Raw genomic sequence first — 55,265 nt, 5'->3', positions numbered from 1 at the left:
GCTGTACTCGGCCCGCCGGTCGCCGTAGTAGACCTCGGACTCCTCGCGCGTCATCATCCGTCCGGCGTGCCGACGCGGGCCGCTCGCCCTCGCCGGGTCCCAGCCGTACCCCCAGCGCCCGGCCTGCTCAGGATCGTAGGAGCCGACCGGTCCCGTGTTCACGGAGACAGCCGTCAACGTGACCGTGCCGGCCATGGTGAACGGCTTCGGATCCCGCGGGAAGCCGGCGAAGCCGTGCCGGACCATGCAGCGCTGGGCGAGCAGCCCGACCGCGGACTCCATGTCCCGGTGCGCATCCTCGCCGTGGTCGCCCCCGTCGAACTCGTATTTCCGCAACGGCAGATCGGGCATCTCGTCGTCCGTCCACACGACCGGTGTCCCGTCGGCCCAGGTCTGCGCGTGCCCGGCGCCCGCACCGGCACCACCGTCACCTCCCGCACAGCCGATCGCCACCACCGCGACCGCGACGCACACCGCCCCCCGGCGTCTCACTCCCCAGCCGCCCCGATCTTGCGGACCACCCGCGCGGGGTTGCCCACGGCGACCACGTCCGGCGGCAGGTCGCGGGTGACGACGGATCCGGCACCCACCACCGTGTTCGCGCCGATCGTGACGCCGGGGCAGACGATGACACCGCCGCCCAGCCACACGTTGTCGCCGATGGTGACGGGCTTCGCCGCCTCCCACTTGGCGCGGCGCGGCGCGGGGTCGACGGGGTGGGTGGGCGTGAGGAGCTGGACGTTCGGACCGATCTGCACGTCCTCGCCGATCCGGATGGGCGCCACGTCCAGGAAGACGGCCCCCCGGTTGACGGACGTGCGTGCGCCGATGCTGATGTACTGCCCGTAGTCGACGGCGAACGGCGGGCGCACCACGACGTCCTCACCGACCTCGCCGAGGAGTTCGCGCAGCAGCGCGCCTCGGGCCGGCAGATCGGTGACGCTGCTCGCGTTGTACCGCTCGGCCAGTTCGGCACCACGCAGCGCGTCGGCGGTGAGGACGGGGTCGTCGGCGAGGTAGAGGTCCCCGGCGAGCATGCGCTCCTTCTGGCTACGTTCCTGAGGACGCGGCCAGTCCCGTACCTCGGTCACCGCGCCGACCGCCAACGGCCCGTACAGGTGCGGGAACTCCTCGCCGCCCGGCACCCCGGGCTCCACGCGCACCGGCACGTCGAGCCGCTCGCGATCGATGACCAGGACGACGAGCTCCCCGGCCGCCCCGCCCTGCCCGGCGCCCTTCCCGGGGCCGTACAGCATGTCGGCGACGGCCCGGAGCTGGTGCGGGAACGAGCAGTGGATGAACCCGACCTCCTCGAGGGACTTGCCGCGGGTCGACATCGCGTACGCGCCGGTCGCCCGGGCGCTCTCCCACAGGGCGCGCTCGGTGAGGTGCAACAGTTCGATCGCCATGGGCCCAATCTATGGGCTTCTTCGGTCTGGCTGAGAGCTAACGGCGCCTGGTGTAGCGGCGGACGATCGCGCCTTTCGCGAAGGTGCGGGTCTCCGCGAGGTCGAACTCGGCGAGGGCGTAATTCCGGCCCGCGAACATGGGCATGCCACCGCCGAAGACCACCGGATAGGTCTTGATCACGAGCTCGTCGATCTCGTCCGCGAGCAGCCCGGCCAGCTGGGCGCCCCCACAGAGCCAGATCCCCAGCTCGCCGCTCTCCGCCTTGAGTTCCCGCACCTTGCCGACGACATCGTCATGGATCAGCTCCACGTGCGGGTGCGGGGACTCGGCGAGGCTGCGCGTCGCGACGTACTCGCGCAGATGCCCGTACGGGCTGAGCATCCCGGCGTCGATACCCACCTGGTAGCTGCGGCGGCCCTGGAGGACGGTGTCGTACTTCTTGTTCGCGACCCCGTCGAGGCCGAGGATGCGGCGGCCCTCCGACGAGATGGTCTCCGGATACTCCTCGACGAGGAACTGCCGGAACTCGTCGTCGACGTAGGACATGAACATCATTCCGTCACCGGACTCGTCACCGATGAAGCCGTCGACGGAGGCGGCGATGAAGTACGAGAGCTTGCGCAAACCGGTCTCTTCTCACTGGACGGCGATTCGGTTGGCCGGAGGACGCCTGCTGCAGGACGACCGCTCAGGACGACCGCTCAGAACGACCGCTCAACCACTGCAGTTATAGTACTTCGTGCGTAGTGGTTGCAAGGGGTACGAGAAAGAACCGGGAATGGAGTTCGGAAACATGGTGAAGAACCCGGAGCGCCGGGCCGTCCTCGTGGACGCGGCCGTCGAGGTGCTCGCGGCCGAGGGCGCGCGCGGCCTGACCTTCCGCGCGGTCGACACGGCGGCGGGCGTCCCCACGGGGACGTCGTCCAACTACTTCGCCAACCGCGACGACCTGCTCCACCAGATCGACGCCTGGCTGCACGAGCGGCTCGCGCCGGACCCGGAGGCCGTCGCGGAGCTGCTGAAACGGCCGAGGGACCGCGCCCTGGTCACGGCGTTCATGCACGACCTGATCGGCCGGGTCAAGGGCGACCGCACCGGCTTCCTCGCGATGATGGAGATGCGCCTGGAGGCGACGCGACGCCCCGCGCTCCGTACGTCCCTGATGACATCGCTCCGCGGCGACCTCGACTTCGGCATCGCGTTCAACGCCGAATCGGAGCTGCCCGGCGGCGCGGAGGAGATCACCCTGCTCTACCTGGGCATGCTCGGCCTCATCCTGGAGCACCTCACGATGCCGGGCATGCTGGACGGCGCGATCCCGGGCGTGAGCGTGCCGGACGGCATCGTGGAACGCCTGGTGGAACGAATCGTGCCGTCCACCTGAATCGTGTTCAGCCGCTCTGCGGCTCCCGCCACATGGGCCACAGCGACGGGCCGTCGGGCAGGTCGACGGCGGTCCCGGTGAACACGAAGCCGAGCCGCTCGTACAGGGCGCGGCTGCGGGCGTTGCTCGCCTCCAGGTAGGCGGGCAGCCCCTCGCGGTCGCACCGCTCGAGGACCGGAGCCATCAGCGCGGTCCCCAGGCCCTCGCCCTGCCGCTCCGGCCTGACGCCGATCATCCACAGATAGACGTGCGCGCGGCCCGTGGGATGCGCGGCCTCGGTCAGCCGGGCGATCTGCTCGACCCGCTCGTTGTCGGGATCGACGGCGGCCCGCACTTGCGCGGCCCCGTCCACGCCTTCCTCCTGGTCCTCGCCCGCCGCCTCGGGTACGTCCATCCACAGGGCGACGGCGGTGCCGTCCTCCGCGAGGTCTATATAGCCGTCGGCGAAGGTGGCGTCGGTGAACGCCCCCATCAGATACGCGTGCCGCGCCCGCCTGCGCTCCTCCTCGGGGAACACCCACCTGCTCACGGGATCGTCCATGAACGCCTCGTCGAGCAACCCCACGACGAAGTCCCGCTCACTCACCACCGCCCGCCGTATCCGCACACCCACGCCGATAGCCCCCTCGCCTCGCCTCGTCACCCACCAACCGGTGCTGCCCGCCCGGCGATTGGCACCCTAAGCGATCACATGGGGGGACGACTATGGGTCTCGGGGCCATGGACCGGGGGCGGCAGGTCCCGGAGCGGCGGGCCCGAAAGCGATGGGCCCGGGTGCGGCGGGTCCGGGTGCGGCAGACCTGGGCGCGGCAGACCCGGGCGCGGCGGGCCCGGGTGCGGCGGGCCTGGGTGCGGCGGGCCCGATGGCAGCGAGCGCCGGGGCGGCTGGCCCCGGGGCGGCGGGCCCGGGCGCGGCGGGCCCGGATGCGGCGGGCCCGACGGCAGCGAGCCCCGGGTGCGGCGGGCCGGACGGCAGCGAGCCCCGGGTGCGGCGGGCCGGACGGCAGCGAGCCCGGGGGCGACTGGTCCCCGAGCGGCGGTCTCGGGCGCGGCAGACCCGGGTGCGGCGAGCGCCGGGGCGGCTGGTCCCGGAGCGGCAGACCCGGATGCGGCAGACCCGGCGCCCGGTGGAACGGCCCCGCTCTCAGTACCCCCGCCGCGTCACGAACTCCGCCAGTGACAGCAATCCGCCCGCCGCCTCCGGCACCGGGACCGCCCGGGACAGTTCGTGCAGGGCGCGGGCCATCTCGTCCGCGGCTCGCGCCTGGGCCCAGTCGCGGCCGCCCGCGCGCTCGACGGCCAGCGCGATGGCCTCCAACTCGGCGGGGCCCTCCTTCTCGGGGCCCGGTGGCCCGTACAGCGCGGCCAGTTCCTCAGCCGCCGGACCGCCGGAGGCGAGCGCCGCGACGACGGGCAGGGACTTCTTGCGGACGGCGAGGTCGGCCCCGGCCGGCTTGCCGGTGCGGGCCGGGTCGCCCCAGATGCCGATCACGTCGTCGATGAGCTGGAAGGCGAGGCCCGCCGCCCGCCCGAACGCGTCGAGCGCCGCGGCCTCCTCCTCGCCCGCGCCCGCGTACAGCCCCCCGATGGCGCACGCACACCCGAGCAGTGCCCCCGTCTTGGCCTCCGCCATGACCAGGGTCTCCTCGAGCGACACCTCCCGGGGCCCGCGCCCCTCGAGGGCCACGTCCGTGGACTGCCCGGAACACAACTCCACGACGCACGCGGCAAGCCGCGCCGCCGCGGCCGGAGCCGCCGGGTGCGGGTCCTCCGCGATCATCCGCTGGGCCTGGGCCTGCAACGCGTCCCCCACCAGAATCGCGTCGGCGTCCCCGAACACGGTCCAGGCGGTCGGCCGGTGCCTGCGCGTCTCGTCCCGGTCCAGTACATCGTCGTGCAGCAAGGTGAAGTTGTGCGTCAGCTCCACGGCCGCCGCCGCCCGTACGGCCCGCTCGGCCCGCCCCCCGAGGGCGCGCGACGCGGCGAGCACGAGTGCGGGCCGCACCGCCTTGCCCGCGTTACCCGCCACGGGCGTGCCGTCCGCCTCCGCCCAGCCGAAGTGGTACAGGGCGACGCCGCGTATGGACCCCGGCAGCAGCTCGACGGCGCGTCGCAGCTCGGGCCCGACCGACGCCCTGGCCTGCGCCAGGATGATTTCCGCCTCCGCGGTCTCCCGCGCGGCCGGGCTCTGCTCCCCGCGCCCGGCCGCGCCCCCGTCGGGCACCGCGGGCGCGGGTACCGCCTTCGCCGCCTGTTTCCGACCCGCGTTCGCCTCGGCAGGCCCCGCTGTCCCTCGCGTCTCCGCCGTCTGCGTCATGAACTCACCCCGGGAAGGGCGCGGACGGTGGCGGGTCCGCTGGTGTCGGGCGCGTATCCCCTGGGTGTACCCGCCCTGCCGGGCGGGGACACGGCCGACCATGGACGGGCCGTCACTGCCACCGGCCGATCTCGACGTTCTCCAGCACCCCGAGCGCGTCCGGCACCAGGACCGCCGCCGAGTAGTACGTGGTCACCAGGTACGAGATGATCGCCTGCTCGCTGATGCCCATGAACCGCACCGACAGGCTCGGCTCGATCTCGTCCGGGATGCCGGTCTGCTGGAGCCCGATGACGCCCTGCTCCTCCTCCCCCGTACGCATGCAGATGATGGAGGTGGTCCGCGCGTCCGAGACCGGGATCTTGGCGCAGGGGTAGATCGGCACACCGCGCCAGGTCGGGATGCGGTGCCCGCCCATGTCGATGCTCTCGGGGACCAGGCCCCGCTTGTTGCACTCCCGGCCGAACGCGGCGATCGCCTTCGGGTGCGCCAGGAACAGCTTGGACCCGCGCCGCCTGCTGAGCAGCTCGTCCATGTCGTCGGGGGTCGGCGCACCGTTGTGCGGCTGGAGCCGCTGGTCGTACTCGCAGTTGTTGAGCAGCCCGAACTCGGCGTTGTTGACCAGCTCGTACTCCTGGCGCTCCTTCAGCGCCTCGACGGTGAGGCGGAGCTGGTGCTCCGTCTGGTTCATCGGGTGGTTGTAGAGGTCGGCCACGCGCGTGTGGACGCGCAGCACGGTCTGCGCGACGCTCAGCTCGTACTCGCGCGGCGCCGACTCGTAGTCGACGTACGTGCCGGGCAGCACGGCCTCGCCGACGTGGCCCGCGGAGAGGTCGATCTCCTTCTCGCCGAAGTCGTTGGCCCGCTGCTCCGGGATCGCCCGCAACTGCTGCAGGTGGTTGCCGAGCGCGTCGGACCGCTCCGCGATCTGCTCCAGGTCACGGCGCGGCAGCACGAGCACGGTGCACGCGGTGATCGCGCGGGCCGTGTACTCCCACATGCTGTCCGGGTCGAGGAGGGCCTGTTCGCCGAAGAACGCGCCGTCGGCGAGTACGCCGAGGCGCGCGTCGTCCCCGTAGGGTCCCGTCCCGATCTTCTCCACGCGGCCGTGCGCGAGCAGGTACGCCTCGTCGGCCTGGCTGCCGAAGGAGGCGAGCACGTCACCGGCGGCGAACTCCCGCTGCGTGCACCGCTGGGCCAGTTCGCCCAGGACGTCGGGGTCCTCGAAGCCGCGCAGCGCCGGCAGCTCTCCCAGCTCGGCCGGGACGACCCGCACCTGGTCCCCGGTCTTCACGAACGTGATCCGTCCGTCCCCGACCGTGTAACTCAGACGCCGGTTGACCCGGTACGTGCCGCCCTTCACGTTCACCCAGGGCAGCGCCCGCAGCAGCCAGCGGGAGCTGATCTCCTGCATCTGCGGCGCGGACTTGCTGGTGGTGGCCAGATTTCGCGCGGCGGATGTGCCGAGGCTCTTCTGTGACCCCGACTGCTCCGTGCGGACCTCTTCGCCTACCGACATGGAATGCCTCCTGATCAGGTACCGACCTGCGACGGCAAAGACTTTCAGCACTTTCTGTAAACGCGCCATTACACAAACGAGGGGGAATGGATCTCGCTCCGACGGGGCATTAGTCGCGTTTTGCGGAACTCCGCGGTCCACCGGCACGTTGATCGGACAACAACCACACCGGCAAGAGGAGACGACCATGGCGGGCTTCCTGGACCGTGCCAAGGAGCAGGCGCAGCGCGGTCTGACGCAGGGCAAGCAGAAGCTGGACGTCGTGCAGGCGCAGCGCGCCGGCGGCGATCTGCTGAAGAAGCTGGGTGCCGCGTACTACGAGGAGCGCAAGGGCACCGGCAGCCCGGACGCCACGCAGCAGGCGCTGCAGGCCCTGGAGGCCCACATCGCGGTGAACGGGGACGGCTTCCTGCGCGCCTGAGGCCCGTCCGCGCCGTGAGGGCGGGGGGAGCCGATGTCCGGAACGGCTCGCACGGAATACGAACGGCTGGTCCCCGGCGGGTAGTTGCGGGTAGAAGCAGCGTACGAGACGGTGCGCGACGGGCGGCCGTCGCGCCCGTGAGGAGACGGTCATGGCCTCACCCATGTCCGCGAACACCTTTCTCGCCGCTCTCAAGAACGAGGGACTGACGGTCGTCCAGGTCGGCGACTGGAAGCAGCACAACCGCAACAGCAAGGGAGCCTGGGGGCCGATGCACGGGGTGATGATCCATCACACCGTCACCAAGGGCAGCGAGGCCACGGTCCGCATCTGCCGCGAGGGCCATCCGAGCCTGCCCGGACCGCTCTGTCACGGCGTCATCACGAAGGACGGCCGCGTCCACCTGGTCGGGTACGGGCGGGCAAACCACGCGGGTCTCGGGGATGACGACGTCCTGCGCGCCGTCATCGCCGAGAAGGCGCTGCCGCACGACAACGAGGCGAACACCGACGGCAACCGCCACTTCTTCGGCTTCGAGTGCGAGAACATGGGCGACGGGCGGGACCCGTGGCCCGCGGTGCAGCTCGAGGCCATCGAGAAGGCGGCCGCGGCGGTCTGCCGCCACTACGGCTGGACGGAGCGCTCCGTCATCGGCCATCTGGAGTGGCAGCCCGGAAAGATCGACCCGAAGGGGTTCACGATGGCGTCGATGCGCAAGCGCATCGGTGACCGTCTCAAGTAACACGCTCCGCGCGATCTCGAGCACCGCACCGCGCGCGGTGCGGGCGCCCGGACAGATGTCCGATGTTCGACAATGTCCGGGTGCCCCGCCCGATCACCGGCGCCCTGCGCCCCCGGCTGCCGTCACCTCTCACCGAGGTCGGCGACGACCGTTTCGCGCGCCATGGCGTGCGCCTGCTGCTCAAGCGGGACGATCTGATCCACCCGGATCTGATCGGCAACAAGTGGCGCAAACTTGCCCCGAACCTGGCGGCGGCGCGCGGCCGTGCCCTCGTCACGTTCGGCGGCGCCTACTCGAACCATCTGCGGGCCACGGCCGCCGCCGGGCGTCTCCTGGGCGTGCCCACCCTCGGCATCGTGCGCGGCCAGGAGCTGGCGGAGCGGCCGCTCAACCCGTCCCTGGCGGCCTGCGCGGCCGACGGCATGCGCCTGCACTTCGTCGACAGGGCGACGTACCGGCGGAAGAACGACCCGGACGTCCTGGCCGCGCTCATGGACGCCACCGGAGCGACGGACGCCTACGTCGTCCCCGAGGGCGGCAGCAACGCCCGCGCGGTGGCGGGCTGCACGGAGCTCGGCCATGAACTGCGCGGCCGAGCCGACGTCGTCGCTGTCGCCTGCGGGACGGGCGGCACCCTCGCGGGCCTCGCCGCCGGGCTCGCCCCAGGGCAGCGCGCCCTGGGCGTCTCCGTCCTGAAGGGCGGCTTCCTGACGGCCGAGGTCCGCGCCCTCCAGGAGGCGGCGTTCGGCGGCCCCCGCGGCACCTGGCGCATCGAGGACCGTTTCCATTGCGGCGGCTACGCGCGCGTGCCCGCGTATCTGTCGGAGTTCGCGGACGACTTCGAGCGGCGCCATGGTGTCCCGGTCGAGCATCTCTATGTCGCCAAGATGCTGTATGCCCTTGTCACTCTCACGGAAGAGGGCCTGTTCGCCACCGGCACGACCCTCGCCGCCGTCGTCACCGGAGCCCCCTTCGAGGGCGCTCAGTCGTCGACCTCCCGGTAGGCGGCGGCCTCCTCCAGGTCGAGCTTGCGCAGCAGGGTGCGCATCATCTCGTCGTCGATCCGCCGCTCGTCCCGCATCCGTACGAAGACCTCGCGCTCGGCCGCGATGGCCTCGCGCGCGAGCCTGCGGTACGTGTCGTCGGCGGACTCCCCCGTCACCGGGTTGGGCTGGCCGAGCCGCTCCCAGACGGAGTTGCGGCGCCGCTCCAGAACGGTGTGCAGACGGTCCTGGAGCGGCTGTGGCAGGCAGTTCCGCTCGTCCTGCATCAAGGCGTCCACGCGCTCCTCCGCGGCGGTGGAGGCCACGTTCTGGGCCTGCGCCTCCGCGAGCGTCTCGCGCTGGACGTCGCGCCCCGGCAGCTTCAGGGCCTTGATCAGCGCCGGCAGGCTGAGCCCCTGCACCACGAGGGTGCCGATGACGGTGGTGAAGGTCAGGAAGAGCACCAGGTTGCGCGCGGGGAACTCCTCGCCGTCCTCCGTGACGAGCGGGATGGAGAACGCGATGGCCAGCGACACCACCCCGCGCATCCCCGCCCAGCTCACGACGAGCGGGCGTTTCCAGTCGGTGTCGTCCTCGCGCTCCCTGATCCGCGCCGACAGGAACATCGGCAGATAGGAGGCCGGGTACGACCACACGAAGCGGACCACGACCACCAGGACGAACACCCCTACCGCGTACCAGACGGCCTGCGCCACGCTGTACTCGCCGAGGCCCTTCAGGACGACGCGCAACTGCAGACCGATGAGCGCGAAGACCGACGACTCCAGGATGAACGAGACGACCTTCCACACCGCGGCCTCCTGGAGCCGCGTCTCGAAGTCGACCTGCCAGGAGTGGTGCCCGAGGTACAGGGCGACGGTGACGACCGCGAGGACCCCGGAGGCACCCACCTGCTCCGCCGCCGCGTATGCCACGAAGGGGATCAGCAGCGACAAGGTGTTCTGCAGGACCGCCTCGGTGAGGCGCTTGCGCAGCCAGTGCAGCGGCACCATGAGCAGCAGCCCGACCCCGACACCGCCGACGGCGGCCACCAGGAACTCACGGATGCCGCCCGCCCAGCTCGCCCCCTCCCCGACGGCAGCGGCCAGCGCCACCTTGTAGGCGGTGATCGCGGTCGCGTCGTTCACCAGGGACTCGCCCTGGAGGATCGTGGTGAGCCGCGCGGGGAGGCCCACCCGGCGCGCGATCGCCGTCGCGGCCACCGCGTCGGGCGGGGCGATCACCGCGCCGAGGACGAGCGCGGCGGTCAGCGGCAGGTCCGGGATCAGCTCGTACGCCAGCCAGCCCACGGCCACCGTGGCGAACAGGACGTAGCCCACGGAGAGCAGTGCGACGGGTCTGATGTTGGCCCGCAGGTCCAGGTAGGAGCTCTCCAGGGCGGCCGTGTGCAGCAGCGGCGGAAGGATCAGCGGCAGCACGATGTGCGGGTCGAGCGCGTACGCGGGGATCCAGGGCACGTAAGAGGCCACCAGGCCGGCCGCGACCAGCAGGAGCGGTGCCGGTATCGGTGTCCTGCGCGCCACTCCCGCCACCGCGGCACTCGCCGCGACCAACCCCACCAGTGGCAAAACGTCCATCCCCAGCCTTCCGCCGTCCTTCTCACGTCCCCCGTCGTAACCTGGCCATCATGAACGAGTGCCCGCACGTAGACGCGCTGCCGCACCCCGAGCCGGCGCCGCTCAGCGAGACCTGTCTGGAGTGTCTGGCCCTGGGCAGTCACCCTGTGCAACTACGACTGTGTCTGGTCTGCGGCCACGTCGGATGTTGCGACTCCTCGCCGTACCGGCACGCGACGGAGCACTTCAAGGAGACGGGCCATCCGGTGATGCGCACCTTCGAGCCTGGTGAGAGCTGGCGCTGGTGCTTCGTGGACACGTCTTTGGTCTGATGCGGACGATCCGCGGCCGTGTCGGGGTTCGACCGGTTGGCGCCTGGGTACGTCAATCCGGCGCCCGCTCTTTCCAATTGGGAGCGCACGCCCTCTAGCCACTGTCCGTACCCGTAGGCTTACTATGAGTGACAGCACTGGGCCGGGGGTCCCCGGGACAGGAAAGTCGGGCGCGCGGTAGCGTCACCGCAGATATATGTGGCGCGTCACCCGGGGGAGGACCTCCGGAGCCCGAAAGTGCTTGTACCACCTTGGAGGTGAGGGTGTCCCAGATCGCAGGAGAGCCCGGGAATCAGGACTTCGTGGAAGTCCGGCTGCCGGCTGCGGGTGCCTACCTGTCGGTGCTGCGGACGGCCACGGCCGGTCTCGCGGCGCGTTTGGACTTCACCCTCGACGAGATCGAGGACCTGCGCATCGCGGTCGACGAGGCCTGCGCGATCCTGCTCCAGCAGGCCGTCGCCGGCTCCGTGCTCAGCTGCGTGTTCCGGCTCGTCGACGACTCCCTGGAGGTGACGGTCTCCGCCCCGACCACAGACGGCCGGGCCCCGGAGCGCGACACCTTCGCCTGGACGGTGCTGTCGGCCCTCGCGGGCCAGGTCGACTCCTCGGTGGCCGAGGACAACACCGTCTCGATCAGCCTCTACAAGAAGCGCGGCGCGGGCCCTGGCCCGGCGTGAGGAACGGGGACGCTCCGGTGCGGGACGACAAGCGCGGCACACGGGATTTCCCGGCCGACGGCACGGCGGGGGTGCGGCGGATGGCCGCCGGCATCCCCGAGCAGCAGGCCAGGCCGCACCCGGAGGACCCGATGGCCGACGCGCCACAGCAGGCAGCGCCGGCTTCGGGGACCGGGCTTCGTGAGCGGCCAGGGGGATCGGACGCGCGACGGGCGGGATGGATGAGCGACCACGAGCGACACGGTGAGCAGCAGGGCCGACACGACCCGCGGGACCGCAGCAACGCGCGCGCGATGTTCATCGAGCTGCGCACACTGCCGTCCGGCAGCCCCGAGTACGCGGAGATGCGCAATCAGCTCGTGCGCATGCATCTGCCGCTCGTCGAGCACCTGGCACGCCGCTTCCGCAACCGCGGGGAACCGCTGGACGACCTCACCCAGGTCGCGACGATCGGCCTGATCAAGTCGGTCGACCGTTTCGACCCGGAGCGCGGCGTGGAGTTCTCCACGTACGCGACGCCGACGGTCGTCGGTGAGATCAAGCGGCACTTCCGCGACAAGGGCTGGGCCGTGCGCGTCCCGCGCCGCCTCCAGGAGCTGCGCCTCTCCCTGACGACGGCGACGGCCGAGCTGTCCCAGACGCACGGCCGCTCCCCCACGGTCCACGAGCTGGCCGAGAAGCTGGCCATTTCCGAGGAGGAGGTCCTGGAGGGCCTGGAGTCGGCCAACGCGTACTCCACGCTGTCCCTGGACGTCCCGGACACGGACGACGAGTCCCCGGCGGTCGCCGACACCCTCGGCGCGGAGGACGAGGCGCTTGAAGGCGTCGAGTACCGCGAGTCCCTGAAGCCGCTCCTGGAGGATCTGCCGCCGCGCGAGAAGCGCATTCTCCTGCTGCGCTTCTTCGGGAACATGACGCAGTCGCAGATCGCGCAGGAGGTGGGCATCTCCCAGATGCACGTCTCGCGCCTGCTGGCCCGCACGCTCGCCCAACTGCGGGAGAAGCTCCTCGTCGAGGAGTGACCCGTCGAGGAGTCGGCGGTGGCGGCCACGCCTCACTTCTGCTGGTGCGCGCTCCCCGGAGTGCGGATGCCCAGCGCGCGCGTGGTCGCCGGATTGACCAGCAGGACCAGCGCGGCGATCGCCACGGCGGCGAGCGCGATCCCGCCGGGGATGGCCATGCTGTCGGCCTGCAGCAGCGTGTAGGCGACCGGCAGCGCCATGATCTGCGTGATGATCGCCGGGCCCCGGCTCCAGCCCTTGCGGGCGAGGAGCCCGCGCGCCGCGAGCAGCGGCAGCAGCGCGAGCACGAGGAGGGTCACCCCGCCGGTGACGGCCTGCTCAGGGTTGTCGGGGCTCCCGGAGACCCCGGCGACCAGCATGTAGCCACCGCCCACGACGAGCGCGGCTCCCTCGAGTCCGGACAGGGCCGCGGCGGCGGTCAGCCGGCCGGGTCGCGGGCCGTCTTCTTCGAGGGTCTCGGGGGCGGGATTCTGCTCAGAGGTCACCTTTGCAGGGTAGCCCCCGGCCAAGCGTTCCCCGCAGGGCGCTGGGTACCCTGCTTCGCATGCGTGCACTTCTTGTGGTCAATCCGGCGGCTACCACCACCAGTGCGCGCACGCGCGACGTCCTGATCCACGCGCTCGCGAGCGAGATGAAGCTCGACGCCGTCACCACCGAGTACCGCGGGCACGCGCGCGACCTTGGCCGGCAGGCTGCGGAGAGCAAGGACATCGAGCTGGTCGTCGCGCTCGGTGGCGACGGCACGGTCAACGAGGTCGTGAACGGGCTGCTGCACCACGGCCCGGACCCCGACCGGCTGCCGCGCCTGGCCGTCGTCCCCGGCGGCTCCACGAACGTCTTCGCGCGCGCCCTGGGCCTGCCGAACGAGCCCGTCGAGGCCACCGGACAGCTCCTGGACGCCCTGCGCGAGGGCCGCGAGCGCACGGTCGGCCTGGGCCTCACCGCGGGCACCCCGGGCACGGAGGACGAGGCGGTCCCGTCGCGCTGGTTCACGTTCAGCGCGGGCGTCGGCTTCGACGCCGGCGTGGTGGGCCGCGTGGAGCAGCAGCGGGAACGCGGCAAGCGTTCGACGCATGCCCTGTACGTGCGACAGGTCGTCCGGCAGTTCCTCGGGGAGCCGGACCGCAGACACGGCACCATCACGCTCGAACGGCCGGGCGAGGACCCGATCACGGATCTGGTCGTCTCCATAGTCAGCAACACCTCCCCGTGGTCGTTCCTGGGCAACCGGCCGCTCTATCCGACACCCAAGGCGTCCTTCGACACCGGCCTTGACGTGCTCGGACTCAAGAAACTGTCGACTCCCGCGGTGGCCCGTTACGGCACCCAGCTGCTGACGTCGTCGCCCGAGCGCGGACCACACGGTAAGAACGCGGTCACGCTCCATGACCTCACGGACTTCACCTTGCATTCGAAGGCGCCCCTGCCCCTTCAGATGGACGGTGACCACCTGGGACTGCGTACCAGCGTGACGTTCACAGGCGTACGCCGTGCACTGCGTGTGATTGTGTGAGTGGAAGGGCCCAAAGTCCTTTATCTCGAACGTTTGGGCCAGGTCCCACCCCATGGAATGACGGCTGTGACCTAGTCGACACCGAGGAATCAAAAAAAACTTTCCGGAAGGGGTTGTATCCGCCGCCGAGGTTTGCGAATCTCTACATGGCGCTCGGGACGGCCCGCAACATCGGCCCCACAGAGAGCCCGAATCCCCTCCTCAAAGCAACGGACACCCGTCGCGTATGTGACGTTCGTCCCTTCACTTGTTGAGGGATTCGTGAAAGCGTTCACATTCACAAGCAACCCGCATGTAATACCAAGGAGAGGTAGCAGCCATGGACTGGCGTCACAACGCCGTTTGCCGCGAGGAAGACCCCGAGCTGTTCTTCCCCATCGGCAACACCGGTCCCGCGCTGCTGCAGATCGAGGAAGCCAAGGCCGTCTGCCGTCGCTGCCCCGTCATGGAGCAGTGCCTGCAGTGGGCGCTCGAGTCCGGCCAGGACTCCGGCGTCTGGGGTGGCCTCAGCGAGGATGAGCGCCGCGCGATGAAGCGCCGCGCCGCTCGCAACCGGGCCCGTCAGGCCTCCGCCTGATTCCCCACCCCGTTCGAGCCTGAGCCCGGCGGCGCGTACAGCGAGTACGCATCCCCCCGCCCCCGAGCCGCAGCGCGCAGTACCCCCGATGCTCCCCCAGGCTCAGCCCGGGACAAGACCCGAGCAACGCGAGCAGAGAGCCCCGGAACCGTTCGACGGTCCGGGGCTCTCTGCTGTCCACGTATATGCGCCGCAGGCTACTTGGTCGAGCGCACCGGGATGTCGAGGACGACCTGGGTGCCGCGCTCGGGTGCGGGCACCATGTCGAACGATCCGCCCAACTCGCCCTCCACCAAGGTGCGTACGATCTGCAGCCCCAGGTTGCCGGCGCGCTGCGGGTCGAAGCCCTCGGGCAGTCCGACGCCGTCGTCCTGGACGGTGATGAGCAACCGGGCGTCCTTGCTGGTGCCGCCGCGCACCGCGGAGACCTCGACGGTGCCGGTGTCGCCCTGCCGGTAACCGTGCTCCAGGGCGTTCTGCAGTACTTCGGTGAGGACCATCGACAGGGGCGTGGCCACCTCCGCGTCCAGGATGCCGAAGCGGCCGGTGCGCCGGCCCGTCACCTGGCCCGGGGAGATCTCGGCGACCATGGCGAGGACCCGGTCGGCGATCTCGTCGAACTCCACGCGCTCGTCCAGGTTCTGGGACAGCGTCTCGTGCACGATGGCGATCGAGCCGACGCGCCGGACCGCCTCTTCGAGCGCCTCGCGCCCCCGGTCCGACTCGATGCGCCGGGCCTGGAGGCGAAGAAGTGCGGCCACGGTCTGCAGGTTGTTCTTCACCCGGTGGTGGATCTCCCGGATGGTGGCGTCTTTGGTGATCAACTCCCGCTCGCGCCGCCGCAGTTCGGTGACGTCGCGCAGCAGGACCAGTGAGCCGATGCGCGTGCCCTTGGGCTTGAGCGGGATCGCGCGCAGCTGGATCGACCCTTCCTCACCCTCGATCTCGAACTCGCGCGGCGCCCATCCGCTGGCCACCTTGGCGAGCGCCTCGTCCACCGGGCCGCGCGAGGGCGCGAGTTCGGCCGTGGTCCTGCCGAGATCGTGGCCGACCAGATCCGCCGAGAAGCCGAGCCGGTGGTACGCGGAGAGCGCGTTCGGGGACGCGTACTGGACGACCCCGTCGGCGTCGAGCCGGATCAGCCCGTCGCCCACGCGCGGGGAGGCGTCCATGTCCACCTGCTGGCCGGGGAACGGGAACGAGCCGGCCGCGATCATCTGCGCCAGGTCGGACGCCGACTGCAGATAGGTCAGCTCCAGGCGGGACGGCGTACGGACGGTCAGCAGGTTGGTGTTGCGCGCGATGACGCCGAGGACCCGGCCCTCCCGGCGTACGGGGATGGACTCGACCCGCACGGGGACTTCCTCGCGCCACTCGGGGTCGCCCTCGCGCACGATGCGGCCCTCGTCGAGCGCGGCGTCGAGCATGGGGCGGCGGCCGCGCGGCACCAGATGCCCGACCATGTCGTCCTGGTAGGACGTCGGACCGGTGTTCGGGCGCATCTGCGCCACGGAGACGTACCGGGTGCCGTCGCGCGTGGGGACCCACAGGACGAGGTCGGCGAAGGAGAGGTCGGAGAGCAGCTGCCACTCCGAGACCAGCAGGTGGAGCCACTCGAGGTCGGAGTCGCCGAGGGCGGTGTGCTGGCGTACGAGATCGTTCATGGAGGGCACCAGGCGAGCGTACCCGCCGACCTGCGCGGCCTCGAAAAGACCGACGGGCCGCGGCGCCGGGGGGAGGGACCCTCGACCCTTTCCCAGGCACCGCAGCCCTTCAGGTGCATCGGCTGCCAGGTGTGCGGTTCCCGGCTGCCGATCGAGGAGCCGCCGCAGTCAGGGCAGAGAGCGGGGTTCCTCTGTCCGTCCTCCTGTGCGGGGAGGACGGAGGCCTTTCGTACGCATTGTGGACTAGACCATTCGCCGATGTCTATGCGTCGGCGCGGCTTTATTGTCGTCTCTTCCTCCGAGTGCGGGGGCCCTTTCGACCGTGACGTCCGCCTCTATCCACGGGCGTCGGCGCGCGCCGGTTCACCCGCGGGCCAGGCGGCCATGGCGTGATCGGCGATCGCCTCCAGGTCAGCCCTGGTCGCGCCGTCCCGCGACTGCTGCGACATGCCCTGGAAGACGGCGCCGACGAAGCGGGCGAAGGCCGCGGCGTCCGTGTTCTTCGGCAGCTCCCCCGCGGCCACGCCCTGGCGCAGCCGGTCCTCGATCGCGGCGAGGCCGGCGCCGCGCTGGTCGCGCAGGGACTGCTCTACCTCGGGTGTCGTGCAGTTGGTCGCGGCATGGATGACGAGGCAGCCGTGCGGGTGACCGGGGGCGGTGAACTCGTCGGCCGCCTCCCGCAGCAGGCGCTCGACGGCACCTCGGGCGGTGGACTCCTCGGCCAGGGCGCGGCCGGGTCCGGCGCCGTGGGTGGTGCCGTAGACCCGGACGACCTCCTCGAACAGCGAACGCTTGTCGCCGAAGGCGGCGTAGAGGCTGGGGGCGCCGATGCCCATCTCGCGAGTCAGCTCGGAGACCGAGGTCCCCTCGTAGCCGTTCTCCCAGAAGGCCCGCATGGCCTTCTCCAGGGCGGTCTCCCGGTCGAAGGAGCGGGGTCGCCCGCGCTGTTTCGTCGCCATGGGGTGAATTCTATAGCGGCCACTAGCGAAAGGTGACGGGCGTGCGCTACGGTCATTTCCATAACGACCGCTACAGATTTCACCGCTACAAGTTTCACGGCTACAGACTTCACGGCTACGGAGATGGGGAGGGCTGCGACATGAGCGGCACGGGTGGTGGCGCGGGTGGCACGGGCGTACTCGCAGGTAAGACGGCGCTGGTCACGGGCGCGAGCCGGGGCATCGGGCGGGGCATCGCCGAGCGGCTCGGCCGGGACGGCGCGCGGGTCGCGGTGCACTACGGGACCAATCACGCCGCCGCGAAGGAGACGATGGCGGCGATCGAGGCGGCGGGCGGTTCGGCGTTCGCTCTCGGGGCCGAGCTCGGTTCTCCGGGTGCCGCGCGGGAGCTGTGGGAGAAGTTCGACGCACGGGCCGACGGCGTGGACATCCTGGTGAACAACGCGGGGATCGGCACGTCCAGCGCCTTCGCGGACATCGAGGAGGCCGAGTTCGACCGCCTCTTCACGGTCAACGCCAAGTCACCGTTCTTCCTCGCCCAGCTCGCCGCGCCGAGGATGCGCGACGGCGGCCGCGTCATCAACATCTCCTCCGGCGCCGCGCGCACGGCGATGCTCCCCGACCTCATGCCGTACGCGATGACGAAGGGCGCGCTCGACGTGCTGACGCACTACCTCGCCAAGGTGCTGGGGCCGCGCGGCATCACGGCGAACACGGTGGCGCCCGGCATCGTCGACACGGACGTCAACACGGAGTGGCTCCGCGCGAGCGACGAGGCGTGGGACGGCGCGGCCGCGCTCTCGGCCCTGGGCAAGGTCGGGACACCGGCGGAGATAGCCGACGTGGTGGCGTTCCTGGCGTCACCGGACGGCCGGTGGGTGACGGGGCAGTGGGTGGACGCGACCGGGGGTTCACTGCTCGGCCGCTGAACCGGGCCCGCGCCACTCGCCCCGCTACTCCACCCCAGTGCGACTCCAACACTCCTGCCCGCCCCCGGCATGTTCGCCACCGCCCGCCCTCGACATGCCAAGGCCACCCGATGCGCTGAGCATGGACGGAACGGGGCCGTGGAGGGCCTGACCGGCAGGGGCTCGCTCTGCTAGATTGGTCTCGATTGGTCTATACCACATACTCCCCAGTCTCCTCTGACCAGAACGGCAGGCCCAGCGTGGAAGTTGTGATCGTTCCGGACGCCAAGGCAGGTGGCGAACTGATCGCCGAGGCCATGGCCCAGCTGCTGCGGCGCAAGCCCGACGCGCTGCTCGGCGTGGCCACCGGCTCGACGCCGCTGCCCATCTACGAGGCGCTGACGGCCAAGGTGCGCGCCGGTGACGTCGACGCGTCGAGGGCCCGTATCGCCCAGCTCGACGAGTATGTGGGGCTGCCGACGGGGCACCCCGAGTCCTACCGGGCGACAGTGCTGCGTGAGGTCGTGGAGCCGCTCGGGCTCGGCGAGGCGGCGTTCATGGGGCCCGACGGCAGCGCCGACGACGTGCAGGCGGCGTGCGAGGCGTACGACAAGGCGCTGGCCGAGGCGGGCGGGGTCGATCTGCAGTTGCTCGGGATCGGGACCGACGGGCACATCGGGTTCAACGAGCCGTGCTCGTCGATCGCCTCGCGGACCAGGATCAAGACGCTGACCGAGCAGACGATCACGGACAACGCGCGGTTCTTCGACGGTGACCTGAGCCAGGTCCCGCGGCACGTCATCACGCAGGGCATCGGCACGATCCTGGAGGCCCGGCACCTGGTGCTGCTCGCCACCGGTGAGGGCAAGGCGGACGCCGTGGCGGCGACAGTGGAGGGGCCCGTCGCTTCGGTGGTCCCGGCGTCGGCGCTGCAGCTGCACCCGCACGCGACGGTCGTCGTGGACGAGGCCGCCGCGTCGAAGCTGAAGCTCGCGGACTACTTCCGGCACACGTACGCCAACAAGCCGGAGTGGCAGGGACTGTAAGCCCCGGGCACAGCCTGCCCCGGGCCCGAATCCCTCGCACCCGGGGCCTGCGAGCCCGCGAACACGAGGGCCCGCGAAGACGAGGGCCGACGAACACGAGGACCCGCGAGCGCGCGGGCCCACGAGCACGAGGGCCCGCGAAGACGAGGGCCCGCGAACACGAGGGCCGGCGAACACGAGGGCCGGCGAACACGAGGGTCCGCGAGCGCGAGAACCCGCGAACACGAGGGCTCACGAGCACCACGGCTCACGAGCGCGAGGGCCGGCCCAAGCAAGCCCCGCCCGCCCCGCCCGCCCCGCGTCGGCCTCGAACCACGACACACTGCAAAAGGGGCCGGTCACCCCGCTCGGGATGATCGGCCCCTCTGTCTGTGGCGCGGCGGTGAGCGGCAGCCCGCGTGCCGCCTACCCCGCGACGATGACCTCAGCGGCAGCGACCCCGCACACCCGCGCCGCTCCGTGCGTCGCGATGTGCAGGGCACCGCGCGGGGCCGCCCCCGGGACGCCCATCTCGACGACGACCGTGTCCGGGCGGGCGGCGAGGAGGGTGGTGAGGGCGTCGGACATCCAGGCGTGGCGGTGCTCGTCGCGGACCACGGCCACGATGCGCTGGTCGCCCGCGGCGGCCAGGGCGGCGGCGCCCGCGTCGGCACCCGAGTAGGAGCCGGTGGTGGTGCCGGGGAGGAGGCGTTCGAGTTCGGCGCCGACGCCCCAGGGGGTCTCGTCACCGACCGCGATGTTGGCGAGCGGGGAGAACGCGGCGACGTGCACCGGGCCGGAGACCGGCGGGGCGTACTCGCCGCGCGTGACGGTGACCGCGCGGCGCGCCGCGACCAGGCCGATCTCGGGGTCGGAGACGGCGCCCGGGCCCGCGCCCGCCGTCGCCGTCCACTCGGCGAGCGAGCGCACCCGGGCGGCGGCGTCCGCGAGGCGTTCCTCGGGGAGGTCGCCGGAGCGGACGGCGGCGACCAGGGCGTCGCGCAGGCGGGTGACCGTGCCCTCGTCGTTGAGGCCGCCGCCGACGCAGATCGCGTCGGCGCCCGCGGCGATGGCGAGGACGCTGCCGCGCTCGATCCCGTAGGCGGAGGAGATGGCGCTCATCTCGATGCCGTCGGTGACGATGAGGCCGTCGTAGCCGAGTTCCTCGCGGAGCAGGCCGGTGAGGATGCGGCGGGAGAGGGTCGCCGGACGGTCCGCGTCGAGGGCCGGGACCAGGATGTGGGCGCTCATGACGGCGCGGCTGCCCGCCGCGATCGCCGCGCGGAAGGGCGCGAGGTCGCGGGCGTTCAGGACGTCGAGGCCCACGTCGATGAGCGGCATGTCGTGGTGCGAGTCGACGCCGGTGTCGCCGTGGCCGGGGAAGTGCTTGGTGCAGGCCGCGACACCGGCCGCCTGCATGCCTTCCACGTAGGCGGCGGTGTGGCGGGCGACGAGCGCGGTGTCGGCGCCGAAGGAGCGGACGCCGATGACCGGGTTGTCGGGGTTGGCGTTGACGTCGGCGGACGGCGCCCAGTTGAGGTTGACACCGCACTCGGCGAGGCGGCGGCCGAGCTCGAAGGCGACGCCCTTCGTCAGCTCCACGTCGTCGACCTTGCCGAGCGCGTGGTTGCCGGGGAACGAGGAGCCCGTACGGACCTCGAGGCGGGTGACGTCGCCGCTCTCCTCGTCGATGGCGACGAGGAGGTCGTCGCGCTCGGCCTTCAACTGAGCGGTGAGCGCGGCGACTTGATCGGGGGTCTGGATGTTGCGGCCGAACAGACCGACGGAGGCGAGCCCCTCGCCGAGGCGGCGCAGCACCCAGTCCGGGGCGGTGGTGCCGGCGAAGCCGGGCTGCAGGACGGCGAGCGCGTCGCGCGTGAGCGTGTCGGTGGCGCTGGTGACAGTGGTCATCGGTGGCGTTATCCCTTCACGGCGCCGGAGGTGAGGCCGCTGACGGCCTTGCGCTGCAGGAAGACGAAGACGATGAGGATCGGGATGGCGAAGAGGGAGGCCGCGGCCATGGTGGCACCCCAGTCGTCCCCGAACTGGCTCTGGAACTGCGACAACCAGAGCGGGAGGGTCTTCGATCCCGGTTCCTTGTTGAGGATCAGCACCAGCGGGAACTCGTTCCACGCCGTGACGAAGCCGAAGAGCGAGGTGGCCATCAGGCCGGGCGCGAGCAGCGGCAGGATGACCTTGACGAAGGCCTGCGGGCGGCTGCACCCGTCGACCATCGCGGACTCCTCCAGCTCCTTGGGCACCGCGGCCACGTAGCCGCGCAGCGTCAGGACGGTGAAGGGCAGCACCATCACCATGTAGAAGAGGGTCAGCGGGAGGAGGCTGTTCAGCATGTCGGCGTCGCGCACGATCATGTAGATCGCGATGACCATGACTTCCCAGGGCGCCATCTGCGCGACCATGAAGACCAGGATCATGCCCTTGCGCCCCTTGAACCGCATGCGCGCGAGGGCGAACGACGCGAACAGCGCGATGACGAGCGAGAGCAGTACCGCGCAGACCGTGACGGTGATCGAGTTGGTCACCAGCTGCCAGAAGTCGGGCGCGTCGACAGCCGTCTTGAAGTGTTCGAAGGTGACGTCGGTCGGGAACCAGACCGGGTTGTCCGTGACGATGTCCGCGGTCGGCTTGAAGGCCGTCGTGAACATCCAGTACACGGGGAAGACCATCATCACGAACAGCACGATCGCCGTGGCGTTGGGCCAGATGCGGCCGAGCAGGGAGCGCTTCACAGCTCGTCCTCCTCTTGCTTGAGAACGATGCGGAGGTAGTACGCGGTGAGGACCAGCATGACCACGATGGTCAGCATCGCGATCGCGGCGCCCATGCCGTAGTGCTGGTTGCCGACGCCTTCGACGAACGCGTAGATCGGCAGCGTCTCGGTGAGCCGGTCGGGTCCGCCCTCGGTGATCGTGAAGCCCTGGGCGAACGCCTTGAAGACCCAGATGACCTCGAGGAAGGTCGTGGCGTAGAGGAAGGGGCGCAGGAAGGGGAAGGTCACCGAGGTGAACTGCTTCCACACGCCGGCCCCGTCCAGGGCCGCGGCCTCGTACAGCTCGCGCGGGATGGTGGTCGTGGCGGCGTACAGGTTGATCGCGACGAACGGGATGGAGCCCCAGACGATCAGCAGGCCGATCACGAAGAACGCGGAGATCTGCGAGCCGGTCCAGTTGTAGTCGGCCATGGAGTGCCATCCGAGCTTGTCGAGCACCCAGTTGACGACGCCGAAGCGGGACGCGAACAGCCACTGGTAGACGGTGGACGACGCGACGATCGGCATCGCCCACGCCAGGACGAGGCCGAGCATGAGCGTCAGCCGCATCTTCTTGCCGAGGCGTGCGAGCAGCAGCCCGACGAGCGTGCCCACCACCATGATCACGACGACGTTGATCGCCGTGAAGATCGTGGAGCGCAGCGTGACGCGCCAGAAGTCCTCGCCGCCGAGGACCTCCTTGTAGTTCTCTACGCCGTTCCACTCGGTGACGTGCTGGATGAGCTGACCCATGTTGAGGTTCTGGAACGACAGCAAGCCGTCCTTCACCAGGGGCCAGCCGAGGAAGATCACTGTCACCACGAGGGCGGGGAACAGCAGCAGGTACGGGACGACGTTCGCCCCGCCCTTCCGCTTCTCCCCCCGCGGCCCGGGTGCGCGACCGCTGCGCTGCCCGTCGGGCGCGACCTTGTCGACCGCGTCCGCCGGGTTGGTCTGCACTGCCATGCTCGCCATCTCTTCCAAAGCCGTGACTGGACGATGCGTCGGGCCGGGGCGGCGGCCCGGGTCGAAACCCGTTCCGCCGCCCCGGCCCGGGCGACTACTGCTGCTGGCTCAGCCGCTTGTTGAGCTCGCCCTCGACCTGCTTGGCGGCGGCGGCGGGGGACTTACCGTTCAGGACCGCGGTCATGTAGGTCTTGATCGGGTTCGGCGGGTTCTCCACCGGCGCCCACTCCGGGATCAGCGGCGTGGTGCCACCGGACTTGGCGGCGGCGGGGGCACCGGCCTGCGCGGCCGGCTGCTCCTTGGCGTAGGACTCCAGGGCCGGGGACTTCGGGGTCCAGCCGACCTCCTTGATCAGCTGGCCGTCGTTCTCGACGGAGAGCGCGATCTTCAGGAACTCCTTGGCGAGGTCCTGCTTCTTGGAGCCCGCGGCGACCGCGAGGTTGGAGCCGCCGAGGAAGACGCCCTCGGGCTTGTCGGCCGTCTCACCGGGGATGGTGAAGAAGCCGATGTCCTCCGCCTTGAGCTTCTTGGCCTGCAGCGCGGTGCCGGCCTCGTAGCCCATGGCGATGATCGCGCCGGTGTCGCCCTTGCCGAAGACGGTGGCCTGCTGCGGCGTGGCCTCGTCCTTGTCCTTGGGCGCCTTGGAGAACGCCTGGTACTGCTTGTAGACGTCCATCGCCTTGGCGACCTTCGGGTCACCGAGGTTGGAGACCCACTTGTCGCCGTCCTTCTTCACGGGCTCGACGCCCTGGCCGACCAGGAGGCCGTCGAAGAAGTACCAGTTCTGGCCCGGCAGGTAGAGCGGCTCGGCCTTGGTCTTCTCACCGATCTTCTTGAAGTCGGCGAAGAGCTCGGCGCGGGTCTTCGGCGTCTCCGTGATGCCGGCCTGCTTCCAGATCTTCTTGTTGTACATGACCGTGCGGTTGCCGAAGTACCACGGCAGCGCGTACTGCTTGCCGTCGAAGACGGCCGGCTTGTTGACCGCGTCGGCCCAGTCCTTGCCGATCTCGCTCTTGAGGTCGGACAGCTCGGCGAGACCGCCGGTCTTGGCGTACGCAGGGGTCTGCGTGTTGCCGATCTCCAGAACGTCCGGCGGGTTCGACTCCGAGAGGGCCGTGGTGACCTTCTGCTGGATGCCGTTCCACTCCTGGACCTGGATGTCCAGCTTGGCCTTCGTCTTCTTCTCGAACTCGGCGGTGACCTTCTTGGTCCACTCCGGCGGGTTGGAGCCGGACATGGTCCAGACGGTCAGCGTCTGCCCCTTGTACCCGTCCGCTCCGGCCTTGCTGCCGTTGTCGTTGTCGTCGTCACTGCCACAGGCCGCGATCGAGACCAACATGCCCGCCACGCCGATGGCCGCAATGAGCTTGCGCTTCACGTCACCCTCCTCAGGGATGCCAGCAACCCCCCACCCACAGCGACGCAATACGACAAGCAGTGCTTCGTGGGACTGGGACCCGGTCTCCGTTTAATGGTGTAGACCAGTACGGGGAGCTTGGCCCAGACCAATAGAGGTGTCAAGGGTGGCTGAGAAAGACCTGTGCGTCCGTTATCGGAACGACACCCGCCTGTCGTGACAAGGGCGTTGGGCGGTTCGGGGGACCGCTCCCATCCCTGGGTGCGTGGACTAGACCAGGGAGTCAGCGGGCGGTATAAGGAGGGATCACGGAGCGTACGGGGAGTCCCCCGGAGCGAGCCGTGCCACGATGTGAGCCGTGGCCGACGGGGACGTCGGCCACGTCGGCACCGGAGCCGGGAAGGCGGAGCATGAGCACCGACGTGAGCAGTGCGGAGAACGAGAGCGGGGCGCCCGTCCGTACCGCGCGCGTGCCCAAGTACTACCGCCTGAAGAAGCATCTGCTCGACATGACGGAGACCCTGCCGCCGGGCACGCCGGTGCCGCCGGAGCGCACGCTCGCCGCCGAGTTCGACACCTCCCGCACCACCGTCCGCCAGGCCCTTCAGGAGCTGGTCGTCGAGGGCCGCCTGGAACGCATCCAGGGCAAGGGCACCTTCGTCGCCAAGCCCAAGGTCTCCCAGGCGCTGCAACTCACCTCCTACACCGAGGACATGCGGGCCCAGGGCCTGGAACCGACCTCGCAGCTGCTCGACATCGGCTACGTCACCGCGGACGACACCCTCGCCGGGCTGCTCGACATCTCCGCCGGCGGCCGCGTCCTGCGCATCGAACGGCTCCGTCTGGCCAGCGGCGAGCCCATGGCCATCGAGACGACGCACCTCTCCGCCAAGCGCTTCCCCGCGCTGCGCAGGTCGCTCGTCAAGTACACCTCTCTCTACACGGCGCTCGCCGAGGTCTACGACGTCCATCTCGCCGAGGCCGAGGAGACCATCGAGACGTCGCTCGCCACCCCGCGCGAGGCCGGTCTGCTCGGCACCGATGTCGGTCTGCCGATGCTGATGCTCTCCCGCCACTCGATCGACGGCTCGGCGCAGCCGGTGGAGTGGGTGCGCTCGGTCTACCGGGGCGACCGGTACAAGTTCGTGGCGCGCCTGAAGCGCCCGATGGACTGACCCGCACATACGCGCCCGATTCCTTACATAACCGCAGGCCCGGGACCGGAAGGGTCTCGTCCGTTATCCGGACAGGGGTTCCAAAGAGCAAGACTCTCGCATTAGATTTCCCGCACGTTAAACGTGAGATAAGTGGGATCAGCGAGGGGACGGAGCCCAAGATGTCCGATGCGCCGGAAGTGGCGGAACAAGCAGGGAGACCGGTGGTGACACCGGTCCGCGTGGTCATCGGGCTGTGCCTGGTCGCACCGTTCGTGGCGATGCTCTGGGTCAGCTCCTACTCGAAGATCGACCCGACCTTCATCGGCATCCCGTTCTTCTACTGGTACCAGATGCTCTGGGTGATCATCTCGACCGGGCTCACGATGATCGCGTACAAGCTGTGGCAGCGTGACCAGCGCGGCCGCAAGACGTCGGCCTCGGCCTCCGCGGGAGGCCCGCGATGAACGGCGGCGTCAACGGTGTCGCGCTCACCGTCTTCATCATCTTCTTCGTGGCCGTCACGGTCATGGGCTTCCTCGCCGCGCGCTGGCGCCGCTCCGAGACGGACTCGCTCGACGAGTGGGGCCTCGGCGGCCGCTCGTTCGGCACCTGGATCACCTGGTTCCTGCTCGGCGGCGACCTCTACACGGCGTACACCTTCGTCGCCGTCCCCGCGGCGATCTACGCGGCGGGCGCGTCCGGCTTCTTCGCCGTGCCCTACACGATCCTGGTCTACCCGCTGATCTTCACGTTCCTGCCGCGCCTGTGGTCGGTCTCGCACAAGCACGGATACGTGACGACGTCGGACTTCGTGCGCGGCCGCTTCGGCTCCAAGGGCCTCTCGCTCGCCGTCGCGGTCACCGGCATCCTCGCCACGATGCCGTACATCGCGCTCCAGCTCGTCGGCATCCAGGCCGTGCTCGACGTCATGGGCGTCGGCGGCGGCGAGAACACCAACTGGTTCATCAAGGACCTGCCGCTCCTCATCGCCTTCGGCGTGCTCGCGGCGTACACGTACTCCTCGGGCCTGCGCGCCCCGGCGCTGATCGCGTTCGTCAAGGACGGTCTGATCTACATCGTCATCGCGGTCGCCATCATCTACATCCCGATCAAGCTGGGCGGCTTCGACGACATCTTCGCCGCGGCCGGCAAGAAGTTCGAGCAGATAAATCCGGCGACAGGCAAACCCACCGGGGCGCTCGCGCCAGGTGAGGCGGGCCACTGGACGTACGCGACGCTCGCGCTCGGCTCGGCGCTCGCGCTGTTCATGTATCCGCACTCGATCACCGCGACGCTCTCCTCCAAGAGCCGCGACGTGATCCGCCGCAACACCACGATCCTGCCGCTGTACTCGCTCATGCTGGGCCTGCTCGCGCTGCTCGGGTTCATGGCGATCGCGGCCGGGATCAAGGTGCAGAACGGGCAGTTGGCGATCCCGCAGCTGTTCGAGGACATGTTCCCCGACTGGTTCACGGGTGTCGCGTTCGCCGCCATCGGCATCGGCGCGCTCGTCCCCGCGGCCATCATGTCCATCGCCGCGGCGAACCTCTTCACGCGCAACATCTACAAGGACTTCATCAAGCCCGACGCGACCCCGGCGCAGGAGACCAAGGTCTCCAAGCTGGTGTCGCTGCTCGTGAAGGTCGGCGCCCTCGTCTTCGTCCTCACCATGGACAAGACCGTCGCCATCAACTTCCAGCTGCTCGGCGGCATCTGGATCCTGCAGACCATGCCCGCACTGGTCGGCGGCCTGTTCACCCGCTGGTTCCACCGCTGGGCGCTGCTCGCCGGCTGGGCGGTCGGCATGGTGTACGGCACGCTCGCCGCGTACGGGGTGGCGTCGCCGACGCAGGCGCACTTCGGCGGGTCCTCGAAGGAGATCCCCGGCATCGGGGAGATCGGGTACATCGGTCTGACGGCGTTCGTGATGAACGTGGTCGTGACCGTCGTCCTGACCTTCGTCCTGAAGGCCGCGAAGGCGCCCGAGGGAATCGACGAGACGTCGCCCGGCGACTACACCGCCGACGCCGGTGACAAGGGCGTGCAGACGGACCTGCCGGTCGTCGGAGCGGGCTCCGGCCACTAGCGCGGTCGTACGTTCCTCAGGACGGGCCCCTCTGCTCGCGGAGGGGCCCGTCGTCATGAGGCACCATCGCCATACGCACCCGCGCGACACAAGATATGGGCCCGTCACCAACGCCCGGCACAACATGTATGCTCGCTCTCGCTGCAGCCGCAGGGGAATCCGGTGCAAATCCGGAACTGTCCCGCAACGGTGAACGTAAGCATCCATAAGGCCGCTTACGTGAGTCCGACGACCTGCCGCAGCCCACCCGAGCCGTCCGGCGCGGGTGGTGACGACGTCCGGGTCTCGCGGAATGGGCCGGTGACGAAGGCGCCCCCTTGCGTGCGTGCCCGAGCCACTCCTCCCCGCAGGCCCCGAGCCGAGCGAGGGAGAGCCCCACGTGACCATCGCGCCGCCCGCCGAACCGGTCTCAGCCACAGGACAGCAGGACGCACCGGCAGACGCCCCCGGCACCGCCCTGCTGCGCACCCTGACCGAGCTGACCGCCGACCTGCCCGGCGCCGACCCCGGCCGGGTCGCCGCCGCAGCGCTGCGCGGCCGCAGCGCCCGCGCCGACGAGGCCGAGCTGCGCGAGCTCGCCACCGAGGGCGCGGCCGGGCTGATCTCCGAGGACCCGGTCTACTCCCGGCTCGCCGCCCGCCTGCTCACGCTCACCATCGCCGCCGAGGCCGCGACGCAGGGCGTCACCTCCTTCACCGGGTCGATCGCGGTGGGGCACCGCGAGGGCCTGATCGCCGACCGCACCGCCGAGTTCGCCCGTGTCCACGCGGAGAAGCTCGACGCGCTCATCGACACCGACGCCGACGACCGCTTCGGCTACTTCGGTCTGCGCACCCTGCACAGCCGCTACCTGCTGCGCCACCCGATCACCCGCCAGGTGATCGAGACGCCGCAGTACTTCATGTTGCGCGTAGCCGCCGGCCTGGCCGAGGACGACTCCGTACGCGCCCTGGGCGAGGTCGCCGACCTCTACGGCCTGATGAGCCGCCTGGACTACCTGCCGTCCTCCCCCACCCTCTTCAACTCCGGCACCCGCCACCCGCAGATGTCCAGCTGCTACCTGCTCGACTCCCCGCTCGACGAGCTGGACTCGATCTACGACCGCTACCACCAGGTGGCCCGCCTCTCCAAGCACGCGGGCGGCATCGGGCTCTCGTACTCCCGCATCCGCAGCCGGGGTTCGCTGATCCGGGGCACCAACGGGCACTCCAACGGCATCGTGCCGTTCCTGAAGACGCTGGACGCGTCGGTCGCCGCCGTGAACCAGGGCGGGCGCCGCAAGGGCGCCGCCGCCGTCTACCTGGAGACCTGGCACGCCGACATCGAGGAGTTCCTGGAGCTGCGCGACAACACCGGCGAGGACGCGCGCCGCACCCACAACCTCAACCTGGCGCACTGGATCCCCGACGAGTTCATGCGCCGGGTCGCCGACGACGGGCAGTGGTCGCTGTTCTCCCCCGCCGACGTACCCGACCTCGTAGACCTCTGGGGCGCGGAGTTCGACGCCGCGTACCGCAAGGCCGAGGCCGAGGGGAAGGCGCAGAAGACCCTCCCCGCGCGCGAGCTGTACGGCCGCATGATGCGCACCCTCGCGCAGACCGGCAACGGCTGGCTGACCTTCAAGGACGCCGCCAACCGCACCGCCAACCAGACGGCGGAGCCCGGCCACACCGTCCACTCCTCGAACCTGTGCACGGAGATCCTGGAGGTGACGGACGACGGCGAGACGGCCGTCTGCAACCTGGGCTCCGTCAACCTCGGCGCGTTCGTGGTGGACGGCGGCATCGACTGGGAGCGGCTCGACGAGACCGTCCGCACCGCCGTCACCTTCCTCGACCGCGTCGTCGACATCAACTTCTACCCGACCGAGCAGGCGGGCCGCTCCAACGCCCGCTGGCGCCCGGTCGGCCTCGGCGCGATGGGCCTCCAGGACGTCTTCTTCAAACTGCGCCTGCCCTTCGACTCGCCGCAGGCGAACGCTCTTTCGACGCGCCTTGCCGAGCGCATCATGCTCGCCGCGTACGAGGCGTCCGCCGACCTCGCCGAGCGCAATGGCCCGCTGCCCGCCTGGGAGAAGACCCGCACCGCGCGCGGTGTCCTGCACCCCGACCACTACCCCGACGCGCAGGTGACCTGGCCGGAGCGGTGGACCGCGCTGCGGGAACGTATCGCCGCCGCCGGCATGCGCAACTCGCTCCTTCTCGCCATCGCGCCGACCGCGACGATCGCCTCCATCGCGGGCGTCTACGAGTGCATCGAGCCGCAGGTCTCCAACCTGTTCAAACGCGAGACGCTCTCCGGCGAGTTCCTCCAGGTCAACTCCTACCTGGTCGACGAGCTCAAGCGGCTCGGCGTCTGGGACGCGCAGACCCGCGAGGCGCTGCGCGAGTCGAACGGCTCGGTGCAGGGCTTCACCTGGGTGCCCGAGGAGGTCCGCGCCCTGTACCGCACGGCGTGGGAGCTGCCGCAGCGCGGGCTCATCGACATGGCGGCGGCCCGCACCCCGTTCCTCGACCAGGCCCAGTCCCTCAACCTGTTCCTGGAGACGCCGACCATCGGCAAGCTCTCCTCGATGTACGCGTACGCCTGGAAGTCGGGCCTGAAGACCACGTACTACCTGCGCTCGCGCCCCGCGACGCGCATCGCACGGGCCGCGGCCCGGGTCCCGGTCCAGATGGCCGAGCCCGACGCCGTCGCCTGCTCCCTGGAAAACCCCGAGTCCTGCGAGGCCTGCCAGTGATGACCACTCCCGCCACCGAGAAGAACCTGCTCGACCCGGGCTTCGAACTGACCCTGCGCCCCATGCGCTACCCGGACTTCTACGAGCGCTACCGCGACGCGATCAAGAACACCTGGACCGTCGAGGAGGTCGACCTCCACTCCGACGTCGCCGACCTCGCGAAGCTGTCGCCGGGCGAGCAGCACATGATCGGCCGCCTGGTCGCGTTCTTCGCGACGGGCGACTCGATCGTCGCGAACAACCTCGTCCTCACCCTCTACAAGCACATCAACTCCCCGGAGGCGCGGCTCTATCTCTCGCGCCAGCTGTTCGAGGAGGCCGTGCACGTCCAGTTCTATCTGACGCTGCTCGACACCTACCTGCCCGATCCCGAGGACCGGACGGCCGCGTTCGCCGCGGTGGAGAACATCCCGTCCATCAGGGAGAAGGCCGAGTTCTGCTTCAAGTGGATGGACTCGGTCGAGTCCATCGACCGCCTGGAGACCAAGGCGGACCGCCGCCGCTTCCTGCTCAACCTGATCTGCTTCGCGGCGTGCATCGAGGGCCTGTTCTTCTACGGTGCCTTCGCCTACGTGTACTGGTTCCGCTCGCGGGGCCTGCTGCACGGCCTGGCCACCGGCACCAACTGGGTCTTCCGCGACGAGACGATGCACATGAGCTTCGCCTTCGACGTCGTCGACACGGTGCGCAAGGAGGAGCCGGACCTTTTCGACGACGCGCTGCGGGAGCAGGTCACCGACATGCTGCGGGAGGCGGTCGACGCCGAGCTGCAGTTCGGCCGTGACCTGTGCGGAGAGGGGCTGCCGGGGATGAACACCGACTCGATGCGGCAGTACCTGGAGTGCGTGGCCGACCAGCGCCTTCAGCGGCTCGGCTTCGCGCCGGTCTACGGCTCGGAGAACCCGTTCTCCTTCATGGAGCTGCAGGGTGTCCAGGAGCTGACGAACTTCTTCGAGCGCCGGCCCTCGGCGTACCAGGTGGCGGTCGAGGGCTCGGTCGGCTTCGACGAGGACTTCTAGGCGGACTTCCGGGCGCTTCTGAGCGGGTTCGGCCTCACGCGACCTTCGCGTACTCGGGGTTGCGGGCCAGGAGTTCCTTCTCCTGTGCCTGCCGGGCCCGCCGGATCTCCCGGTCGATCCGGCGGTCGTGCGCGGCGCCCCACAGGGACGGGGCGGCGAGGAGGAGGAAGACGAAGAGGACGGTGAGGTAGTTCGTCGCTGTGTTCATGTCCTCTACTCTCCCGCCGCCCGGCCCCGCGCGGCAGTGGCAGTCCTGTCACTGACCCTCGAATTACTGCCAGCTCTGCGGCACACTGGCAGACATGCTGAAGAACGTGGCCGCAGTAGTGCTCGACGGTGTGCACCCCTTCGAACTCGGCGTGGTGTGCGAGGTGTTCGGCCTCGACCGCAGCGACTCCGGGCTGCCCGCGTACGACTTCGCGGTCGCCTCCGTCGAGGGGCCCTCGCTCACCACCCACGTACCGGGAATGACGGTCTCCACCCCGTACGGCCTTGAGCGCCTGGAGGAGGCCGACCTCATCGCCATCCCCTCCGCGGGGCGGCGCTTCGACCAGTACCCGCCGGTGCTGCTCGAAGCGCTGCGCCGGGCGGTCGACCGGGGCGCGCGCGTACTCAGCCTGTGCGCGGGGGTGTTCGTGCTCGGCGAGGCCGGACTGCTGGACGGCCGCCGGACCGCGGTCCACTGGCGGTACGCGCATGATCTCGCCGTCAGGTATCCGCGCACCCGGGTCGACCCCGACGTCCTGTACGTGGACGAGGGCTCGGTGATCACCAGCGCGGGCACGGCGGCCGGGATCGACGCGTGCCTGCACATCGTGCGCACCGAGCACGGCGCCGAGGTGGCCAACGCGATCGCGCGCCGCATGGTCGTACCGCCGCACCGCGACGGCGGCCAGGCCCAGTACGTGGAGCGGCCGCTGCCGGCGACGCGCTGCGACACCGTCGGCGAGGTGCTCTCCTGGATGGAGCGGCACCTGGACGAGCCGGTGACCGTGGAGGAGCTCGCGGCACGGGCGCTCATGTCACCGCGCACCTTCGCGCGCCGCTTCCAGCAGGAGACGGGCACGACGCCGTACCGCTGGCTCCTTCGCCAACGGGTCCTCTTCGCGCAGGAGCTGCTGGAGCGGACGGACGAGACGGTGGACGCCATCGCCGCGCGCACCGGGTTCGGCAACGCGGCGGCGATGCGCCACCAGTTCATGAAGGCGCTGGGCACGACACCCAACGCCTTCCGGAGAACCTTTCGGGTACGCCTGGCCGGCTAGTTCCGGGCCTCCACCCGCAGCACGGCCCGCTTCGGCTGGAGCGTGATCCCGATACGGGCCGAGCCGTCCGTCTCGGAGGTCGGCACAAGCCGCCAGCGGGAGACGACCGTGCCCAGGATCAGCGACAGTTCGGCCATGCTGAAGTGGTCGCCGGGGCACTTGCGGTTGCCGACGCTGAAGGGGGCGTGCGCCGCGGGTGTGACGTCCGCGGCGCGCTCGGGCAGCCACCGGTCGGGGTCGAAGGCCAGGTGGTCGGTGAACGCGCGGGGGTCGCGCTGCATGGCCAGCGGGCTGTACACGATGTCCGCCCCGGCGGGAAGCGAAAAGCCGCCGAGCGTCGTGTCGACGGCGGCGAGCCGCGTCAGAATCCAGACAGCGGGCCGAATCCGCATCGACTCGGTGAGCAGATTCCGCATATATGCGAGCTCTTTGATGTCACCGAAAGCGACCGGCCCGCCACCCGTCACGGATTCAACCTCCGCGTACAACCGCTTTTCCGCGTCGGGGTGTTCGGCGAGAAGCTGGAACACCCACGTCAGGGTCTTCGCGACATTCTCGGCACCGGCCACCACGAGGGAGACGACTTGGTCGTGCACCTCTTGCTCGTTGACGGTTTCACCATTCTCGTCGCGGTCGTCGAGCAGAGCCGCGAGAAGGTCACCCGGATTGCTGCCCGACGCCCTTCGTTCGGCCACGATCTCATCGACCAGGCGATGCAAATCGGCCAGCGCGTTCTCGAATCGCCGGTTGGCCGGGGTCGGCAGCCGGTACAGCGGTCCGAAGGAAAGGACCATCCTGCGGTACAGGCCCTCGAACACGGTGTGCAGCGCCGTGGACAGCCGGTCGGCGCGCGCGTCGACGGACTCGATGTGGAGCACGGAGCGGGCCACGATCCGGGTCGCCGTGCGGAACACTTCGGCCGTGATGTCGACGCTCTGCCCGTCGCTCCACCGCGCGGCCATCGCCCGCGCCTCCTCCTCCATCACGGCCGCGTACTCGTGGATCCGGTCCATCCGGAACGCGGGCTGGATGGCGCGGCGCTGGCGCCGGTGCAGCGGCCCGTTGCTGGTCGCCACGCCCTTGCCGAGCAGAACGCCCATGGTCTCCCAGAGCGGGCCTCCGACCAGGAAGTCCGGGCTCTTGAGCAGCGTGGCGACCAGCTCGGGGTCGCACACCGCGTAGGCCGTCCTCGGCCCCAGCTTGAGCTGGACGACGTCGCCGCCGTCGCGCAGCCGCGTCAGGAAGCCGAGCGGGTCGCGCAGCAGGTTCCAGGCGTGGCCGAGCAGCGGCGCGCCACCCGGGGCGAGTGGGGGGCGCCCCGGCTCCGCGCCGGGCGACGAGGGCGCCGGCAGGGTCGACTCGACGGTCATGCGCACTCTCCCACTTGGTCCGTCTGTTCGGTCGGTTCGACGTCGGTGACGTAGGGCGGGGTCGCCCGGTCGTCCCAGCTGTCGACCGCGTAGCGCCCGGATTCGTGGTGGAACCAGTACACGGAGCTGAACCAGTTCCGCATATTGCCCACGCACGACCGTAAAGCCTTCGCGAGGTCCTTCCCATGGGCGCCGATATTCTCCGTGGCGACCGCGAGCTGCTCCACCTCCGCCTCCGCGGCGATGAAATCATCGATGGTCCCCTCGACTCTGCGGCGCACTTCCTCTATCGCCTGCCGAAGAGAAAGCCCCTCGTGTTTGATGAGGCTTATCCCGAGGTTGTGCAATTCCTCGCCCGCGAGTTCCTTGGGCAATGAGCACAAATCGTTGTACCAGGCTGCGAAATCCTGGCAGGCGAGCGCCGCGCGGTGATACGCCTCATTCTTCCGCACCCATGCGGGGAGTTCGTACTGGGCGCTCAGCTCGAGCAGGTCGAGCCAGATCCAGTGCGCGAACGTATTGCGGCGCAGCGCGATGTATTCGTCGACGGACGGGACGGTGCCCGTCATTCGGTTGTGGAACTCCTGGTCGTACGCGTCGATCACCACGTGGAAGTGGCGGGCGAACCGGGCGTTCCACGTCCGGCCCAGCGAGCCGTAGAGCCGGCCGACGCTCTCGGCGAACCCCGCGACCACGGGGTCCATGTGGTCCAGATGCAGCTCTGGGGCCTCGGTGGCCGCGTGCAGCTCGACCGCGAGCCGCCGCCAGTTCGCCGTCCGGCCGTGGATCACGTCGCGGTCGTGGCGGTCGTCCCAGACGAAGAACCACGCGCTGTAGTCGCATATGGCGGCCAGCACGTCATCGGGAGCGTCGGTGTAGTAGCCCGCCATCAAGTCCGTGTAGCACAGACCGTCGGCATATTTCTCCACCTTGTCGGCGGACATCAGACGCTTTTCGAGCAGCCAGGCCCGTGTTGTCTCCTGGAGCTTCGGCCAATAGGGGTGCAGATTGCGAGGAAACGCGTCCTCGATCACCGGTAGCGCCAGCGCCGGTGGGACCGCTGTCTCTGGATAAGCAGGCACGAACAAACCCCTCTCTGCCGCCTGATGGCGTGCGCCCCTCCCGCGGTGCCGGGCGCGCGCCGTTGCGTATCCCCGCGCTTTCTATTCAGCACTACAAGTGACCGTTCTGGGAATGGATTTGCTCCCCTCACTACCCCCAGTCGCCGGAATCGTCCCCTTACATGTCTGAATATGGGTCACGATCGGCCGGTCCTGTTCGCACACCCGGGCGTACGAATGTGAGCACGGGTGCACACAAGAGCGGCGCCCGGCTCGGAAACATCCGTACCGGGCGCCGCTCGGCGCTCAACTGACCTGTTGTGTCTCAGCTGTTGGGGACCACAGGGTAGCGCGGGGTCCCCTCCTCCATCTGCTTCAGAGCGTTCTTGCGCTCCCGCTTCGACAGGCGGTCGATGTAGAGGTAGCCGTACAGGTGATCCGTCTCGTGCTGGAGGCAGCGCGCGAAGTATCCGGTGCCGCGCACCGTGATGGGGTTGCCCTTCTCGTCCTGCCCCGTCACCACCGCGTAGTCGGGGCGCGCGAGCTCGGCGTACGCCGTCGGCACGGACAGGCATCCCTCGTTGGAGTCGTCGAGCCGGCGCTGGTCCGCGGGCAGCTCACGCAGGACCGGGTTGCAGACGACGCCGGTGTGGCGCACACCCTCGTCGTCCGGGCAGTCGTAGACGAAGACCTTGCGGTCGACCCCGATCTGGTTGGCGGCGAGACCGACGCCCTCGGCGGTGCGCTGGCTGGCGAACATGTCGTCGACCAGAGCGGCAAGCTCGGCGTCGAACTCGGTCACGTCCTTGCACTCCTTGTGCAGGACGGGGTTGCCGACGACGGTGATCGGCCGCGACGTCCCCCGCTCCCGGTAGGCCGCCTCGCGCGCCTCGCACTCCTCGGTGTCGATGACGAAGCCCTCGTCGTCCACGGGGAGCACGCCCGCGCGCTGCTGATCGGTGTCCTGCTGGGCCATGACCGAGGTAAGCCTTCCTGGGAAACTGGGTGTACTCACAACAGGGTACGGGGAAGGAGCGCCCCGCCAGGGGCACGGGGACGGCGCGACCAGCCACGACGAACCGGCACCCGGCAACGCGCCCTAACAGACCTCTTCGAGGTCCCGCCAGTCACGCGAGTCGGGCGAGTCCGCGACCCACCCGTCCAGCAACCCCCGGACCAGTGAAGCCGGCGCAGCCACCCCGCATTCGCGCTCGGGCACCCACAACTGCCCGTCCGTCCGATGCCCCAGCGGCCCGGGATGCCCCGGCTCACTGTGGTCGTGCGGATCGAGATGCTGCCCGTCGCCCTCGTCGGACGGCATCCGCGACTCGGAGCACATCCGGCACAGCAGCCGCACCGACGACGACCAGTCCTCCGCCGCGAACCCGGCGTCGGCCGCGAGCCGCTCGAGCGCGTCCCGGTCGGACTCGGTGGCGGCCTCCAGGAGCACGACCCAGGTCGGCACCGGCGAGGGCGCCCACAGCTCGATCTCGTCGAAGACGGGGTACGAGTGCCCGGCCGCGGTGGTCCGCTCCCCGTGCGGCACGCCGTCGTGGAGCACGACCTCGCCCCAGCGCCGCCCGGAGGAGGGCAGCGGAATGGAGAGCACCTCGATCCGCGCGGGGTCGAGCCTGCGCCCCCACACGACCTCGGCCTCACCCTCGGGCGAGAGCCGGACGGCGGCGCTGCCCAGGTCCATCCCGGTCGGCTCACCCGCGGCGGCGGCGCCCCCGGGCACCTTGAGCCCGTACGCCTGCCAGGCCCGCCGGGCCAGCGGCCAGTCCTGGAGGGCGGTCGCGGCGATGCCCACGTTCCACCAGTCGGGGGCGCCGCTCTCGCGCTCGAGCAGGGCGACGGCGCGCAGGCCGGTCGTGCGTGCCTGCTCCCAGTCGTGCCGGAACTTGTGCAGCAGCGCGAGGTTGAACCAGGACTCGGACAGCCAGGGCTCCAGATCGGCGGCGCGCGTCAGGAGCGCCCCCGCGTCCTCGTACCGACCGTCGCCGATCAGCGTGAACGCACGATCTGTGGCCTGCCGCCATGAGGCGGAGGGCCGGTGTCGTCCCTTGCCGAAGATCCTCACGATTCCCGCCTGCCGATATTCGAGGCCCGTGCCCCCGGACACCCTCTTCTTCGCATCCAACCACGTACGGTCGGACGCTCGCTCATTACCCATGGGTTACCCAGCCGACCCCCGACTCAGACCGGAGTGCGCCACCACCCTGGCCAGCGCCTCCACGACCTCGGACGAGTAGTCCCGGCCCGTGCCGAGACGCAGCCGCTCCAGGGCCGCGAGCGGACCTTGGGGGCCCTCTTCCCTGGCCATCTCGTCGTACGCGTTCGCTGTCCGCACAATCCGTGCGGTCAGCGGCTGTTCACGGTACGGGTCGGCCTGCCGCTCCACCACCACGGCGACCTGGGCGTCCACGCCCGTCTGCCGTACGACGGCGCCGCCGAGCAGGGCGATGCGCCGCTGCTGGGCGCCGGGCAGCGCCGCTGTCGCCCCCTGCGCGACCGGGTCGAGGAGCGAGAGCTGTCCGATGTCGTGCATCAGGGCCGCGTACTCCAGAACGGTCAGGTCCGGCTCGGAGAGCCCCAGCTCTCGCCCGACGGACCGGCTGAGCGCGGCGACCCGGAGGGCGTGCCCGTGCGGGGTGTACCCGGCGATCTCGGTGGCGCGGGCGAGGGAGGCGATGGTCTGCCGGTACGTGGCCCGCACGGCGGCGTAGCGCCGGAACGCCAGCTGGGTGAGGAGCAGCGGAAGGCTGATGACGGGCAGCGCCCACAGTCCGGCCACGGCGACGGCGAGCGCCATGACGGCCCCGGTCGCGCAGACGGCGGAGCCGATGCCGAGCATGGCCCGCAGTTCGTCGCGGAGCAGCGGTCCGAACGGCCAGCGCGTGCGCGCGTGCGCGATGGCGGCGGCGAGCACGGCGTCGCACAGCGCGGTGAGCGCCAGCAGCCCGGCGACGAGCACCGCGTAGTACGCCCCGCCGCCGACCCACCGCTGGACGACCCCTTCGTTGTAGAGCGGCTGGAAGCACACGGCGGCGAAAGCGACGCTCAGCACGCGCCGCGCCATGTGGTCGAGCGAGGGCCCCTGCCCCCTGGCGACGTGCGGAACGCAGCCGAGCAGCGTGCCCGCGACGGTGATGGCGACGACCTGCGCCACCCCGTGCTGGGAGGGCTGCCCGCCCGCCTGTCCGAGCAGCGCGTACGCGAGCGCCCCGGCGGTGCCCAGCGGCGCGGGCTCCCGGTCCCCGCCCCCGCCCCACCGCGCCAGTTCCCCAACGACGATGAGCAGCCCGAAGGCGAGCGCGACCCCGGGCCGGTCGAGCCCGTGCCGGGCGGTCGCCCCGAGGGCGAGCAGCGTGACAAGGCCCGCGGCCACGTAGAGGCCGGCCACCATGGGCGGACGCGCGGGGCCGGTCCCCCTCACCGGGAGGCCGCCCCCGGCGCGGCCACGCCCTCGCGGCGGGCGGCGGGGACCGTGCCCTCGTCGGCGGTGACCACGGGGTGCCAGCCTTCCCTCCCCAGCACATCGGCCAGCGCCCGCACCATCACCGGATCGAACTGCGACCCGGCGCATCGTTCCAGCTCCGCCAGCGCGACCGCGACGGGCCGCGCCCGCGAGTACGTACGCGTGGAGGTCATGGCGTCGAAGGCGTCGGCCACCGCCACCACGCGCGCGAACTCGGGGATCTGCGCCCCGGCGAGCCCGTACGGGTACCCGCTGCCGTCGAGCCGCTCGTGGTGGTGGAGGATCGCGGCGCGCGCCTCCCCCAGGAACCCGATGCCGCGCACGATCTCGTGCCCGTACTCGGGATGCAGCTGGATGATCTCCCGCTCCTCGGGCGTGAGGGGCCCGTCCTTCCTCAGCAGCCGGGTCGGCACCCCGAGCTTGCCCACGTCGTGCAGGATCCCGGCGAACCGCAGGATCTCCACGCGCTCGTCGGCCATCCCCAGCTCGCGGGCGATCATCATGGACGCCTGCCCGACGCGTTCGCTGTGCCCGCGCGTGTAGCCGTCCTTGATGTCGACGGCTTGGACGAGCGCCCGGATGGTGGCCTGGTGGGCGGCGCTCTCACGCTGGTACTGGGCCAGCACCCAGCAGGAGATGTACATGGGCAACAGCACGAGCAGCGCGGCCACGGCCCCGTACGGGCTGGCCCACAGGACGGCCATGAGCAGCCCGGCGAGCCCATGCACGCCGACGGGCGCGAGGGACCGCAGAAAGAGCCCACGCCAGGCGGCCGACACGGGGACGCGCTCGGCAAGGGCGAGGACGGCGCCGTCGAGCACAGTAAGTACTGCGCAGAAAACGAGAACACCGGCGGCGGCGGGCCCGAGCGCGTACGCGAGACGCCCCCCGGAGACGGCGTCCGGCCCACCGAGAACCCCGAACACCCGAGCGGCCGCCCAGATGCCGAGCACGAGCTGCGATCCCCGCCACAGTCGCCGCAGGGCGACGGGCCGCTGGTCGACGCGGGCGAGGAGGGCCCCGGGCACGACGACGAGGGCGGCAGCCGACGCAGGCAGCAGAAACGCTCCTGCGAGGAGCACGGGAAAGAAGGTCCCCATACCTCTGGGAGCCCGCCGCCCGAGAACCCGGCACCGCCCGATCTGCTCACAGCCCGCGAAGACGCACGCGAGCAGCGCGACAACGCCCCAAGCGGTGCCATGGATGTCATGGAGGAGAACGGTCGAGACGCACCCGAGAGCCCCACCACCGGCCGCCAGCACGAACACACGGGCCACCGGCGGTACCGACCGCATGCCCACCCCTCCCCGTGTGAAGACCGATTCAGGGAGGATAGGACGCGCGCGGGACCGTCAGAGCGGCTCAGGGGCCGGGATTAGCACGTTCGAGTGAATGAAGTGACGCATGAACCGAACTCCCGCGCAAAGCACGGGAGTTCACGCCACTCGGGCACGGGAGTTCACGCCGCTCGGTCACGGGAGCGGTCGCCATGGGGCACGCGCCACGGGGCACGCCTCAACCGAGCGAGGTGCCCTCTTCGGAAGCGGGCCGCGCAGCGGGCTGCCCGGACCGGATGAGGTCGATGCGCCCCATGACCTTGGCCCGCAGGTCGGCGGGGACGTCGTCATGCCCGCAGCACCGCTTGACCAGCTTCTTCACGGCCTGCTCCAAGCCGTACTTCTCCAGGCAGGGGGAGCACTCCTCGAAGTGCACCTCGAACTTGGTGCAGTCGGAGTCCGGCATCTCTCGGTCAAGAAACTCATAGAGATGGTCGAGGACCTCACTGCAGTCCGTCTCGTGCGGCTCTCCGCAGCTCATGAGCCCGAGCCTTTCGCTTCGTTCGACTCTCCGGCGCCGGCCGGGACGAGCCCGCGGTCACGGGCGTAGTCCTCGAGCATGCCGCGCAGCTGGCGACGCCCCCTGTGCAGCCGAGACATCACCGTACCGATGGGTGTTCCCATGATGTCCGCGATCTCCTTGTACGCAAAGCCCTCTACGTCGGCGAGATAGACCGCGATGCGGAATTCCTCGGGGATCGCCTGCAGGGCCCGCTTCACATCGGAGTCGGGCAGGTGATCGAGCGCCTGCGACTCGGCCGAGCGCAGACCGGTGGACATGTGCGACTCGGCACGCGCCAGCTGCCAGTCCTCGATCTCCTCAGCGGCGCTGCGCTGGGGCTCGCGCTGCTTCTTGCGGTACGAGTTGATGAAGGTGTTCGTCAGGATCCGGTACAGCCAGGCCTTGAGGTTGGTCCCCTCGCGGAACTGGTGGAAGGACGCGTACGCCTTGGCGTACGTCTCCTGCACCAGGTCCTCGGCGTCCGCCGGATTGCGCGTCATGCGCAGCGCGGCCGAGTACATCTGGTCGAGGAACTCCAGAGCGTCCCGCTCGAAGCGAGCGCTGCGCTCGGCGGCGCTCTCCGCGGGCTCCGGGCGCTCGTCCGCCTGGCCGTGCTCGGTCCCTGCGTCGGTCCCTGTGACCGGACCCACCTCCTCCGAAGACTTGGCGAGACCCGGGAAGGTCCCACCCGAATCGGAGGATAGACGACGATCCGGTCCGCCCGCCGCCCGAATAGGAGCGGTCTTCGCCGCACTCAGCACGCTCCACTCCAGCTCAGGAGTGGTGGCGCGGCCCGGGCAGATGGTCGAACCCATGCGGCGGACTTCCTCTCGTACGCAGTGTCACCGACGTTCCCGACAACACGCGCCCCGCACGGGACATTCCCGCGCTACAGAAGTGACGGAACCCACGCGACGACACCACCGGTGATGACGGACAAGGTCTCCGTCTCCCCGACCGGCGCCCGCTTGGGAACGGCGAACCCATGATCGGCGCAGGGAACTTCGACCAGCCGGAACCCGCCCGCCGCCGGGAACTCCCCGGGCCTGCCGAACGGATCATTACCCCCCTGGACGACCAGCGTGGGCACCCCGGCCCCCAGCAGCTCGTCGGCCCGGGACTTCTCGGGCCTGCCGGGCGGATGCAACGGAAAACTCAACGCGAGCACAGCGACGGCCCCCAGCTCACCCGCGGTCCGGCAGGCGACCCGGGCCCCGGCGCTCCTGCCCCCGGCGATCACCGCAAGTCCGTCCTTGGCGAGCGCGGGCCAGAGGTCACGCCACCCCGCATCAAGCGTCTTGGGAGCGGGAGCGACTTTCTTCCCGGCGACCCGCCAGGGCTGCTCGACCAGAGCGACGCTGACACCGTGCCCTGGCAGCACCCGCGCCAGTGCCTGCAAGTCCCGCGCCTCGATGCCACCTCCGGCCCCATGACCGACGGCCAGCACGAACTCGGGGTCCTCCGCCTCGTGCCAAGTGACACGAGCATCACCCACACCAGTGGAAACGGTCTCCGTACGATTCACGCCTTCATGGTGACTCAGAAGCCCCACCCTCCCGCACACGCACGACAACGGGAGGGGACGTGTCGGTGTGCCCCCGCAGGACTCTCCTGGAACCCGGCACCGGACGCCGCGCCTATGGCGCGCAGCGGGCCGGGAAGCCCCATCCGGCCGAGGAGGTACACCGGCACGGCCCCGCCCCACGTGAACACGGGGCGTCAGAACAGAGTGACTTCCTCGGGCCTGTCGATCTCCTTCACCAGCTCGGCCCCGTTGTTACGCACATTGCTGACAGCGGTGGACACCGGGTAGGCCCGCATGAGCCCTTCCGGCGGCGGAGCGAGCAGCGCCCGCACGCCCTCCACATCACTCGCCCCGGGATCCAGCCACGCGCCCCACCGGTCAGGCGTGAGCATCAACGGCATACGCGGATGAATGTCGGCCAGCGACCGCGGCCCGCCCTCCGGAGCGACCCCGAGCGGAGCGACCTCCGCCTCGGTGGTGATCACCGAGCACGTGACCCGCCACGCCAGCGGATGCTCATCCGGCAGCGTCCGGTCCCGCCAGAACTCGTACAGCCCGGCCATGGCGAAGACACCCCCATCGGCGGGCGTCACGAAGTACGGCTGCTTGCGAGGCCGCTTCCGCTTCCCCTCGACCTCGAGCTCCCGCTCCTGCTCCCCGGTGACCCACTCGTAATACCCGTCGGCGGGAAGAATGCAGCGCCGAGCAGCGAAGGCCCGCCGGTACGACGGCTTCTCGTGCACCGTCTCGGCCCGCGCGTTGATCATCCGGGCGGCACCCTCGGGCGTCCTGGCCCAGGACGGCACAAGACCCCACCTCAGTTTGCGCAGCTGGCGAACCGGACGCGGATCGTCGGCGTCTTTCACGGGGCGGTCGAGAACGGCGTAGACCTCCTTGGTGGGCGCCACGTTGTAGTCGGGCTCATAGCCCTCCTCCGGCTCCCACTTCTCGATCTCGAAGATTGCTGCGAGATCCTCGGGCCCACGACTCGACGCATACCGTCCGCACATACGTGCCACAGTGCCAGAGCACTGCGCGCAGCCGCCAGAAGTCACCGAACGGGAGCCGAACCCTCGATGGACACCACCCTCTGGAACCGCCTCACCGGTACCCAGCCCGACCCCGACCAGTGGGTGGTCATAGCCACCGGCGTCATCGCGCTGGCCGCGGTGACCCCGCACGCCGTCTGGCGCCTCTCCCGCAACGCCATCACCATCGCCCACGAGGGCGGCCACGGCCTCATCGCCCTTCTGATGGGCCGCAGGCTGGACGGTATCCGCCTGCACTCGGACACCAGCGGCCTGACGGTGAGCCGAGGCAAGCCGACCGGCCTGGGCATGATCCTGACGGCGGCGGCCGGCTACACGGCCCCGCCCCTCCTGGGCCTGGGCGGCGCGGCCCTCCTGGCGACGGGCCGCATCACCCTCCTCCTGTGGCTGGCGACAGCGCTGCTCCTCGCGATGCTGCTGATGATCAGAAACGCGTACGGCGCACTGACGGTCGTGCTGACCGGCGGCGCCTTCCTCCTGATCTCATGGCTGACCGGCCCCCAGATGCAGGCGGCGTTCGCCTACGCGGCGGCCTGGTTCCTGCTCCTGGGCGGCGTCCGCCCCGCGTTCGAACTGCAGAGCAAGCGCCGCAGGGGCGGCGCGGGCGACTCGGACGCGGATCAGCTCTCCCGCCTCACGCACGTCCCCGCGGGAATGTGGCTCTTTTTCTTCCACGCCGTAGCACTGTGCTCACTGCTCGGCGGAGGCCGCTGGCTGCTCAACCTCTGAACAGGTGACCCGGTCCGGGCCCACTAAAGTGGGGGCATGACCACGCACCCCGCGCCCACCGCCCTCTGGCCCGCCCCCGTCGCGAGCGGAGCCGTCGACGCGACCGTCGCGGTGCCGGGGTCGAAATCCGTCACCAACCGTGCCCTCGTCCTGGCCGCGCTCGCCGCCGAGCCGGGCTGGCTGCGCCGCCCGCTGCGCTCGCGCGACACCCTGCTGATGGCGGGCGCCCTGCGCGAGATGGGCGTCGGCATCGAGGAGGGCGTGGGTCCGGACGGTTCGGGCGAGGCGTGGCGCGTCATCCCGTCGGGCCTGCACGGCCCGGCCACGGTCGACGTGGGCAACGCGGGCACGGTCATGCGCTTCCTGCCGCCGGTCGCGGCGCTCGCCGACGGCCCGATCCGGTTCGACGGCGATGCCCGTTCGTACGAGCGTCCGCTGCACGGCGTGATCGACGCGCTGCGCACGCTCGGCGCCCGCATCGACGACGACAACCGCGGCGCGCTCCCCCTGACGGTGCACGGCGGCGGGGCGCTCGACGGCGGCCCGGTGGAGATCGACGCGTCGTCGTCGTCCCAGTTCGTGTCCGCGCTGCTGCTGTCGGCGCCGCGCTTCAACCAGGGTGTGGAGGTCCGCCACACCGGCTCCACGCTCCCCTCGATGCCACACATCCGGATGACGGTCGACATGCTGCGGGCGGTCGGCGCGCAGGTCGACACCCCGGAGTCGGGCGGCGAGCCGAATGTCTGGCGGGTCACGCCGGGCGCGCTGCTCGGCCGGGACATCGTCATCGAGCCGGACCTGTCGAACGCGCAGCCGTTCCTGGCGGCGGCCCTGGTCACGGGTGGCCGGGTGACGATCCCGGACTGGCCGGCACAGACCACGCAGCCCGGCGACGCGCTGCGCGAGATCTTCACGCGGATGGGCGGTTCCTGCGAACTGACCGAACGAGGTCTGGTCTTCACGGGCTCGGGCTCGGTCCACGGCATCGACGTGAACCTCGGCGAGGTCGGCGAGCTGACCCCGGGTATCGCGGCGGTCGCGGCCCTGGCCGACAGCCCGTCCACGCTCAGCGGCGTGGCGCACCTGCGCCTGCACGAGACGGACCGCCTGGCCGCGCTCACCAAGGAGATCAACGAGTTGGGCGGTGACGTCACCGAGACGGCCGACGGCCTGCACATCCGCCCGCGCCGCCTGCACGGCGGGATCTTCCACACGTACGACGACCACCGCATGGCGACGGCGGGCACGATCATCGGCCTGGCGGTGGACGGCGTACAGATCGAGAACGTGGCGACGACGGCGAAGACGCTGCCGGACTTCCCCGCCATGTGGACCGGAATGCTCGGGGTGCCCGGGACATCCGGGACGTCCGAGGCGGACCGGCCGTAGGGAACGCGGAACGATGCGCCGCTACGGCAAGAACACCGACGAGGACGACATCCGCCAGCGCCCCAACCGCAAGGGGAACAGGCCGCGGACGAACATCAGGCCGAAGCACGAGGACGCGGCGGAGGGCATGATCCTCACCGTCGACCGGGGCCGCCTCACCGTCCTCATCGACGACCGTCCGGTCCACGCGATGAAAGCCCGCGAACTGGGCCGCAAGGCGGCGGTCGTCGGCGACCAGGTGGCCGTCGTCGGCGACCTGTCCGGCAAGAAGGACACACTCGCCCGCATCGTCCGGATCGAGCCCCGCTCGTCGGTCCTGCGCCGTACGGCGGACGACGACGACCCGTACGAGCGGGTGGTCGTCGCCAACGCCGACCAGCTCGCCGTCGTCACGGCCCTGGCCGACCCCGAGCCGCGCCCGCGCATGATCGACCGCTGCCTGGTCGCGGCGTTCGACGGCGGCCTCACCCCGCTCCTCGTGCTGACCAAGTCGGACCTTGCGTCGCCGGACAAGCTCCTGGAGCTGTACGGGGACCTCGACATCCCCTACGTGGTGACCAGCCGCGAGGAGCTGGAGAACGGCTCGGCGGTGGCGCGGGTGCGCGAGCAGCTCGACGGCAAGATCACCGCGTTCGTCGGCCACTCGGGCGTCGGCAAGACGACGCTGGTGAACGCCCTGGTGGCGCAGGACCAGCGGCGTACGACGGGCCATGTCAACGCGGTCACCGGGCGCGGCCGGCACACCACCACGTCGGCGCGGGCCCTGCCGCTGCCGGGCGAGGCCGGCTGGGTGGTCGACACCCCGGGCGTACGCTCGTTCGGCCTGCACCACGTGGACCCGTCGCGGGTCATCCACGCCTTCCCCGACCTGGAGCCGGGCACGGAGAACTGCCCGCGCGCGTGCAGCCACGACGAGCCGGACTGCGCCCTGGACGCCTGGGTGGCGGAGGGCCACGCGGATCCGGCGCGCCTGTACTCGCTGCGCCGTCTGCTGGCCACCCGCGAGCGGCGCGAGGGCGACTGACCTCTGTCTTGTTTGCTGCCCCCAAGCCTTGGTGAAGGCATAATCACACCAAGCCGGACGCAAGATCGAAACCGTACGTATTTCAGTCGGGATCATCGGGATCAGCGGAGCACGGGAGGCACATCACATGGCGTGGCTGCTGGTCATCGTCGCGGGCTTTCTGGAGACGGGGTTCGCCGTCTGTCTGAAGCTCTCGCACGGCTTCACCCGGCTGTGGCCGACGATCGCCTTCGCATCCTTCGCGCTCGGCAGCTTCGGCCTGCTCACGCTGTCCCTGAAGAAGCTCGACGTGGGTCCGGCGTACGCGGTGTGGACGGGTATCGGCGCGGCGGGCACCGCGATCTACGGAATGATCTTCCTGGGCGACGTGGTCTCCACGCTCAAGATCGTCTCGATCAGCCTGGTGATCGCGGGCGTGATCGGCCTGCAGCTGTCGGGCTCGGCGCAGTGATCCTCACGGGCCGTCAGGCGTGCGCGCGCCCCTGACGGATCGTCTCCCGCACAAGCCGCGTGACCCCGCCCTCCCCCGGCGGCACCATGACGCACGACAGGGCGAGCCGCACCGCCAGTTCGCAGTCGCGCGCGAGCGCCTCCCCCTCCGCCTTGGCGGCGCCCGCCGAGCCCAGCGCGGCGAGCGTCCGGTCCCGTACGAGGCCGAGGAGATCTGCGGGGGCGGGCAGCGGCCCGTCCGCGCGGCGCTGCGCGGGCACGGCCGACGAGGACGGCACCGCGGACAGGGTCGGCGAGGGCAGCCGCTCGCTCCAGCAGCCGGTGAGCGCGGCGCGCACCAGCGGATTGCGCCGGGCGCTCGCCACCGTCCACTCGGCGACCGTGTCGAGGCCGCCCTCCTTCAGGGCCCGGTCGACGCCCGCGAGATAGGCGTCGGCCTCGCGCCGCACGAGGGCGCGGGCGAGCCCCTCCTTGCTGCCGAACTCGTTGTAGAGGGTCTGCCGGGAGACCCCGGCGACCGCCGCCACGTCCACCATGCGCACCCCGGACCACGGGCGGCGCGCGAGGGCCGTGTACGCCGCGTCCAACAGGGATTCCCGTGCTGCAGGCATCGTCGCCTCCCCGGGCCGCCGTCGTCAGAACGGCTTGTTCCGCCAGAGTTGACGGGTCCGACCGCCCTGTCAATAGCGTGCACGCGGACCCGTACGCGCCCTCGTACACGCCCCTGCCGCGCCCCACGCGGGCGGAGGCCGTGTGGCTCTCGGGCGACCTCGATCGATACTGTGCAGTCATGCCCGACTACCACGATGATCTGCGTCTCGCCCACGTCCTCGCGGACGCCGCCGACGCCGCGACGATGGACCGGTTCAAGGCCCTCGACCTGAAGGTGGAGACCAAGCCGGACATGACGCCGGTCAGCGAGGCCGACAAGTCCGCCGAGGAGCTGATCCGGGGTCACCTCAAGCGCGGCAGGCCGCGGGACGCGATCCTCGGCGAGGAGTACGGCGTCGAGGGCACCGGGCCGCGCCGCTGGGTCATCGACCCGATCGACGGCACCAAGAACTACGTGCGCGGCGTCCCCGTATGGGCGACGCTCATCTCGCTGATGGAGGCGGGCGAGGGCGGCTACCAGCCGGTCGTCGGCGTGGTCTCCGCGCCCGCGCTCGGCCGGCGCTGGTGGGCGGCGAAGGGCGCGGGCGCGTACACCGGCCGCAGCCTGACCTCCGCGACCCGGCTGCACGTGTCCAAGGTGGGCCGGATGGCCGACGCCTCCTTCGCGTACTCCTCGCTGACGGGCTGGGAGGAGCAGGGCCGCCTGCCCGGGTTCCTGGACCTGACCCGGACGGTGTGGCGCACGCGCGGGTACGGCGACTTCTGGCCCTACATGATGGTGGCCGAGGGCTCGGTCGACCTGTGCGCGGAGCCGGAGCTGTCGCTGTGGGACATGGCGGCGCCCGCGATCGTGGTGACCGAGGCGGGCGGCACGTTCACCGGCCTGGACGGGCGTCCGGGACCGCACAGCGGCAACGCGGCGGCGTCGAACGGGCTGCTGCACGACGAGATGCTGAGCTATCTGACCGGGCGCTGAGCGCGCCCCTCAACTCGCCTCGCGCGCCCTCTTGTTGGCACTCCCTTTACCTGTAACTCTGAGAGTCCCCCCACTTGTGAACTTGTGAATCGTTTCTCGTACCCGGCCGTGACCGGGGCGGTGCGGGTCCACAGGTGCCTCCAAGGAAGGTGGCTCCATCCATGCTCGTCCGCGACGCCATGAGCACGATGGTCCTCACCATCGGTCCCAACCACACCCTGCGCCAGGCGGCCCGGCTGATGTCGGCGCGCCGCGTCGGCGCGGCCGTCGTCCTCGACCCCGACGGCTCCGGCATCGGCATCCTGACCGAGCGCGACATCCTCAACTCGCTGGCCACCAACCAGGACCCGGACCGTGAGACGGCCGGCACCCACACCACCACCGACGTCGTCTTCGCCACCCCGGGGTGGACCCTGGAGCAGGCGGCGGACGCGATGACGCACGGCGGCTTCCGCCACCTCATCGTGCTCGACGGCGGTGAGCCCGTCGGTATCGTCTCGGTCCGCGACATCACGCGTTGCTGGACACCGGCGAGGCGGAAGGCGCCGACGCTGGCGGTGTAGTGCGAGAAGGGCCGGCTCCCCTCGGGGAACCGGCCCTTGTTCCTACGGGGTCGGGTCAGACCAGGTCGAACCGGTCCAGGTCCATGACCTTGCTCCACGCCGCGACGAAGTCCCGCGCGAACTTCTCCTTGGCGTCGTCGCTCGCGTAGACCTCGGCCACCGCGCGCAGCTCGGAGTTGGAGCCGAAGACGAGGTCGGCACGGGTGCCGGTCCACTTGACGGCACCGCTCGCGTCCCGGCCCTCGAACTCGTCCTGCGCCGAGGACGTCGACTTCCACGTCGTGCCCATGTCGAGCAGGTTGACGTAGTAGTCGTTGCTCAGGATGCCCGGCCGCTCGGTGAGCACGCCGTGCTTCGACTTGCCGGTGTTGGCGCCGAGGACGCGCAGGCCGCCGACGAGGACGGTCATCTCGGGGGTGGACAGCGTCAGCAGGTTCGCCTTGTCGAGCAGCAGGTACTCGGCCGGGAGACGGTTGCCCTTGCCGACGTGGTTGCGGAAGCCGTCGGCGGCCGGTTCGAGCGCGGCGAACGACTCGATGTCCGTCTGCTCCTGCGTGGCGTCCACGCGGCCCGGCGAGAAGGGCACCTCGATGTCGAAGCCGCCGTCCTTGGCCGCCTTCTCGACGGCCGCGGAGCCCGCGAGCACGATGAGGTCGGCGAGGGAGACCTGGCGGCCGCCCTTGGCGTTGAAGGACTCCTGGACGCCTTCGAGCGTACGGAGCACCTGCGCCAGGTCGTCCGGGTTGTTGACCGCCCAATTGCGCTGCGGCTCCAGGCGGACGCGACCGCCGTTGGCGCCACCGCGCTTGTCGCTGCCGCGGAAGGAGGAGGCGGACGCCCAGGCGGCCGAGACCAGCTGCGCGACCGTCAGGTCCGAGGCGAGGACCTGCTCCTTGAGGGCGGCGATGTCCGCGGCGTCGATGACCTCACCGGTGCGCGCGGGCAGCGGGTCCTGCCAGAGCAGCTCCTCGGCGGGGACCTCCGGGCCGAGGTAGCGCACGACCGGGCCCATGTCGCGGTGGGTCAGCTTGTACCAGGCGCGGGCGAAGGCGTCCGCGAACTCCTCGGGGTTCTCGTGGAAGCGGCGCGAGATCGGCTCGTAGATCGGGTCGAAGCGCAGCGACAGGTCGGTCGTCAGCATCGTCGGAAGCTGCTTCTGCGACGCGTCGTGCGCGAGCGGCACGGTCGCCTCGGCGTCCTTCGCGACCCACTGGTTGGCACCGGCGGGGCTCTGGGTCAGCTCCCATTCGAAGCCGAAGAGGTAGTCGAAGAACTCGTTGTCCCACCTGGTCGGGTTGCTGGTCCAGGTCACTTCGAGGCCACTGGTGATGGCGTCGCCGCCCTTGCCGGTGCCGTGGCTGCTGGCCCAGCCGAGGCCCTGCGCCTCGATCGGGGCGGCCTCGGGGTCGGGCCCGACAGCATCCGCGGGTCCGTTGCCGTGCGTCTTGCCGAAGGTGTGGCCACCGGCGATGAGCGCGACGGTCTCCTCGTCGTTCATCGCCATCCGGCGGAACGTCTCACGGATGTCGCGGGCTGCGGCGATCGGGTCCGGGTTGCCGTTGGGGCCCTCCGGGTTCACGTAGATGAGGCCCATCTGCACCGCGCCGAGCGGGCTCTCCAGCTCACGGTCGCCGGTGTAGCGCTCGTCACCGAGCCAGGTGGTCTCGGGGCCCCAGTAGACGTCCTCCTCGGACTCCCACACGTCGGGGCGGCCGCCGGCGAAGCCGAAGGTCTTGAGGCCCATCGTCTCCAGGGCCACGTTGCCGGTGAGGATCAGCAGGTCGGCCCAGGAGATGGACTGGCCGTACTTCTGCTTGACCGGCCACAGCAGCCGGCGGGCCTTGTCCAGGTTGCCGTTGTCGGGCCAGCTGTTGAGCGGCGCGAACCGCTGCTGACCGGCGCCCGCGCCACCGCGGCCGTCGCTGATCCGGTACGTGCCGGCGCTGTGCCAGGCCATCCGGATCATGAGCGGGCCGTAGTTGCCGAAGTCGGCGGGCCACCAGTCCTGCGAGGTGGTCAGCACCTCGGCGATGTCACGCTTGACGGCCTGGAGGTCCAGGGCGTTGAACGCCGCCGTGTAGTCGAAGTCCGCGCCGAGCGGATTCGCCACCGCCGGGTTCTTGGCGAGGATCTTCAGATTGAGGCGCTCGGGCCACCACTGCGTGTTGCCGCCGCCCTGGGTCGGGTGCTTGGCACGGCCGTGCGCGACCGGGCAGCCACCCGTCTCCTCCGTTTTCGCGTCCGTGACGATTGCTTCGTGATTCTCGGTCATGCGAAACCTTCCGGAGTGTCCTGTCGCTTGGCCTCAGCCAATCAGTGATCCTACAATGGACACTGTCTAAGTCAAGGAAAGCTCCAAAGTCACATTCATTCGGGATCTTGTCCCCTTGCTGTTAGGCTGGTTGTCATGAGTGACCTCCTGGAACGACTGCGCGGGCGCGGCTGGCGCATGACCGCGCAGCGACGTGTCGTGGCCGAGGTCCTCGAAGGAGAGCACGTCCATCTGACCGCCGACGAGGTCCATGCCCGCGCGGTCGCGAAGCTCCCCGAGATCTCCCGGGCCACGGTCTACAACACGCTGGGCGAGATGGTCTCCCTCGGTGAGGTCATCGAGGTGGCCACCGACAAGCGGGCGAAGCGGTACGACCCGAACGCGCACCGTCCGCACCAGCACCTGGTCTGCGCCCAGTGCGGCCAGATCCGCGACGTCCACCCGACGGGCAACCCCCTGACGGCCCTTCCCGACTCGGAGCGCTTCGGCTTCACGATCTCGGACGTAGAGGTCACGTACCGGGGCGTCTGCCCGAACTGCGCGTCGTAGTCGGCACAGAACGCGAGAGGGCCCGCATCGACTGATGCGGGCCTTTTGCGTGCGGCTGTCCGTAGCGCCTCAGGAAACGACTCGGAAAACGCCTCAGGGCCGGAATCCTTGGATTCCGGCCCTGAGACCTTGAGTAGCGGGGACAGGATTTGAACCTGCGACCTCTGGGTTATGAGCCCAGCGAGCTACCGAGCTGCTCCACCCCGCGCCGTTGAATGCAACTCTACGGTACGCCCCCGACCAGCGCAAATCCGTTCCGCCATCCCCCGCGCGGCTACGCCGACAGCTCCTGGCGCAACGCGTCCCGCAGCCGCCCGGCCCGCTCGGCGACCTCCGCCGGGCCCAGCTCCACCGCCCGGGTGGCCCACTTCTGTCCCTCCACGAGGTCGCCGCGGCGCGCGCGCAGCAGGGCGAGCCGGAGCGCGGCCCGGCCGTGCCCGGCGTCGGCGGCCCGTGTCCACCACAGGGCGGCCTCCGGCTCGCTGCCCTCGCGGGCGAGCAGCAGGCCGAGGTTGAACGCGCCGTTGCGCGAGCCCGCCTCCGCGGCCTGCCGGTACCAACGGGCCGCCTCGACCACGTCACCGCGCACGGCGGCGAGCATGCCGACGCGCACCTGGGCGCGCCGGTGCCCGTGCTCGGCGGCCCGCTCGTACCACTCCTCGCACTCGCTCTTCTCGGTGACCGGCTCGCCCAGCTCGTGCCGGGGGGCGGGCGGGCGGCGCACGTCGAGCAGCTGGGCGAGCCGGTAGGCGGCCTCGGGGCTGCCGCCGCCCGCGGCGCACCGCAGGTGCCGTTCGGCGCTCGGCTCGTCGCCCTCGCGCAGGCGCGCGATGCCGGCCTGGAGCGCGGCCTCGGTGTGGCCGCCGGCGGCGGCGCGCTCGTACCAGCGCAGGGCCTGCTGGTCGGCGTCCGGCTCGTCCCGGCCCGCGTACAGGATGCCGAGGTTGAAGGCGGCGTCGACGCTGCCCGCCTCGGCCGCCTTGGAGAACCAGGGCTCGGCGCCGACCGCGTCACCGTTCTGCAGGAGCAGCACGGCCAGCGCGTTGGCCGCCTCGCGGTGGCCCGCGTAGGCGGCACGGCGGTACCAGCTCTCGGCCTGTGCGGTGCGCTTCTGCTCGGCGCAGAGCAGGCCGAGGTTGTACGCGCCGTTGTTGTCGCCCGCGTCCATCGCGGCGCGGTACCAGCGCTCGGCGGTCTGGGTCTCGCCACGCTGGGCGTGCAGGGCGCCCAGCGCGTTCGCCGCGTTGCCGTCGCCGTCCTGGGCCGCGCGCAGCCACCACACGGCGGCGCTCTCCTCGTCCCCGGCGTCGCGCAGCAGGAAGGCGAGGGCGCACGCGGCGCGCGGCTCGCCGTCCTTGGCGGACGTCAGGTACCAGCGGCCCGCCTCCTTCAGCTCGCCGCGCTTCTCCAGGATCGAGCCGAGGTGCAGCGCGGCGCGGCGGTGCCCTTTGGCGGCGGCCTGCCGGTACCACTGCTCGGCCTCGGCGGCGGGCTGCTTGTTCTCGTCGGTGACCAGGACGTCCTCGGGGCCGAGCCGGGCGGCCTGCCGGTCGAGGGCGCGGGCGAGGCGGTACGCGGCCTCGCGGTGCCCGCGCTGGGCGGCGACCCGCATCCAGCGCTCGGCGCCGACGTCGCTGCGGTGCTCCAGGAGGTCGGCGAGGGCGTAGGCGCCGAGCGTGTGGCCCTGCTCGGCGGACTGGCGCAGCCAGTACTCGGCGCCGGGCTCGTCGCCGCGCTCGCGGAAGTGGCGGCCGAGCGCGTGCGCGGCGGCGGCCGAACCGGCGACGGCGGCGACCCGCCACCATCCCGCCGCCTCGTCCGGGTAGCCGCGCTGGTGCAGCAGGACGCCCAGGTTGTTGGCGGCGGCGCGGTCGCCCTCGCCCGTGGCGCCGCGCAGCAGGGGCTCGGCTCCGTCGAGATCACCGCGGCGCAGCAGCATGGCGCCGAGGACGCTCATCGCCTCGGCGTCGCCGGCCTCCGCGGCCGGCCGCCGGCGTGCTTCTTCCGCCGCCTCGCCGGATTCGTCCCGGTCGGAAGGCTGCACAAACCGCCCTGTATCCAACAGAGTTGCCTTGTCCCCCATAACGTCCATCGTCGCACCACCCGCAACCCGGGTACACCTGGTATACCGCAGCCATTGAGGTCACTTCAGCGTTTTGTCGACATGCCCACAGGGCGACAAGTGAAACACAATTCGCCGAACTGTCCCCGGGCGGAGCAGTGTTCGTATCGTCTTGATACAGAGTCCGCACATGCCTGTGGCTCGTGACGCCCGGGGCCTCGACGCACCGAAGGCCCGGAAGCTGATGCTTCCGAGCCTTCGATCATCAGTAGCGGGGACAGGATTTGAACCTGCGACCTCTGGGTTATGAGCCCAGCGAGCTACCGAGCTGCTCCACCCCGCGCCGTTGTGTTCAAACCGTACCACGGCGCGGGGGCGGCAACAGAATCAGCCACTGCCACCGGTCTTCCCGGTGTCCTTGTCGCTGTCGGCCTTGTCGCCCGCCTTGGAGTCGTCGGCCTTGGAACCGTCGGCCTTGGCGTCCTTGTCGGCCTGCGTCTGCGCCTTGTCAGCGCGCTGCAGAGCCTCCTGGAGCTTCTCCTGGGCCTCGCCGTACGCGGCCCAGTCGTTCTCCTTGAGCGCCTTCTGGCCGTCCTCGAAGGCCTTCCCGGCGTCGGCGAGTGCTTCCTTGACGGTGGAGTTCGCCGGTGGCTTGGTCGTGTCCCCACCGGGTTTCTCCGGCTCCGCCGGTTGCGCCCCGTCCACCTCGAAGGCCTGGTTGAGCGCCTCCGGCAGGGAGTCGGCGAAGCCCATCCGGTCGCCGTAGGAGACCGCGACCTTGCGCATCAGCGGGTACTCGGCGTTACGGCCTTGTGCGTAGATGGGCTCGACATAGAGGAAGCCCTTGTCGAGCGGCACTGTCAGCAGATTGCCGTACAGGACCGTCGAGTCGGCGCCCTTCATGTCGCGCACCCAGTTCGCCACGGGGTTCGAGGAGTTGAGCTTGTTCTGCACCTGCTCAGGTCCGTAGACCTTGTCCTCGGTGACTCTCAGGAGCCTTATGGTCCCGTAGTCCTTACTGGTGGCGTCGGCGTCGACCGCCATGAAGGCCCGCAGGTTCGGCCGCCCGCTGGGCGTGAACGTCGTCGTCAGCGAGAACTGCTGGCTGGTCTGGCCCGGCATCTTCATGGACAGGTAGTACGGCGGGACCGCGCTGTTGTCCTTCTTCGTCGGGTCGTTGGGGACCTGCCAGGCGTCGGACGCGTTGTAGAACTGCGCCGGGTTGGTCACGTGGTACAGGCTGAGCAGCTCGCGCTGGACCTTGAACATGTCCTGCGGGTAGCGCAGGTGCTCCTTCAGGTCCGCCGGGATGGCGCTCTTCGCCTCGACCGTGCCGGGGAACGCCTTCTTCCAGGTCTTCAGGACCGGGTCGTCGTCGTCCCACGTGTAGAGCTTGACCTCGCCCGTGTACGCGTCGACGGTCGCCTTCACCGAGTTGCGGATGTAGTTGACCTGGTTCTGCTGGGCGACCACCGCGCGCTGGTTGTCCCCCTCGTTGAGGGAGTCGGCGGTCGTGTCGCCGAGCGTCGTCCGGGACGCGTACGGATAGCCGTTCGACGTCGTGTAGGCGTCGACGATCCACTTGATCTTCCCGTCGACGACGGTCGGATAGGCGTCGCCGTCGATGGTCAGCCACGGCGCGACGGCCTCGACCCGCTCCTTGGGCGTGCGGTTGTACAGGATGCGCGAACCCTCGCCGATGGCGCCCGAGTAGAGGATCTGCGGCTCGCTGAAGGCCACCGCGTACGCCGCGCGGTTGATCGGGTTGGAGAGGTTGATGCCGCTCTTGCCCGTGTAGCTCGTGGTCTTCTGCGTGCCGTCGTCCTGCTCGTAGTCCAGCTCCTTCTGCGGCCCGCCGACGATCGAGTACTGCGTCGTCTTCTCGCCGTAGTAGATGCGCTGGTTGTAGTCGCCCAGGTCACCGGTG

53 protein-coding genes, 2 tRNA genes, 1 pseudogene and 1 riboswitch (2 of these 57 cut by a window edge) are annotated in these 55,265 nt (G+C 70.4%); of the genes and pseudogenes, 24 read left to right on the top strand and 32 right to left on the bottom strand.

The features are described from left to right. The 4 genes and pseudogenes from ACH4RC_RS12520 to ACH4RC_RS12505 form a co-directional block, all read right to left on the bottom strand. Positions 1 to 492, bottom strand: the 5' portion of a protein-coding gene (locus ACH4RC_RS12520; protein ID WP_398198855.1) for a hypothetical protein. Its footprint begins 441 nt before the window's first position; the window shows 492 of its 933 coding nt (coding positions 1-492); the start codon lies at positions 490 to 492; the stop codon falls past the left edge of the window. Beyond that, on the bottom strand, positions 489 to 1,037 hold the full coding sequence (locus ACH4RC_RS12515; RefSeq protein WP_398199199.1) for a sugar O-acetyltransferase: 549 nt from the start codon (positions 1,035 to 1,037) through the stop codon (positions 489 to 491). Before ACH4RC_RS12515 ends, ACH4RC_RS12520 begins: the two co-directional genes overlap by 4 nt. Before the next feature lie 33 nt (positions 1,038 to 1,070). Beyond that, a pseudogene (locus ACH4RC_RS12510) lies at positions 1,071 to 1,409 on the bottom strand (DUF952 domain-containing protein); the annotation flags it as partial. 37 nt (positions 1,410 to 1,446) lie between these two features. Next, positions 1,447 to 2,034, bottom strand: a complete 588-nt coding sequence (locus ACH4RC_RS12505) for a dihydrofolate reductase family protein (RefSeq protein ID WP_398198852.1) — start codon at positions 2,032 to 2,034, stop codon at positions 1,447 to 1,449. A 169-nt stretch (positions 2,035 to 2,203) separates the two neighbouring features. Between ACH4RC_RS12505 and ACH4RC_RS12500 the strand changes: the two genes are divergently transcribed. Beyond that, a complete protein-coding gene (locus tag ACH4RC_RS12500; RefSeq protein WP_398199196.1) occupies positions 2,204 to 2,794 on the top strand; it encodes a TetR/AcrR family transcriptional regulator in 591 nt (196 codons plus the stop codon). Between the two features lie 7 nt (positions 2,795 to 2,801). Here the strand turns inward: ACH4RC_RS12500 and ACH4RC_RS12495 are convergent, their stop codons facing one another. From ACH4RC_RS12495 to ACH4RC_RS12485, 3 genes are all read right to left on the bottom strand, one after another. Beyond that, complete coding sequence (locus ACH4RC_RS12495; RefSeq protein WP_398198850.1) at positions 2,802 to 3,407, bottom strand: GNAT family N-acetyltransferase; 606 nt, start codon at positions 3,405 to 3,407, stop codon at positions 2,802 to 2,804. 531 nt (positions 3,408 to 3,938) lie between these two features. Then, on the bottom strand, positions 3,939 to 5,111 hold the full coding sequence (locus tag ACH4RC_RS12490; RefSeq protein ID WP_398198847.1) for a family 2 encapsulin nanocompartment cargo protein polyprenyl transferase: 1,173 nt from the start codon (positions 5,109 to 5,111) through the stop codon (positions 3,939 to 3,941). Between the two features lie 112 nt (positions 5,112 to 5,223). Further along, positions 5,224 to 6,630: a family 2B encapsulin nanocompartment shell protein gene (locus tag ACH4RC_RS12485; RefSeq protein ID WP_398198845.1), complete on the bottom strand. Its 1,407-nt coding sequence runs from the start codon at positions 6,628 to 6,630 to the stop codon at positions 5,224 to 5,226. A 187-nt stretch (positions 6,631 to 6,817) separates the two neighbouring features. On the opposite strand from ACH4RC_RS12485, the gene ACH4RC_RS12480 reads away from it, so the two are divergent. From ACH4RC_RS12480 to ACH4RC_RS12470, 3 genes are all read left to right on the top strand, one after another. Then, positions 6,818 to 7,051, top strand: a complete 234-nt coding sequence (locus ACH4RC_RS12480; protein ID WP_398198842.1) for a hypothetical protein — start codon at positions 6,818 to 6,820, stop codon at positions 7,049 to 7,051. Between the two features lie 151 nt (positions 7,052 to 7,202). Further along, positions 7,203 to 7,793, top strand: coding sequence for an N-acetylmuramoyl-L-alanine amidase (locus ACH4RC_RS12475; protein ID WP_398198839.1), 591 nt, complete (start codon positions 7,203 to 7,205; stop codon positions 7,791 to 7,793). 62 nt (positions 7,794 to 7,855) lie between these two features. Further along, the gene (locus ACH4RC_RS12470) at positions 7,856 to 8,797 is read left to right on the top strand and encodes a 1-aminocyclopropane-1-carboxylate deaminase/D-cysteine desulfhydrase (protein ID WP_398198838.1); all 942 of its coding nucleotides are present in this window, start codon (positions 7,856 to 7,858) and stop codon (positions 8,795 to 8,797) included. Here the strand turns inward: ACH4RC_RS12470 and ACH4RC_RS12465 are convergent. Continuing rightward, positions 8,776 to 10,374: a Na+/H+ antiporter gene (locus ACH4RC_RS12465; RefSeq protein ID WP_398198835.1), complete on the bottom strand. Its 1,599-nt coding sequence runs from the start codon at positions 10,372 to 10,374 to the stop codon at positions 8,776 to 8,778. The genes ACH4RC_RS12470 and ACH4RC_RS12465 overlap by 22 nt on opposite strands. Positions 10,375 to 10,424: 50 nt before the next feature. Between ACH4RC_RS12465 and ACH4RC_RS12460 the strand changes: the two genes are divergently transcribed. The 3 genes from ACH4RC_RS12460 (at position 10,425) to ACH4RC_RS12450 (ending at position 12,384) form a co-directional block, all read left to right on the top strand. Continuing rightward, positions 10,425 to 10,685 (top strand): UBP-type zinc finger domain-containing protein, encoded by a 261-nt coding sequence (locus tag ACH4RC_RS12460; protein WP_394430553.1) that lies wholly within the window; start codon positions 10,425 to 10,427, stop codon positions 10,683 to 10,685. Between the two features lie 263 nt (positions 10,686 to 10,948). Beyond that, positions 10,949 to 11,362, top strand: a complete 414-nt coding sequence (locus tag ACH4RC_RS12455) for an anti-sigma regulatory factor (RefSeq protein ID WP_394430555.1) — start codon at positions 10,949 to 10,951, stop codon at positions 11,360 to 11,362. After that, positions 11,359 to 12,384, top strand: coding sequence for an RNA polymerase sigma factor SigF (locus tag ACH4RC_RS12450; protein ID WP_398198831.1), 1,026 nt, complete (start codon positions 11,359 to 11,361; stop codon positions 12,382 to 12,384). Before ACH4RC_RS12455 ends, ACH4RC_RS12450 begins: the two co-directional genes overlap by 4 nt. Before the next feature lie 32 nt (positions 12,385 to 12,416). Here ACH4RC_RS12450 and ACH4RC_RS12445 read toward each other — a convergent pair whose 3' ends face one another. Further along, complete coding sequence (locus ACH4RC_RS12445) at positions 12,417 to 12,869, bottom strand: hypothetical protein (RefSeq protein ID WP_398198829.1); 453 nt, start codon at positions 12,867 to 12,869, stop codon at positions 12,417 to 12,419. A gap of 59 nt (positions 12,870 to 12,928) precedes the next feature. Between ACH4RC_RS12445 and ACH4RC_RS12440 the strand changes: the two genes are divergently transcribed. Further along, positions 12,929 to 13,897, top strand: coding sequence for a diacylglycerol/lipid kinase family protein (locus tag ACH4RC_RS12440; protein WP_394430561.1), 969 nt, complete (start codon positions 12,929 to 12,931; stop codon positions 13,895 to 13,897). Between the two features lie 319 nt (positions 13,898 to 14,216). Further along, complete coding sequence (locus ACH4RC_RS12435) at positions 14,217 to 14,474, top strand: WhiB family transcriptional regulator (RefSeq protein ID WP_016639615.1); 258 nt, start codon at positions 14,217 to 14,219, stop codon at positions 14,472 to 14,474. A gap of 197 nt (positions 14,475 to 14,671) precedes the next feature. Here ACH4RC_RS12435 and ACH4RC_RS12430 read toward each other — a convergent pair whose 3' ends face one another. Both ACH4RC_RS12430 and ACH4RC_RS12425 read right to left on the bottom strand, forming a co-directional pair. After that, positions 14,672 to 16,138 carry a PAS domain-containing sensor histidine kinase gene (locus ACH4RC_RS12430; protein ID WP_398199194.1) on the bottom strand — a complete coding sequence of 489 codons (1,467 nt, stop codon included), beginning with the start codon at positions 16,136 to 16,138 and terminating at the stop codon, positions 14,672 to 14,674. Positions 16,139 to 16,473: 335 nt separating this feature from the next. Beyond that, the gene (locus tag ACH4RC_RS12425) at positions 16,474 to 17,097 is read right to left on the bottom strand and encodes a TetR/AcrR family transcriptional regulator (RefSeq protein WP_398198826.1); all 624 of its coding nucleotides are present in this window, start codon (positions 17,095 to 17,097) and stop codon (positions 16,474 to 16,476) included. A gap of 140 nt (positions 17,098 to 17,237) precedes the next feature. On the opposite strand from ACH4RC_RS12425, the gene ACH4RC_RS12420 reads away from it, so the two are divergent. Beyond that, complete coding sequence (locus ACH4RC_RS12420; protein ID WP_398198823.1) at positions 17,238 to 18,026, top strand: SDR family oxidoreductase; 789 nt, start codon at positions 17,238 to 17,240, stop codon at positions 18,024 to 18,026. Between the two features lie 239 nt (positions 18,027 to 18,265). Then, a complete protein-coding gene (nagB, locus tag ACH4RC_RS12415) occupies positions 18,266 to 19,051 on the top strand; it encodes a glucosamine-6-phosphate deaminase (protein WP_398198821.1) in 786 nt (261 codons plus the stop codon). A 405-nt stretch (positions 19,052 to 19,456) separates the two neighbouring features. On the opposite strand, the gene ACH4RC_RS12410 is transcribed toward nagB, so the two are convergent. The 4 genes from ACH4RC_RS12410 to ACH4RC_RS12395 form a co-directional block, all read right to left on the bottom strand. Further along, complete coding sequence (locus tag ACH4RC_RS12410; RefSeq protein WP_398198818.1) at positions 19,457 to 20,941, bottom strand: glycoside hydrolase family 3 protein; 1,485 nt, start codon at positions 20,939 to 20,941, stop codon at positions 19,457 to 19,459. An 8-nt stretch (positions 20,942 to 20,949) separates the two neighbouring features. Continuing rightward, a complete protein-coding gene (locus ACH4RC_RS12405; protein WP_398198815.1) occupies positions 20,950 to 21,780 on the bottom strand; it encodes a carbohydrate ABC transporter permease in 831 nt (276 codons plus the stop codon). Then, the gene (locus ACH4RC_RS12400; protein WP_398198813.1) at positions 21,777 to 22,766 is read right to left on the bottom strand and encodes a carbohydrate ABC transporter permease; all 990 of its coding nucleotides are present in this window, start codon (positions 22,764 to 22,766) and stop codon (positions 21,777 to 21,779) included. Before ACH4RC_RS12400 ends, ACH4RC_RS12405 begins: the two co-directional genes overlap by 4 nt. Before the next feature lie 94 nt (positions 22,767 to 22,860). Further along, the gene (locus ACH4RC_RS12395) at positions 22,861 to 24,144 is read right to left on the bottom strand and encodes an extracellular solute-binding protein (RefSeq protein ID WP_398198810.1); all 1,284 of its coding nucleotides are present in this window, start codon (positions 24,142 to 24,144) and stop codon (positions 22,861 to 22,863) included. A gap of 389 nt (positions 24,145 to 24,533) precedes the next feature. On the opposite strand from ACH4RC_RS12395, the gene ACH4RC_RS12390 reads away from it, so the two are divergent. From ACH4RC_RS12390 to ACH4RC_RS12370, 5 genes are all read left to right on the top strand, one after another. After that, positions 24,534 to 25,298: a GntR family transcriptional regulator gene (locus ACH4RC_RS12390; RefSeq protein ID WP_398198808.1), complete on the top strand. Its 765-nt coding sequence runs from the start codon at positions 24,534 to 24,536 to the stop codon at positions 25,296 to 25,298. Between the two features lie 161 nt (positions 25,299 to 25,459). Continuing rightward, the gene (locus tag ACH4RC_RS12385) at positions 25,460 to 25,744 is read left to right on the top strand and encodes a DUF3311 domain-containing protein (RefSeq protein ID WP_398198805.1); all 285 of its coding nucleotides are present in this window, start codon (positions 25,460 to 25,462) and stop codon (positions 25,742 to 25,744) included. Beyond that, a complete protein-coding gene (mctP, locus tag ACH4RC_RS12380) occupies positions 25,741 to 27,366 on the top strand; it encodes a monocarboxylate uptake permease MctP (protein ID WP_398198803.1) in 1,626 nt (541 codons plus the stop codon). Before ACH4RC_RS12385 ends, mctP begins: the two co-directional genes overlap by 4 nt. 121 nt (positions 27,367 to 27,487) lie before the next feature. Beyond that, positions 27,488 to 27,622: riboswitch (cobalamin riboswitch) on the top strand. A gap of 123 nt (positions 27,623 to 27,745) precedes the next feature. Then, a complete protein-coding gene (locus tag ACH4RC_RS12375) occupies positions 27,746 to 30,106 on the top strand; it encodes a ribonucleoside-diphosphate reductase subunit alpha (protein ID WP_398198800.1) in 2,361 nt (786 codons plus the stop codon). Beyond that, positions 30,106 to 31,125: a ribonucleotide-diphosphate reductase subunit beta gene (locus ACH4RC_RS12370; RefSeq protein ID WP_398198797.1), complete on the top strand. Its 1,020-nt coding sequence runs from the start codon at positions 30,106 to 30,108 to the stop codon at positions 31,123 to 31,125. The genes ACH4RC_RS12375 and ACH4RC_RS12370 overlap by 1 nt, the downstream gene beginning before the upstream one ends. Before the next feature lie 34 nt (positions 31,126 to 31,159). Here ACH4RC_RS12370 and ACH4RC_RS12365 read toward each other — a convergent pair whose 3' ends face one another. Next, the gene (locus ACH4RC_RS12365; RefSeq protein WP_398198794.1) at positions 31,160 to 31,333 is read right to left on the bottom strand and encodes a hypothetical protein; all 174 of its coding nucleotides are present in this window, start codon (positions 31,331 to 31,333) and stop codon (positions 31,160 to 31,162) included. A 94-nt stretch (positions 31,334 to 31,427) separates the two neighbouring features. Between ACH4RC_RS12365 and ACH4RC_RS12360 the strand changes: the two genes are divergently transcribed. Further along, on the top strand, positions 31,428 to 32,390 hold the full coding sequence (locus tag ACH4RC_RS12360; RefSeq protein WP_398198793.1) for a helix-turn-helix domain-containing protein: 963 nt from the start codon (positions 31,428 to 31,430) through the stop codon (positions 32,388 to 32,390). Here ACH4RC_RS12360 and ACH4RC_RS12355 read toward each other — a convergent pair. The 10 genes from ACH4RC_RS12355 to ACH4RC_RS12310 all read right to left on the bottom strand — a co-directional run bounded on the left by ACH4RC_RS12355 (position 32,387) and on the right by ACH4RC_RS12310 (position 42,673). Continuing rightward, positions 32,387 to 33,760 carry a cytochrome P450 gene (locus tag ACH4RC_RS12355; RefSeq protein WP_398198791.1) on the bottom strand — a complete coding sequence of 458 codons (1,374 nt, stop codon included), beginning with the start codon at positions 33,758 to 33,760 and terminating at the stop codon, positions 32,387 to 32,389. The genes ACH4RC_RS12360 and ACH4RC_RS12355 overlap by 4 nt on opposite strands. Continuing rightward, entirely contained in the window at positions 33,757 to 34,794 is a 1,038-nt protein-coding gene (locus tag ACH4RC_RS12350) for a multidrug MFS transporter (protein WP_398198788.1), read from the bottom strand. The genes ACH4RC_RS12355 and ACH4RC_RS12350 overlap by 4 nt, the downstream gene beginning before the upstream one ends. A gap of 352 nt (positions 34,795 to 35,146) precedes the next feature. Beyond that, a complete protein-coding gene (gene def / locus ACH4RC_RS12345) occupies positions 35,147 to 35,797 on the bottom strand; it encodes a peptide deformylase (RefSeq protein WP_398198786.1) in 651 nt (216 codons plus the stop codon). 123 nt (positions 35,798 to 35,920) lie between these two features. Then, positions 35,921 to 36,901, bottom strand: a complete 981-nt coding sequence (locus ACH4RC_RS12340; protein ID WP_398198784.1) for a tetratricopeptide repeat protein — start codon at positions 36,899 to 36,901, stop codon at positions 35,921 to 35,923. 96 nt (positions 36,902 to 36,997) lie between these two features. Further along, positions 36,998 to 38,227: an HD-GYP domain-containing protein gene (locus ACH4RC_RS12335; protein WP_398198783.1), complete on the bottom strand. Its 1,230-nt coding sequence runs from the start codon at positions 38,225 to 38,227 to the stop codon at positions 36,998 to 37,000. 26 nt (positions 38,228 to 38,253) lie between these two features. Further along, on the bottom strand, positions 38,254 to 39,594 hold the full coding sequence (locus tag ACH4RC_RS12330) for an HD-GYP domain-containing protein (protein WP_398198780.1): 1,341 nt from the start codon (positions 39,592 to 39,594) through the stop codon (positions 38,254 to 38,256). A 220-nt stretch (positions 39,595 to 39,814) separates the two neighbouring features. Then, on the bottom strand, positions 39,815 to 40,117 hold the full coding sequence (gene rsrA, locus ACH4RC_RS12325) for a mycothiol system anti-sigma-R factor (protein WP_398198777.1): 303 nt from the start codon (positions 40,115 to 40,117) through the stop codon (positions 39,815 to 39,817). Then, positions 40,114 to 40,788, bottom strand: a complete 675-nt coding sequence (gene sigR / locus ACH4RC_RS12320) for an RNA polymerase sigma factor SigR (protein ID WP_398199191.1) — start codon at positions 40,786 to 40,788, stop codon at positions 40,114 to 40,116. The genes rsrA and sigR overlap by 4 nt, the downstream gene beginning before the upstream one ends. A gap of 239 nt (positions 40,789 to 41,027) precedes the next feature. Beyond that, positions 41,028 to 41,663: an alpha/beta family hydrolase gene (locus tag ACH4RC_RS12315; RefSeq protein ID WP_398198774.1), complete on the bottom strand. Its 636-nt coding sequence runs from the start codon at positions 41,661 to 41,663 to the stop codon at positions 41,028 to 41,030. A 194-nt stretch (positions 41,664 to 41,857) separates the two neighbouring features. Then, positions 41,858 to 42,673 carry an SOS response-associated peptidase gene (locus ACH4RC_RS12310; protein ID WP_398199188.1) on the bottom strand — a complete coding sequence of 272 codons (816 nt, stop codon included), beginning with the start codon at positions 42,671 to 42,673 and terminating at the stop codon, positions 41,858 to 41,860. Between the two features lie 66 nt (positions 42,674 to 42,739). On the opposite strand from ACH4RC_RS12310, the gene ACH4RC_RS12305 reads away from it, so the two are divergent. The 4 genes from ACH4RC_RS12305 (at position 42,740) to ACH4RC_RS12290 (ending at position 46,305) form a co-directional block, all read left to right on the top strand. Then, on the top strand, positions 42,740 to 43,441 hold the full coding sequence (locus tag ACH4RC_RS12305; protein ID WP_398198772.1) for a M50 family metallopeptidase: 702 nt from the start codon (positions 42,740 to 42,742) through the stop codon (positions 43,439 to 43,441). Between the two features lie 36 nt (positions 43,442 to 43,477). Beyond that, positions 43,478 to 44,830, top strand: a complete 1,353-nt coding sequence (gene aroA / locus ACH4RC_RS12300; protein ID WP_398198770.1) for a 3-phosphoshikimate 1-carboxyvinyltransferase — start codon at positions 43,478 to 43,480, stop codon at positions 44,828 to 44,830. Between the two features lie 13 nt (positions 44,831 to 44,843). Then, positions 44,844 to 45,854 carry a ribosome small subunit-dependent GTPase A gene (rsgA, locus tag ACH4RC_RS12295; protein WP_398198767.1) on the top strand — a complete coding sequence of 337 codons (1,011 nt, stop codon included), beginning with the start codon at positions 44,844 to 44,846 and terminating at the stop codon, positions 45,852 to 45,854. A gap of 127 nt (positions 45,855 to 45,981) precedes the next feature. Beyond that, positions 45,982 to 46,305: a DMT family transporter gene (locus ACH4RC_RS12290; RefSeq protein WP_398198764.1), complete on the top strand. Its 324-nt coding sequence runs from the start codon at positions 45,982 to 45,984 to the stop codon at positions 46,303 to 46,305. A 13-nt stretch (positions 46,306 to 46,318) separates the two neighbouring features. Here the strand turns inward: ACH4RC_RS12290 and ACH4RC_RS12285 are convergent, their stop codons facing one another. After that, positions 46,319 to 46,915 (bottom strand): TetR/AcrR family transcriptional regulator, encoded by a 597-nt coding sequence (locus tag ACH4RC_RS12285; RefSeq protein ID WP_398198762.1) that lies wholly within the window; start codon positions 46,913 to 46,915, stop codon positions 46,319 to 46,321. A 179-nt stretch (positions 46,916 to 47,094) separates the two neighbouring features. On the opposite strand from ACH4RC_RS12285, the gene hisN reads away from it, so the two are divergent. Both hisN and ACH4RC_RS12275 read left to right on the top strand, forming a co-directional pair. After that, complete coding sequence (hisN, locus tag ACH4RC_RS12280; RefSeq protein WP_398198759.1) at positions 47,095 to 47,892, top strand: histidinol-phosphatase; 798 nt, start codon at positions 47,095 to 47,097, stop codon at positions 47,890 to 47,892. Positions 47,893 to 48,053: 161 nt separating this feature from the next. Then, positions 48,054 to 48,455 (top strand): cyclic nucleotide-binding/CBS domain-containing protein, encoded by a 402-nt coding sequence (locus tag ACH4RC_RS12275; protein ID WP_398198756.1) that lies wholly within the window; start codon positions 48,054 to 48,056, stop codon positions 48,453 to 48,455. A 55-nt stretch (positions 48,456 to 48,510) separates the two neighbouring features. On the opposite strand, the gene katG is transcribed toward ACH4RC_RS12275, so the two are convergent. After that, positions 48,511 to 50,727: a catalase/peroxidase HPI gene (gene katG / locus ACH4RC_RS12270; protein ID WP_398198755.1), complete on the bottom strand. Its 2,217-nt coding sequence runs from the start codon at positions 50,725 to 50,727 to the stop codon at positions 48,511 to 48,513. A 135-nt stretch (positions 50,728 to 50,862) separates the two neighbouring features. On the opposite strand from katG, the gene ACH4RC_RS12265 reads away from it, so the two are divergent. Beyond that, on the top strand, positions 50,863 to 51,276 hold the full coding sequence (locus ACH4RC_RS12265) for a Fur family transcriptional regulator (protein WP_394430618.1): 414 nt from the start codon (positions 50,863 to 50,865) through the stop codon (positions 51,274 to 51,276). Between the two features lie 134 nt (positions 51,277 to 51,410). Here the strand turns inward: ACH4RC_RS12265 and ACH4RC_RS12260 are convergent. The 4 genes from ACH4RC_RS12260 to ACH4RC_RS12245 all read right to left on the bottom strand — a co-directional run. Beyond that, a tRNA-Met gene (locus ACH4RC_RS12260) sits at positions 51,411 to 51,484 on the bottom strand. 66 nt (positions 51,485 to 51,550) lie between these two features. Continuing rightward, entirely contained in the window at positions 51,551 to 53,368 is a 1,818-nt protein-coding gene (locus ACH4RC_RS12255) for a tetratricopeptide repeat protein (protein WP_398198752.1), read from the bottom strand. 239 nt (positions 53,369 to 53,607) lie between these two features. Further along, positions 53,608 to 53,681, bottom strand: a tRNA-Met gene (locus ACH4RC_RS12250). 44 nt (positions 53,682 to 53,725) lie between these two features. After that, positions 53,726 to 55,265, bottom strand: the 3' portion of a protein-coding gene (locus ACH4RC_RS12245) for a UPF0182 family protein (RefSeq protein WP_398199185.1). The gene runs 1,397 nt beyond the window's last position; only the last 1,540 of its 2,937 coding nucleotides appear in the window; its start codon lies off the right edge, out of view; its stop codon occupies positions 53,726 to 53,728.

Origin of the sequence: Streptomyces sp. NPDC016845 (assembly GCF_044332585.1) — a bacterium.
Lineage (GTDB): Bacteria > Actinomycetota > Actinomycetes > Streptomycetales > Streptomycetaceae > Streptomyces.
The sequence above is the reverse complement of the archived record's forward strand: the minus strand, read 5'-3'. Positions and strand labels throughout refer to the sequence as shown.

Bases quoted from the DNA above. Each gene is read 5' to 3' on its own strand.
- ACH4RC_RS12390 (WP_398198808.1), top strand. From the start codon at position 24,534: ATGAGCACCGACGTGAGCAGTGCGGAGAACGAGAGCGGGGCGCCCGTC.
- mctP (WP_398198803.1), top strand. From the start codon at position 25,741: ATGAACGGCGGCGTCAACGGTGTCGCGCTCACCGTCTTCATCATCTTC.
- ACH4RC_RS12435 (WP_016639615.1), top strand. From the start codon at position 14,217: ATGGACTGGCGTCACAACGCCGTTTGCCGCGAGGAAGACCCCGAGCTG.
- rsrA (WP_398198777.1), bottom strand. From the start codon at position 40,117: ATGAGCTGCGGAGAGCCGCACGAGACGGACTGCAGTGAGGTCCTCGAC.
- ACH4RC_RS12360 (WP_398198793.1), top strand. From the start codon at position 31,428: ATGCTGAAGAACGTGGCCGCAGTAGTGCTCGACGGTGTGCACCCCTTC.
- ACH4RC_RS12475 (WP_398198839.1), top strand. From the start codon at position 7,203: ATGGCCTCACCCATGTCCGCGAACACCTTTCTCGCCGCTCTCAAGAAC.
- ACH4RC_RS12485 (WP_398198845.1), bottom strand. From the start codon at position 6,630: ATGTCGGTAGGCGAAGAGGTCCGCACGGAGCAGTCGGGGTCACAGAAG.
- ACH4RC_RS12265 (WP_394430618.1), top strand. From the start codon at position 50,863: ATGAGTGACCTCCTGGAACGACTGCGCGGGCGCGGCTGGCGCATGACC.
- ACH4RC_RS12355 (WP_398198791.1), bottom strand. From the start codon at position 33,760: ATGACCGTCGAGTCGACCCTGCCGGCGCCCTCGTCGCCCGGCGCGGAG.
- ACH4RC_RS12515 (WP_398199199.1), bottom strand. From the start codon at position 1,037: ATGCTCGCCGGGGACCTCTACCTCGCCGACGACCCCGTCCTCACCGCC.
- ACH4RC_RS12430 (WP_398199194.1), bottom strand. From the start codon at position 16,138: ATGAACGATCTCGTACGCCAGCACACCGCCCTCGGCGACTCCGACCTC.
- def (WP_398198786.1), bottom strand. From the start codon at position 35,797: ATGGCCCAGCAGGACACCGATCAGCAGCGCGCGGGCGTGCTCCCCGTG.
- ACH4RC_RS12285 (WP_398198762.1), bottom strand. From the start codon at position 46,915: ATGCCTGCAGCACGGGAATCCCTGTTGGACGCGGCGTACACGGCCCTC.
- ACH4RC_RS12255 (WP_398198752.1), bottom strand. From the start codon at position 53,368: ATGGACGTTATGGGGGACAAGGCAACTCTGTTGGATACAGGGCGGTTT.
- ACH4RC_RS12365 (WP_398198794.1), bottom strand. From the start codon at position 31,333: ATGAACACAGCGACGAACTACCTCACCGTCCTCTTCGTCTTCCTCCTC.
- ACH4RC_RS12410 (WP_398198818.1), bottom strand. From the start codon at position 20,941: ATGACCACTGTCACCAGCGCCACCGACACGCTCACGCGCGACGCGCTC.
- ACH4RC_RS12500 (WP_398199196.1), top strand. From the start codon at position 2,204: ATGGTGAAGAACCCGGAGCGCCGGGCCGTCCTCGTGGACGCGGCCGTC.
- ACH4RC_RS12480 (WP_398198842.1), top strand. From the start codon at position 6,818: ATGGCGGGCTTCCTGGACCGTGCCAAGGAGCAGGCGCAGCGCGGTCTG.
- ACH4RC_RS12335 (WP_398198783.1), bottom strand. From the start codon at position 38,227: ATGGTGGCCGGCCTCTACGTGGCCGCGGGCCTTGTCACGCTGCTCGCC.
- ACH4RC_RS12490 (WP_398198847.1), bottom strand. From the start codon at position 5,111: ATGACGCAGACGGCGGAGACGCGAGGGACAGCGGGGCCTGCCGAGGCG.
- ACH4RC_RS12425 (WP_398198826.1), bottom strand. From the start codon at position 17,097: ATGGCGACGAAACAGCGCGGGCGACCCCGCTCCTTCGACCGGGAGACC.
- ACH4RC_RS12290 (WP_398198764.1), top strand. From the start codon at position 45,982: ATGGCGTGGCTGCTGGTCATCGTCGCGGGCTTTCTGGAGACGGGGTTC.
- hisN (WP_398198759.1), top strand. From the start codon at position 47,095: ATGCCCGACTACCACGATGATCTGCGTCTCGCCCACGTCCTCGCGGAC.
- ACH4RC_RS12440 (WP_394430561.1), top strand. From the start codon at position 12,929: ATGCGTGCACTTCTTGTGGTCAATCCGGCGGCTACCACCACCAGTGCG.
- rsgA (WP_398198767.1), top strand. From the start codon at position 44,844: ATGCGCCGCTACGGCAAGAACACCGACGAGGACGACATCCGCCAGCGC.
- ACH4RC_RS12305 (WP_398198772.1), top strand. From the start codon at position 42,740: ATGGACACCACCCTCTGGAACCGCCTCACCGGTACCCAGCCCGACCCC.
- ACH4RC_RS12460 (WP_394430553.1), top strand. From the start codon at position 10,425: ATGAACGAGTGCCCGCACGTAGACGCGCTGCCGCACCCCGAGCCGGCG.
- ACH4RC_RS12330 (WP_398198780.1), bottom strand. From the start codon at position 39,594: ATGCGGTCGGTACCGCCGGTGGCCCGTGTGTTCGTGCTGGCGGCCGGT.
- katG (WP_398198755.1), bottom strand. From the start codon at position 50,727: ATGACCGAGAATCACGAAGCAATCGTCACGGACGCGAAAACGGAGGAG.
- ACH4RC_RS12465 (WP_398198835.1), bottom strand. From the start codon at position 10,374: ATGGACGTTTTGCCACTGGTGGGGTTGGTCGCGGCGAGTGCCGCGGTG.
- ACH4RC_RS12400 (WP_398198813.1), bottom strand. From the start codon at position 22,766: ATGGCAGTGCAGACCAACCCGGCGGACGCGGTCGACAAGGTCGCGCCC.
- aroA (WP_398198770.1), top strand. From the start codon at position 43,478: ATGACCACGCACCCCGCGCCCACCGCCCTCTGGCCCGCCCCCGTCGCG.
- ACH4RC_RS12275 (WP_398198756.1), top strand. From the start codon at position 48,054: ATGCTCGTCCGCGACGCCATGAGCACGATGGTCCTCACCATCGGTCCC.
- ACH4RC_RS12310 (WP_398199188.1), bottom strand. From the start codon at position 42,673: ATGTGCGGACGGTATGCGTCGAGTCGTGGGCCCGAGGATCTCGCAGCA.
- ACH4RC_RS12470 (WP_398198838.1), top strand. From the start codon at position 7,856: ATGTTCGACAATGTCCGGGTGCCCCGCCCGATCACCGGCGCCCTGCGC.
- ACH4RC_RS12370 (WP_398198797.1), top strand. From the start codon at position 30,106: ATGACCACTCCCGCCACCGAGAAGAACCTGCTCGACCCGGGCTTCGAA.
- ACH4RC_RS12420 (WP_398198823.1), top strand. From the start codon at position 17,238: ATGAGCGGCACGGGTGGTGGCGCGGGTGGCACGGGCGTACTCGCAGGT.
- ACH4RC_RS12385 (WP_398198805.1), top strand. From the start codon at position 25,460: ATGTCCGATGCGCCGGAAGTGGCGGAACAAGCAGGGAGACCGGTGGTG.